The organism is Lactococcus sp. dk101 (assembly GCF_009601055.1).
Taxonomy (GTDB): domain Bacteria; phylum Bacillota; class Bacilli; order Lactobacillales; family Streptococcaceae; genus Lactococcus.
The window spans coordinates 196,080-253,750 of record NZ_WITI01000001.1; the positions used below are offsets into that span (position 1 = coordinate 196,080).

A 57,671-nucleotide genomic window follows, 5' to 3' on the forward strand; every position below is an offset into this window, starting at 1 on the left:
GGGAAAAATATTCTTGTGCCAGGTGGACAAGAATTAAGAGGCCAAAAAGTAAGTGTACCGGGCGATATTTCTTCCGCAGCCTTTTGGTTGGTGGCAGGACTCATTGTCCCAAACAGTGAAATCGAATTGCGAAATGTTGGCATCAATGAGACGAGAACAGGCATTCTTGATGTGATCGAAATGATGCAAGGTCAGGTTGTCGTTTTATCTGAGGACAAAGTTAATAAATCAGCAAGTCTGGTCGTTCGGACAAGTCAGCTGGTTGGCTGTGAGATTTCAGGGCAAATGATCCCACGTTTGATTGATGAATTGCCTATTATTGCCCTTTTGGCGACCCAAGCAGCCGGCGAAACCATTATTAAAGACGCAGAAGAATTGCGCTTGAAAGAAACGGATCGGATTGCGGTCGTAACCGATATTTTGCAAGCAATGGGTGCCGAAATCACGCCAACTTCTGACGGCATGATTATCCGAGGAAAAACGCCACTCCATGCCACAAAAGTCAATACTCAAGGAGATCATCGCATCGGCATGATGGCTGCGATTGCGGCCCTTTTGGTCAACGATGACGAGATGATTTTGGAACGCAGTGAGGCCATCAAAACAAGCTATCCTGAATTCTTTACTGACATGGAAAGATTGCTGAAATGACGCTTGTACTGATTGGGTTTATGGGGGCTGGAAAGTCCACTGTAGCGCGTCTATTGACCGCTGATTATCAAGATTTAGATAGGGTCATTACGGACAAGATTGGCATGCCGATTGCCACATATTTTGAGCAATTTGGAGAGCGAAAATTCCGCCAAATTGAACAAGAAAGTTTGCTTGACTGTTTAGAGAATACGAATACCGCGGTCATTGCAACAGGTGGTGGCATTGTTGAGTCTGCCGAAAATCTAAAAATTTTAGCAAATGAAAATGAAGTGGTTTATTTGAAAGCTGATTTCGAATGTCTTTTTGAACGTATCAGGTCAGATAAACTTAACGTTCGTCCGTTAGCTCAACAAGGTCAGCAGTTGCTTTTAGAACGTTATGAAAGTCGAAAAAACAAATATGAAGCAGTCGCCGATTTGATATTGGATGTGAGACAGGATACTCCAGAAGAGCTTGCAAGAAAAATTAAGGATTGGCAAGGACCTAAGAAAAAGCTTAGAGAAAGGTAAGGAAAAGATGGAAATCGCATATTTAGGACCCAAAGGTTCTTTTTCACACCAAGCTGCTCAACTCGCCTTTCCAAATGAACATTTGCAGGCGGTCGCGTCAATTCCTGAATTGATTGAGCAGTATGAAAATGGAAAATTTGACCATGCATTAGTGCCGATTGAAAACAGTATCGAAGGCCCAGTCAATGTGGCCATTGATAAAATTTATCATCAAAGTACTGCGCAAGTGGTTGCCGAAATTGTCTTGCCAATCGTTCAAAATTTGTTAGTTGCTGATTTAGCGGTGGAACCAGAACAGATTTTTTCACACCCGCAAGCCTTGGCACAAGCACGTGAATATTTAACCGCACATTATCCGAACGCCCAAATTCAAGCAGTTGCCTCAACAGCTTTGGCAGCGGAAATGGTACAGCAAAATCCTGATAAGGCGTATGGAGCGGTTGCCAATTTGAAGGCAGCAGAATTTTATGACTTGTCAGTGCTGGCAGAAAATATTCAAGACAGGGATGAAAATAATACGCGTTTCTGGTGTTTAGGAAAACAAGAACCAACGATCTTATTAGCTAAAAAGGCGGATAAAGTCAGTCTGGCATTGACTTTACCTGAAAATCTGCCAGGAGCATTGCACAAAGCAATTTCAACATTTGCCTGGCGGGGCATTGACATGACAAAAATCGAATCTCGTCCTTTAAAAACACGCTTGGGTCAATATTTTTTCATCATTGACCTTGTCAGCGATGACAAGATTAGATTTGCATGTGAAGAAATGAGAAGTTTAGGCATTACGGTTAGAATGTTAGGAAAATATAAGATTTACGAAGGAAAAAAATGAAAATATATTTTGTCCGTCATGGAAAGACGGAGTGGAATTTAGAAAGAAAACTTCAAGGACAGACTGGCGATTCACCACTTTTAGAAGAATCTTTTGAGTCAATCGCACGCGTTCGTGCTTATTTGGAAACGCTCAAACTGAATCAAGTGATTGCAAGTCCTGCCAAACGTGCTGTTTTGACTGCACAGTTGCTGACAGATTTACCTGTCAGTACGGACGAGCGCCTTGCAGAGTGGAATTTCGGTCAGTTGGAAGGTCAGTTGATTAAGGATGCGATTGAGCAATATCCTGAAGAAATGCACACCTCACGGTATGATTTAGCGCATTTTGATGGCTCCGCCTTTGGTGCCGAATCAGTTGAGTCAGTGCTGACAAGGTTTGACGCACTTGGACAAAGCTTGATTGCGAGTGGCGTTGAGGAAGTTTTACTGGTTGGGCATGGTGCGAGCGGAACTGCAGGTATTAGACATTTAGCAGGCTATCCCGTCTCAGAATTACGTTCAGAAGGCGGCTTAACCAATAATTCGTTGACAATTTTAGAATCTGTCGGCGAGCATTTTGAAATGAAAGTTTGGAACAAAACAATAGAATGAATGACAAAATCTTTTTTACTGGCGAAATCGCAGCGATTTTTTTCAGCAACTCAAGTAATTTTTACAAAGTTTTACTCCTTGAAATTGATGACACAAATGCTGACTATGAAGACAGTGAAATTGTTGTCACAGGGACCATTGGTGAGCTTGTCGAAGGCGACCATTATACCTTTTATGGAAGCTTGACCACGCACCCAAAATACGGCGAACAGTTAGCAGTAACGACTTATGAAAAGGCCGTTCCGACCAGTTCTGCGGGATTGATTAAATATTTTTCAAGTGATAAATTTCCAGGAATTGGGAAAAAAACCGCTGAAAAAATTGTGGAACGTTTCCCAAAAGACACGGTCGATTCGCTTTTGGATGACCCGCAAGCTATCTCAGATTTACTGACTCCAGCCAAACGCAATTCATTTATTAAAATTTTGCGAGAAAATCATGGCATGGAAAAAGTACTGACACAACTTGCTACTTATGGCTTGACAAGCAAACAAACCTTCCAGATTTATGAGAAATACAAGGATGAAACCTTGGCTAAACTGAAAGAAAATCCTTATCTTTTGGTTGAAGATGTCAAAGGCGTCGGTTTTAAAACAGCAGATAATATTGCCAAAAACTTGGGTATTGAGGCGGACAGCCCCGAGCGCTTTAAGGCCGCGCTGATGCACCTTTTGAGCAGTCAGCCACTTGAAACAGGCGATACATATATGGAAGCCAAAGCCTTGCTCGAATTGGCGGTTGACCTGCTAGAAACGTCCAGAAATGTGGAAATTTCTCCTGTCGAAGTGGCAAATGAAATTAACAGCCTCATTGAAGAAGGCAAAATTCAGCAAGAAGGAACCAAGCTCTTTGAAAACAGCTTGTTTTTTGCCGAGGAAGGCATTAAAAAAAGTCTAAACAGTTTGATTGAGCGACATGGTCAAGACTTCAAAGAGGAAAAATTGCTGTCAGAGCTGACAAAAGTCGAAGAAGATTTGGACATGACTTATGATGACCTTCAAAAACAGGCCATTATTGGAGCAATGAAGCACCAATTCTTTGTTTTGACTGGCGGTCCTGGAACGGGGAAAACAACGATTATCAATGGGTTCATTGAGCTTTATGCGAGAGTTTACAAGGTGGATTTGGACGTTCATCACTACAATGACGATTTGTTTCCGATTTTGCTGGCGGCGCCTACGGGACGTGCCAGCCGCCGAATGAACGAGCTGACAGGACTTCCTGCAGCCACGCTTCATCGGCATTTGGGTTTGGGACAAGACGAAAACATGGCAGACGAATTCTCAAATGATTTGTCGGGTTCTTTATTGATTGTCGATGAGTTTTCGATGGTGGATACTTGGCTTGCCAACAAGTTATTTCAAGCCATTCCTGCCTCAATGAAAGTCCTTCTAGTTGGCGATAGCGACCAACTTCCGTCCGTTGGTCCAGGGCAAGTTTTTGCTGATTTACTCAAAATTCCACAAATTCCGTCTGTTAGGCTCAATAAAATATTCCGACAAGATGAAAATTCGACCATCACGTCATTGGCTCACAGTATCAAAGACGGTCATCTGCCCGCTGATTTTACGGCAAGAAAGCCCGACCGCTCTTATTTTGAAAGTCGTTCGCAAGATGTTCCTTATCTGATTTCACAAATTGCAGAGGCTTGGAAGAAAAAGGGCAACAATCCCTTTGAACTCCAAATCCTAGCGCCCATGTACAAAGGGCAAGCGGGGATCAATACGCTCAATCTGCTTTTACAAAATCTCTTTAATCCGCTCGAGGATCGATTAGAATTCAAATTCAATGACATTCAATTTCGTGAGGGAGATAAGGTTTTACATTTGGTCAATGACGCCTCTGCCAATGTCTTTAACGGTGATCTGGGACTTGTCAGTGAACTGATTGTTGCCAAACATAGCGACAGCAAGCAAGATGAAATCGTCATGGATTTTGACGGTCAAGAGGTCTCTTATCCACGTGCCGAATGGTACAAGATTACACTGGCTTATGCCATGTCCATTCATAAATCACAAGGGACAGAATTTTCAACGGTAATTGTTCCTATGGTCTCTTCATATTCACGGATGTTAGAGCGTAACCTGCTTTATACTGCCATTACACGTGCCAAACAAAGCCTTATTTTAATCGGCGAACAAAGGGCATTTGAGCAAGCCGTTGCGAAAGAAGGTTCCAATCGTAAGACTTATTTGATTGAACGTTTTTCAAATCAAACCGCTGAAATTGCAGAACCTGTAAAAATTGAAGCAGAAGAAAAGTCAAAAGAAGCAATAAACAATCAGACCAACAAAGCAGCTAAAATTGAAAATGAACCTGAGGAAATCTTGCTTTTTGAGCAAGAAGAAGAAAAATTCAGACCGAGTGAATTGACAGAAGCTATTATCAATTCAGGTCAATTTGACCCTCTCATTGGACTGACTGAAGCTGATTTTATGATTTTTAAACAGTAAGAAGAAAACAAAAAAACGAGCCATGGCTCGTTTTTATATTCCTGTCAGTACTGACAAACGTGAAAAAAGACAATAAAAAAGCTTGTCACTACGTTTTCCAATCATTTCCATCGAAAAATCAATGAGAACAAGTGGCAGAGCTGACAAGACGATTTATTATCCTAATTTAGCAGCAAGACGTGATTTGTCACGTGAAGCTTTGTTAGCATGGATAAGGCCTTTTGTAGCAGCTTTATCGATTGCAGATGAAGCGGCTTTGAAAGTATCTTCAGTTGGAGCTGCTTCAAATTTTTTGATTGCTGTACGCATAGCAGATTTTTGTTCTGAGTTACGTACGTTAGCAGCAGTGTTCAATTCAGCACGTTTAATTGCAGATTTGATATTAGCCATTTTGTCCTCCCAGTTTTTTTAATACTTATCAATTATACAGAAAAAAACTGCTTTTGTAAACTATTGACCATTCCAATTTTAATTTTCTCTCTAGAAATGAGAAAAAATGAATTTTTAAACCATTTAATATGGCGGATTATTTTCAATAATGTTATAATAATAATAAGGTTTTCATTTTAATAAATTGGGAAATAATGTCAAAATCATTTGACATCTCAATTCTTATTTAATATAAAATTATAATGGTAAAATGAATCTATATTTATTATTGGCATAAGTGGCTTATTTTTTCTTTAATTATTACGGAATTATTAAAGAAAAATGAGAAAACGCTTATGATAGGAGGTTAACATGTTAACAATTGAAAATTTAGCTCGTTTTCAGTTTGGGATGACCACTGTTTTCCACTTTTTCTTCGTTCCCTTCTCAGTAGGGATGCTTTTCATGACGTTCTTGATGGAATGTTTTTATGTTAAAACCAACGATGAAAAATGGAAGCAAAGAACAAAATTCTTTGGCTCAATCATGCTTTTGAGTTTCGCGGTCGGTGTTGTTACAGGGATTATTCAAGAGTTCCAATTTGGAATGAACTGGTCTGATTATTCTCGTTTTGTTGGGGATATCTTTGGTGCACCGCTTGCCGTTGAAGCCTTGCTTGCATTCTTCATGGAATCTACTTTCCTTGGAATTTGGATGTTTGGCTGGGATCGTTTGAACAAAAAAGTTCACTTACTTACCATATTCCTTGTCTTTATTGGTTCTTTGCTGAGTAGTTTGTGGATTCTTGCTGCTAACAGCTTCATGCAAAAACCAGTGGGTTACGAAGTGATTGATGGTCGTGCAACTTTGACGAGTTTTAGTGCTTTGTTGACAAACAATCAAACCGTACTTGAGTTTACTCACGTCGGCTTTGGATTCTTCTTGATGGGTGGTTTTGCAGCCGCTGGGATTTCAGCATTCCAAATCTTGAAAAAACGTGGAGATGTTGAGTTTTGGAAACCGGTTCTTCGTTTGGGACTTCTCATTGCCTTGCTTGGTTCAATCGGTAACTTTATTGCCGGTGACCAACAAATGATTGAAGTTAAAGAATCACAACCTATGAAATTTGCCGCAACTGAAGGGGTTTATACCACAACTGGTGACCCTGCAGAATGGGACATGATTGCCTTCTTTGATGAAGCACAACACAAAGAAATTTTCGGAATTAAAATTCCTTATATGCTTTCGATTTTGACTTATCACAAACCATCTGGTTCTGTTGAAGGGATGAATGAAATCAACAAACAGTTGCAAGAAAAATATGGCTACGATAAGGACTATTACCCACCTACAACGGTGCTCTTCTATACTTTCCGTATCATGGCAGCCTTGAGTATGTACTTTATCCTGATGTCAGCTTTGGGACTCTTCCTCACACGTAAGAAGAAGACTTGGATGTATGAGAATAACATCATGATGCGCATTTATGGGTGGTCAATGTTCTTACCATTTGCCGCCATTACGAGTGGATGGTTAGTTACCGAACTCGGACGTTATCCATGGACAGTTTATGGCTTGTTTACGATTAAAGAGTCTGTGTCACCAAGTGTTTCTGTTGGTTCGCTCTTGTTCTCAAATATCGTTTACTTCTTGCTCTTTACAATGTTGGGTGCATTCATGATTATGTACACGCGTCGCATTATGATTCACAACGATATCGAAAATGCAACAACATCTTATGTCGAACTTGATCCATTTAGTAAAGAAGCCTTTGAAGCAGAAGACGAAACAGATGCTTCAAAAGATAAGGAGGTAACACAATGACAGGTATGCAGATTTTTTGGTTTATCCTTGTAGGTGTCCTCTTTGGTGGTTTCTTCTTCCTTGAAGGCTTCGACTTCGGTGTCGGAATGAGCGCAGTAACGCTTGCCAAAGATAAACGTGAAGTTGATCAAACAATCGGAACCATTGGCCCAGTTTGGGACATGAACGAAGTTTGGTTATTGACAGCAGGTGGAGCAATGTTCGCCTCTTTCCCATATTGGTATGCTTCACTTTTCTCAGGATTTTATAACATTCTCTTCTTGATTTTGGTTGGTTTGATTTTACGTGGGGTAACATTTGAGTTCCGCCACCATGCCATTACCGAAAAAGCAAAAGATGCTTGGCTCAAGGTTCTTGGGATTGCAAGTTTCGCCATTCCATTCTTGTTTGGACTTTTGTTCACAGGAATGATTCAAGCTGTTCCAATGGATGACAAAGGAAATGTCTATGCGACATTTACCACGTACATCAATCCACTTTCAGTTGTGGGTGGTGTAGCCGTTGTATTGCTTTGCTACTTACACGGCTTGAATTATATTGCCGTTAAGACAGATGGCGATTTGCGTGAACGTGCCAACAAATGGGCAAATAAACTTTACTACGTTTTATACGCTGGCGAAGTTGTCTTTGCAATCTTGGTTATCATCTATACTGACTTCATGGAAAAACATCCAGTTGGTACACTCTTGACACTTGGCTTGATCGTGGTTCTCACTGTGATTGCTCACATTGCTGTTATGAAGAAAAAAGAAATGACTGCCTTTTTGGCTTCAGGTTTGACTTTTCTCTCTTTAGTGGCTTTCATCTTCCAAGGAATGTTCCCACGTGTGATGATTGCAACAGATCCAGCAAATTCAGTCTTGATTAAACATGCATCATCTACACCTTATACTTTAAATGTCATGAAATGGGTAGTGATTTGCCTCTTACCTTTCGTTCTTGCATATATGGCTTGGACTTACTGGGTATTCCGCAAACGACTCAAAAAATAAGTCCCTATCAAGAGCAGTGGTGTGAAGTGAATAACTTTATACCGCTGTTTTTATTGATAGGGAGAAAAAATGAAAAGGAAGAAAAATGATTGATAAAGCTCTTTTCAAACTGCCTGGTTTAAGGAAGCGAATGCCATTTATTGCAATCCTAGCAATATTACAGTCCTTAGTGATTATCGGACAGGCCTTTTTTATGGCAACTGCAATTACGAGTTTATGGCATGGCAAAGGCGTTAAAACAGCTATTCCAGCCATTGTTGGTTTTGCTATCTGTTTCTTTTGTCGCGAATTGGTCAACTTTTTTAGACAACGTTTCTTAGATAAGTTTGCCTACCAGACCTCGATTGAGATGAGAACAGAACTCCTCGACAAAGTCTTTAAACTTGGCCCTAATTTCTCAACAGGAATGGGTTCAGGCTCTTTGACCACAACTGCAATTTCAGGAATTGAAGATGTTGAAACTTACATCAAATTAGTGCTTTCCAAAGTTTTGAATATGGTTATTGTGCCTATGATTATTCTCTTGGCGGTAATTATTTTGGACTGGAAAAGTTCGATTGTTTTGATTTTGACATTTCCTATCTCCATTCTCTTCATGATTATTTTGGGGTATGCAGCTGAGGGGCGTGCAAGTAAACAGTATGACTCTTACCAAATTTTGTCCAATCACTTTTTGGACTCTTTGCGTGGGATTGCGACTTTGAAATATTTTGGTCGTTCAAAAGACTATGCCAATTCGATTTATCATACGTCAGAACGTTTCCGTACAGCAACCATGAAAACGTTGAGCATTGCGATTTTGTCAACCTTTGCCTTAGACTTTTTCTCAACTTTGTCTGTTGCAACCATGGCACTGTTTTTGGGACTGCGATTGATGGATGGTATTGTGACACTCTTTCCTGCCTTGATGGCTTTGATTTTGGCACCTGAGTATTTCTTGCCATTACGTGAATTTGCCAGTGATTATCATGCCACTTTGAATGGTAAAAACTCATTTCAAGCGGTTCAAAAAGTTTTGGACACTGATGAAGGATTGTCAGAACAAATTAAAGCACCAATTTTATGGACTGACCAATCAAGTATGCGTTTGTCAGGACTGACAAAAAAATATGAAACCAATCGTGGTGTTTCTGATGTCAATGTCAGCATTTCTGGCTTTACAAAAGTGGCGATTGTTGGAGCTTCTGGTTCAGGAAAATCAACCTTGTTGAATTTACTGTCAGGTTTCTCAAACCCAACGTCTGGTACTTATCACATCAATGAAATGGATGAAATTCCTTCATTGAATGACTTGAATTGGCGGAAATCAGTTTCATTTATTCCTCAAAATACCTATATTTTTGCGGGAACTTTGCGAATGAACCTTTCATTCTATGAACCTGAAGCAACCGATGAAGCTATTATTTGGGCAGCAAAACAAGCCGGACTCGAAAAATTGGTTGACTCACTTGGTCTTGATTGTTTGATTGGGGCGGGTGGTCGAACACTTTCGGGTGGTCAAATGCAACGTGTTGCTTTAGCTCGTGCTTTCCTCTCAAAAGATCGAAACATTATCTTGTTAGATGAGCCAACAGCGCATTTGGATATTGAGACTGAACTTGAGATTAAAGAAAGTATTCTTCCTTTGTTTGATGACAAGTTAGTTTTCTTGGCAACGCACCGTTTGCACTGGTTGCCACAGATGGATTTGGTTGTTGTCCTTAGTGACGGAAATGTTGAAGGCGTTGGTAGCCACCAAGAATTGCTTGCAAGCAATGCTTACTACCAAAAATTGATTGCGGAAATGAGAGGTTAAAATAGATAATATGAAACTGAAAGAAATTTTATTTAGTAATAACTGGATTACGCCATATCTGAAGAGATATAAGTCTGGCCTTGTCTTAGCCGTCTTTTTGGGAACATTGACCATGTTGTTTGCAGGATTATTGATGTTTTCAAGTGGTTACGTCATTTCCAAATCAGCGAGCAAACCTGAAAACATTCTGATGATTTATGTACCTGTCTTGATGGTGCGTGTTTTCGGGATTGGACGTCCTGTTTTGCGTTATGTCGAACGTTTGACATCACACAACTGGATTTTAAAAATCACAAGTGAACTTCGTAAAAAACTTTATTTACGTCTTGAAAAAAGCTCCGTAACCATCGCCAACAAATTGAAAATTGGTGATTTGCTAGGAATTCTGAATGAAGACCTTGCCAATCTGCAAGATTTGTACTTGCGGACAATTTTCCCAGTTTTAATTGCTGGAACACTTAGCTTATCGCTTTTAATTGCCTCTGCAGTTGTGTCTTTGAGTCTGGCACTTGGCATTGCAATTTTCTTTGGTATCGCACTTGTTGCCATTCCTTTGTTCTCATACAAATGGACGGTTGAGCCAGATACTAAGCTGAAAAAATATCGTAATGATTTGTTCTCAGATTTGACAGATGATATTTTGGGCTTGCAAGACTGGACTTTGTCTGGTCGTAAAGATGATTTCCTTAAAAATTATCGCCAAGCTGAAGAAAATACGCGTTCTGTACAAAAGGGGATGTTTAGTTTTACACGTAAACGTGGCTTAGTCTTGCAATTTGTTTATGCAGTGCTGGTTGTCTTTCTCTTGATTTGGTCAGGTTTGCACTTGACTAGCGGTGAGTCGCTCAATTATATTGCAGCTATTTCTTTGATGGCCTTTCCATTGTTTGATGCTTATGGACCTTTATCAGAAGCCATCGTTGAAACGCAGCGTTATGGAGACTCCGTACAACGATTGAATGACCTTCCTGATAGCAATGAAGCCGTGAGAACAGAACAAATCACAGATGATAACTTGACAATTTCACATCTTGATTTCTCTTTTGATGAAGGACAAACCATCTTTAAAGATTTGAATTTGGAAATCAAAAAAGGAGAACATGTCGTTATTTTAGGGCGATCTGGTGTTGGTAAATCAACACTTGCAAGTCTTGTTCGTGGAGATTTGGCACCTGTTTCTGGTAGCATTAGATTTGGTGCTGTGGAGCCATCAAAAGCGAATAATGTGGAACATAAAATCGGCGTTATCAATCAAAATCCTTATTTGTTTAATGCAACAGTCAGAAGTAATTTGACGCTTGCCAATTTGGATGCGACAGATGAACAAATTTGGGACACACTTGAATTGGTTGGACTAAAGAAGATGATTGAAAATCTTCCGAAAAAATTGGATCAATGGATCAATGAAGCGGGTTCTCAATTTTCTGGTGGTGAACGACAACGTTTGGCGCTTGCCCGCATTTTGCTTTCAAATGCAGAAGTGATTATTCTTGATGAGCCAACCGTTTCGCTCGATCCAATCACAGAAAATCAACTTTTAAAACTTTTCTTTGAACGTTTGAAAGGAAAAACCATTCTCTTTATTACGCACCATTTGCTTGGTATTCAACAGATGGATCGGGTTATTTTCTTAGAGGATGGAAAAATCAAAATCGATGGAAGCCCAGAAGCTTTGATTTCAGAAAACGAGGATTTCAGACGCCTTTATCAACTGGATCAAGGATTATAAAAGAATCAGTCTTAGGACTGATTTTTTTAATTTATTTAGTTTTCTATTGACAAAACTAAATAAATGGCATATAATAATTTCATTAGATTAAATACAATCTAACTAACTAAATTAAAAAAACACGAATAGAGGAAACAAAATGTCAGAAAAAACAAATGAACTCCTACATCTTTTTTCACAATTATTGCATAGTCCACGCTTTATGATGGCCATGCATATGGAGATGATGTACACAAAATTGCAAAGCCGTGGAAATCGAAACGGTGCCTCAGGACTCATGGTGGAACTTTGGAAACAAGATGGGCTGACCAATGCAGAGATTGCGGAACTGCTTGATATTAAGCCTTCAAGCGTCACAGCGCAAGTTAAAAACCTAGAAGAAGAAGGCTATGTTGAACGCCGTCAAGATGAGAAAGACAAACGTGTCAATCGCGTTTATTTGACGGAAAGTGGACGGAAAGTCTATGAAAAGAGAGCTGATTTTAAAGAAAGTATTGGTATTGAAGTTTTTGATGGGCTGAGTCAAACAGAAAAAGAAACATTGGCCGACTTACTTTCCAAATTGAACGCACTCAATGCAGACTCTGAGTTGGAAGATATGATGGCATTCGGCCCTGGTGGCTTTCCATTTCCACCACATGAATTTCACCCAGACCACCGCGACATTCATCGGATGAGAAACGAAATCCGTCAACAAATGAGAGGTCAAGATTGGAACAGAATGAGAAAACATCGTTTCTTCAGTGAAGGAAAAGACGGAGAATTCAATCCATTTGATTGTTCTCCATTTGGCCCAATGCCTGCAAATCGCAATGCTGACAAGGACAAAAAGAAAGCAGAAGCTGACGAATGGAATGATTTCTAAACTGTCAGTACTGACAAAAATAAAAAAGGAGCATTGCTCCTTTTTTTATTTATTTTTTAGGCTTGTCAAGCACACGTTTTTTGATGAAATAGAAGACCGCAGCAATGAAAACTACAACCAGAACCATAACAGTAATGTTAGAATAATTGTCTAAAATTTGAGCGATACTTTCCCAGTTGTCGCCTAAAGCACGTCCGAGAAAGACTAACACAACATTCCAGATTAAAGTTCCAAGCGTAGTCAAAAGCAGGAAATTTGGGAATTTCATTTTGGCTGACCCTGCAGGAATTGAAATTAAACTTCTAATCAATGGAATAAAACGGCAGAAGAAGATGGTAGCGTAGCCACGTTTCATGAACCAGCTTTCCGCTTTTCGAATATCGCCTTTTTTAAGTCTGAGAATTTTCCCAAGTTTTCCAGAAATCATTGTCTCCAGACGATCAACGCTGAGGACATAACCGATATAATAAAGAATGGCGGCACCAAGAACGGAACCAATTGTTGCAGCAATCACGACGCCCCAAACGCCAAGCTCAGTGTAAGTCGTCATGAAGCCACCAAAAGTTAAAATCACTTCTGATGGGATGGGCGGGAAAATATTTTCAATCATGATTAAAAAGGCAACGCCAAAATAGCCAAATTGGTTCATGATTTCAATAATCATTTCTTGCATTGAGATACTCCTTTTGAGATTGAGGTCAAAAAATAGGCTTTGTCTAAGGCAAGGTCTATTTTTTTCCTTCATTTAGTAGATTAACTAGTATAAAAAGCAGGTCTTATTCTGCAGCAAGTGCTTCGATCGTGTTCAATTTTGCAGCGCGTCCACTTGGGGCAAGACTTGCAAATAAAGCAATCAAGACCGCAACAATCACAGCAAAGATGATATGTCCAACCGAGATTTGTACAATGCTGGCACCGTCCAAGAATTTACTCAAGGCAGAATTGATTGCCATTTCACCCAGCAAGGCTGCAACAATCGCAATCACTGCTGACGAAACGCCTAAGATTAAACTTTCAAAAGTGAACAAGCGAGAAATATCTTTTCTGCGTCCACCCAAAGCACGAATAACCCCGATTTCTTTTGTACGTTCGGCAACAGACATATAGGTTGTTACCACAATCATAAAGATTGAAACAATCAAGGAAATTCCGGCGATGGCAGCCAAAACATAGCTGACAATGTTGGTAATGTTGGTCAAAGTATCAAGAATTGTTCCCAGATTAAAGGTTGCAAATGCTTTTGTTCCGTTGACCTTGATGTCTTGAATGTCAGAAGCGACAGATTTGACATGATCGACTTTGTCAGCACTGACAACGGCATAAGCAGCGTCTGTTGCAGCTCCAGCCGTTGACAAGGCAGATTTCAGACTGTCATAAGTCACGATAACAGATGAAGCACTACTTGCACCTGCACCCATGCTATCAGGATTTTTCAAAATCCCTGACACTTTGAAGTCTTTAGAAACTTGGACGGTTTTACCATCAGTTGTTTTGGCAGCGAAGTTAAGTTGGATGCTTTGTCCAACAAGTGCTTTATAATCACTCTTTAGCGCTTTTGCATCTTTTTCATAAAGGGCAATTTCACCAGTACTTGGTTTTTTACCTGTGACATAACTGTCATTGACATTGGATGAATTCCATGTGCTGATTGAAAACAGTCCTGCTTTTGATTGGCTGTCATATTTGAGCGTTGTCAGTCCGCTGAAAGAATAAGCAGCTTCAACTTTGGCGACATTTTTAGTACTGTCAAGTTTATCCAAGAGACTTTGTGAGAGTAGATTTGCAGGCGCGCCAAGATTTTGTTGAGCTTGACGCATGGCTTCTGTGTTGTCCATCGAATTGTCAGTGGTCGTCCGTTTAAAGACCGTGACAATATTTGGATTGACATTTGATGTAATCATGTCATTCATGTAGTGGGTGGCACCATTCCCAAGTCCGAGGAAGAAGATAACTGAAAAGAGGCCAATCGCTGTACCAATCGCAATCAAAAGGTTAATCTTCCATGCGTTTGTAAAATGTTGGAAAGCCGTTTTAAATGTATCAATTCGAGATAAAGCCTTCGATTTGACCCGCTCATGTTCAATGACTGGATAAGCTGGCTTAATGCGTTCATCACCAGTAATCCGTCCATCTGCCAAATGAATAATCCGTGTCCCGTAATCCGCAACTTCTTGTGAGTGCGTAACCACGATAACCGTTTTTCCAGATTGAGCAATATCACGTAAAAGTGCTAAAACTTCTTTGGTATTTTGACTGTCAAGGGCACCCGTTGGTTCGTCAGCGAGGATGATTTCTGGATCACTAGCCAAAGCACGCGCAATGGCAACCCTTTGTTTCTGCCCACCAGATAATTGGCTAGGCTTTTTCTTCCGATGGTCGTAAAGTCCTACCTGCTTGGTCAATTCAATGGCCCGATTTTGACGTTCTTTTTCAGACAAATCCGTCATTTTCAAGCTAATCATGATATTATCCACAACGGATAAATATGAAACCAAGTTGAAAGATTGGAAGATAAAGCCAATCGTATCACGACGGTAGGCGTCCATGGCTTTTTCTTTTTTCGTACGTTGGACAAGACCGTCAACGATGACATCGCCTTCGTATTCACGATCAAGCCCACCGATAATGTTCATCAAAGTTGATTTACCACCACCAGACTCACCGAGTAAGCTGACAAAATCGCCGCGTTCGAATTCCAAGTCAATTCCATTTAAGACAGGAAATTCTTCTTTGCCAAGAAAATAAGATTTCTTGATATTTTTCAATTCTAATACAGACATAAAAATTCCTTCCATACTGCACAAACTAAAAACGGTTCGCTTTTAGTCAAGCTACTCTCGCAGCTTTCCTTGTTCGCTAGTCGCGCCAAGGGCAGTCAACTACAGATTAGCAACTAAAATCAGAAAGATTTTAAAGCCAATCGTGTATCAATGAGTAGTGGGTTTGTTAAACTTTGCACATATCCTTAATTCTAACATAAAAGCCTTAAGTTTTACTAAGACTTAAGGCTGAATTTGGTCTTATCCGTTTAGCAAGAAGTCAAGGACGTTCATGCCTGTGCTTGTTTTTGACCTGTAAAGTTCAGTAAAACCACATTGAGAACAAGAGATGGTGATAAATTTCTTATTTTGAACATTAAAAAGTTTCGAAAATTCGCCACCTGTGGATTGGAACTGATCCTCCTCGTAGGTATGGTTGCCACATTTTTGACACGTATATTGACGTTCATAACCGTTCATCGTAATCCCTCCTTTTCACTATTATAAAATCATTATACACTAATTTTTCAAAAAAATAGAGTGGTATCCTAAAGAATTGTTTCATTTTGCTTGGGATTTGGTATAATAAATAAAAAAGAAAAGGAACAAACAAATGGAATATCAAGTTGACTTTAAAAATGTCGAAACGATTGGCTTAGAAAGTTCTCCTGTGGCCGAACAGTTGGCAGGCTTGCGGGCAAATGAAGCCCGTTATTTCTGGAATAAATACAAGTTTAACTACGTGGTTTATTCGGCAGATGAAAAGACAAAAGAAATTGAATGGCTCAATAAAATTCTTCAAGATGAGCGTGATTTGGCATTTTCAGCTCCGATTTTAGAAGTGGCTATTTATGAGGATGACATGCTTTATTGGCCAGAGTTCTATTTTGAAGATGGCATGGTACTCAATGTGCTTTATGAAAAAGTTCCAGCAGCAGAAGGGAAAAAGCCCAAACGTGCTGTCGGCATTAAGTTATCTGTTGGCATGGAAGTACCTAAAGAACTGGAAGGCAAGTTCAAATTTGCCCGTCAAAAATCAAAATTAGCAGGCGAAGTGAGAGGAAGTTTCTTCACACTGAAAAAAGAATGGTTGTAAAATAATAAAAATGCCTTGAGGCATTTTTATTTTTTATCGGCGAACTTACGTGCGAAAAAAGGCGAGATTTGCTATAATGAAGGTTGATTGTGAAAGGGGAGCAGAGTTTTGCATACTGAAGTTCGTGAGAAATTACGCGTTGCTCTATTGATGGCCTTATCGGCTGGTTTTATTGACGGATTTACATTTTTTCATTATGATGGCCGCTTTGCCGGCGCACAAACGGGAAATGTTATTCAAGCTGGGATTTATTTGGCACAGGGAGACTGGGTTAAATTTTGGGACTTTGCAATTCCGATTTTCTTCTTTATTGCAGGGGTCATGTTCAAGGTCTTTTATTCGACCTATTTGGCTAAACGACGCAAATTTGATGCCTTGTACATGCTGAGCATTCAGCTTGTTGGTATGACTGTTTTTTCTGTCATGTATGCAGCTTTCTTAAAGCTACCCAATTCAATTTTCGTTGGGATTATTTCCTTTTTCATGGCTATCCAGTTTGATACCTTCAATCGGGCACATGGAATGGGCTATACTTCCGTTTTCACAACTGGGAACATCAAGATTTTCTCTGTAAATCTTGCCAAATGGATTATGACGCGCGAAAAACAGCATCTCCATGCGGTACGCATTCTCGGTGCGATTATTCCGACCTTCTTTGTTGGGGCTTATCTAGCAACTGTTCTCGGAAATTTCTTTGGCGCCTGGACACTTTTGGGTGCTTGCTTCATGTATTTCCTCGTTTTCTTGATTTACCGCACCGAAGCCGTTTAAAAATATGAATAACCAAGTCTGTCAGTACTGACAGACTTTTTTAAATCCTGTCGTCATAATCAAAAGGTGAAAAAAGCAGCCAAACTGCTTTTTTGATATAATATAGAAAAAGCATTCAATAAAATAGGAGGGCAAAATATGAAATTAACAGCACTTGGTGTTTGGGGAGGTTACCCAACGCGTGATGCAGGGACTACCAGCTATCTTTTGCAAAGTGAGTCAGGCTTCAATCTCTTGCTAGACTGTGGCTCACGCGCTGTAACAGAGCTAGAACATGAGCTGCAGCCGACACAACTGGATGCGGTCATTTTATCTCACTATCACGAGGACCATATCGCTGATTTGGGGGCACTTCGTCAGTACAGACAGCTTTTTCCTTTGGGACAAGAGGGCTGGGACGGCATGATTTTGAAGATTTACGGGCATACGGAAAACCAGTACGAGTTTGACAAGTTAACGTTGGCAGGTGTCTCAGAAGGGCATGCTTATCAGCCAGATGAAACTTTGAAAATCGGCCCTTTTGACATTAGCTTCATGAAAACAGTTCATCCTGTAGTCAATTATGCCATGCGCATCGTGGAACGCAAAACAGGGCAAGTCTTGGTTTATACGGGAGATACCGGTTATTTTGACGGTTTGGCAGATTTTTCAAAACAAGCAGATGTCTTACTTGCTGACGTTTATTTCTTTAAAGATAAGGCAAAAATGCCCAATCATTTGTCATCAGTTGAAGCGGGGCAGATTGCCAAAAGTGCAGCGGTCAAAAAGTTGATTTTGACTCACTTGCCTCAATTTGGCGACCTGAAGCTCCTCCAAAATGAAGCCCAAGAAGCAGCTGGAACCATCGCTGTGGACTTGGCTCAACCTCATCAGAAATGGCAACTTTAATGCAAGAATTGATTGAATTTACAGAAGAAGAAAAGGTAACTTTCATGCAAGAAGCACTGAAAGAAGCCCAAAAAGCAGCGGATAACGAAGAAGTTCCTATCGGTTGTGTGCTTGTCAGTGCTGACAAAACAATCCTTGCGCGTGCATTTAATCGGCGTGAACTTGACGGGCAAGCCACCCACCATGCCGAGATTTGTGCGATTGAGCAAGCAAATCAAGTCATCGGCAACTGGCGTCTGACAGACTGCGCCTTGTTTGTCAGCATTGAACCATGCGTCATGTGTGCAGGTGCGATTGGATTGGCACGTATCCCTCAAGTTTATTTTGGTGCCACCAATCCAAAATTTGGAGGAACCGTCAGCCTTTACCAAATCCTCGAAGATGAACGCCTCAACCACCGCGTGCACGTCGAATCAGGCATTTGTCAAGAAGCATCAGCTGAAATCATGCAAACTTTTTTCAGAAATCGCCGCAAAAAGTTGAAAAACAAAAAAAATATGATATAATTAATTACGGAGCAATAAGTCCCTTATGAAGCGTGTCAGGACCTGACGGTAGCAGCACTAAGTAGGAGGCTTATGTGCTCTTTTTTTGTTTTGAATATTTAGGTTAAAAAAAGCACGTAATGTGCTTTTTTATTATTCAGCAAGAAATACACTATCTATCCCTCCACTAGAAGTTACTATTCCATCAGTAAGAGCTAAAGTGGGTGTGCCACCTGTAAAACTTGTGTCTGTATAACCATAATAAGTATTAGTTGTACCATCAGACCAAACAATAGAAAGTTTTACGTTAGTTTCGACCTTTTTTATATTCAAAATATTATTTGATAGAAAATAAGTGGATTCTAAATTATTTTCTTTAGAAACTGTATAGGTTCCAGCTTCGCCACTTTTAGTTTTTGCTGTCCCATCATCGTTTAAATATAAAATATCATGATTATCATTTTGAGCATTATAAGTTCCTGCCCAACTATTCATGAGGTTATTGGAGCTTGATAAACTAGAGGGAGAAACTATCTCCATAGCTATTTTATTAGTAAGGGATTTAGAAGAGTCATCAGAATAAAAACTAGAAATTACTTTTTCCAAGGTATCTGTTATAGTTCCTTCATAATTTCCGAGTGCTATGGTTAGATTATTCCCGACGATGGAAACTTGACCCATTGATACATTAAATGCAGAAAGAAGCGTTCCATTTTGTAAAGTACCAGTCATCGCAAATTTATCGTTTGGCCCTATAAGAGAATCTGGCCCATGAGTAGTGTTTGCATCTACTTCTTGAATCAAAATTGCAATCTGTTGATTAAGTGAAAGATCCGTCCATTGAGTTGGTGTTCCGTTGGTCGAAGTGCTAGAACTTGATGAGCTGCTCGAACTTTGAGAAGATGTGCTTTGGGTGCTGGAGATTGGTTTGCTACTCTTTTTCGTTGATGATGAGGCAAAGCCTGCCGACGTCGATGGTTTAGGATTGGGATAAAAAAAGACGATGAGAGAAACAGCAATCGCAAGCACCGCAATCACACCTACAATGATGACGGGAAAACTGATTTTGCTTGGCTTTTTTTGATGTTTCATCTCACGGTTCAAATGTTCTTCTTCATTTTCAACAATGATAGGATTTTCGTTATTCATCTTAATTATTCCAATCTATAAAATAAATTTTTCAAAATAATTATAGCATAAAAACGTAAGTTATGGAATACAATATACCTTCAGTTTAAAAATATTTTTTATAAAATCATTTTTTTAGCCCTCGTCTCTTTAAATAGAATCTTTACAAAAGTTACGTTTTGGCTACGCAGGTCATGAAGGTTTGAAAAATCAGCAAAATTAGGGTAAAATAGAAGTATCTAATTGGAATTAAAGAAAGGCCCTTCATGTCGTATTCAAATTTGAAGTTGTTTGCGCTCTCTTCTAATCAAGAATTAGCACAAAAAGTTGCTAAGGAAATTGGAATTGAGCTTGGGAAAGCGACCATCAGAACATTTTCTGATGGCGAAACGGAGATACATATTGACGAAAGTGTTCGTGGTGAACATGTTTATGTCCTCCAATCAACAAGTGCACCTGTTAATGAAAACTTGATGGAATTGTTGATTATGATGGATACCTTGCGTCGTGCAAGTGCAGCATCTATTAACATTGTCATGCCTTACTATGGTTATGCACGTCAAGACCGTAAAGCGAGAGCTCGCGAACCTATCACATCAAAACTTGTTGCAAATATGCTTCAAATCGCTGGTGCCGATCGTTTGATTACTTTTGACTTGCATGCGCCTCAAATTCAAGGTTTCTTCAACATTCCTGTTGATCACTTGATGGGCTCACCATTGATTGCTGAATACTTCAAACGTAATTTCGTTGCTACAGGTGATGATGTCGTTGTCGTATCTCCTGACCATGGTGGTGTAGGACGTGCTCGTAAATTGGCATCTTTCCTTAAAACACCACTCGCAATCATTGACAAACGCCGTCCTCGTGCGAATGTTGCCGAAATCATGAACATTATCGGTGATGTCAAAGGTAAAAAATGTATTTTGATTGATGATATGATTGATACCGCTGGTACGATTACATTGGCTGCCAATGCCCTTAAAGAATTGGGTGCAACAGAAGTTTATGCTTCATGTACGCACGCGGTCTTGTCAGGCCCAGCCATTGACCGTATCGAAAAATCAGCGATTACAAAATTAGTTGTTTTGGACACGATTCAAATTCCAGAAGAACGTAAGAGTGAAAAAGTTGTTCAACTTTCGATTGCAAACTTGCTTGCGGATGCGATTATTCGTATTCACGAAAAACGTCCATTGTCACCTCTTTACGAACTTCGTCGTCCCTCTGAAAATATCTAATCATTCAAGCGGCCGCGGGTCGCTTTTTTGAAATAAACACTTCTTGCTCAAGAGAAGTGAGTAAAAATGAGCAGTTGTTTCTCCTTTCTTCGTGCAATGAACTAAAAGCAATCCTTTAGAGATAAAAGACGATAAGGAGCAGACCTTGCTAGGTTGAAAAATGGAAAAAGAAAACATTCAAAAAATTCGCAGTCTTTATCAAGATGTCGATATTTCAAGCCTTTCGTCACGTGAAAAAGCACTTTTACTTCTCTTAAATGAGGAGGAAAATGAAAAGCTTGATTTTTCCAGTTTATCAAACGGAAAATATCGAATTTTGCAGTTTAAAACACCAAATTTTGATGATTTGGCATCCACTTTGAAACTTTTACTTCCCGATATTGCCCTTGTCATCACTGACAAAAAGTTGGTCGTCGAGAAGTTTTCAGCTGACAATCTGACAAAATCAGAACTTTTTGATGTGCTTCAAACCCTTTCGCAAGATACGGGAGAGCAAATTTCAGCATTTATTGGGCTTTTTACAGAGCTTTCAGAGCTGAATGCCTGCTTTGAGGAAGAAAGATTGGCTTTTTCACAAGATAAGACCTTCAGCGAGATGATTTTTTCACATCTTCTTAAAACAGAGAAAAGTCTGGCATTGACCAGAATAAGAGAAGAGCTGCTTGTCAGCCCTGACGACCAAAAATTGGTTCGCAGTCTCTATCAAACTGCTGGAAATCAAGCAAAAGCCGCGAAGATTTTATTTGTTCATCGCAACACACTACTCAATAAAATAAAAAAATATGAACAAAAATACGGTTTACAACTCGTGGGCAGTGATTTAGTTCTTGCTTATCATTTGATATAAATCAACAAAATTTTACACTAAGCCGCATATTTTTTGTTATAATACTAATATTCAGAATCATTTAAAAATGGAGAACTTATGGAATATAACCATCAAGAAATTGAAGCCAAATGGCAAAAATACTGGGCGGACAACCAAACTTTCCGTACTGGTACTGACAAAAACAAACCTAAATTTTATGCTTTAGACATGTTTCCTTATCCTTCAGGAGCTGGCTTACACGTCGGTCACCCAGAAGGTTATACAGCAACAGATATTCTGAGCCGTTACAAACGTGCGACAGGACACAATGTCCTTCATCCAATGGGGTGGGACGCTTTTGGCTTGCCTGCTGAAAACTATGCCATGTCCACAGGACATGACCCTGCCGAATTCACTGCAGAAAACATTGCCAATTTTAAACGTCAAATCAACAGCCTTGGTTTTTCTTATGACTGGGATCGTGAAGTAAACACAACAGACCCTTCATTTTACAAATGGACGCAATGGATTTTCACTAAATTGTACGAAAAAGGCTTAGCTTATGAAGCCTTTGTCCCAGTCAACTGGGTTGAAGAACTCGGAACAGCGATTGCCAATGAAGAAGTACTGGCTGACGGAACTTCTGAACGTGGAGGATATCCTGTTGTCAGAAAACCAATGCGCCAATGGATTTTGAAAATCACAGCTTACGCTGACCGTTTGCTTGACGACTTGGATGACTTGGATTGGCCAGAATCAATCAAAGAAATGCAACGTAACTGGATTGGTAAATCAACTGGGGCTGACGTAACGTTTAAAGTGGCAGATTCAGACCAAGAATTTACTGTGTTCACGACGCGTCCAGATACACTTTTTGGTGCAACATATGCAGTTTTGGCACCTGAACATGATTTGGTTGAAGCAATCACAACAGCAGAACAAGCACAAGCCGTTGCCGAATACAAACGCCAAGCCAGCCTTAAATCTGATTTGGCACGTACTGACCTTGCAAAAGAAAAGACAGGGGTCTGGACAGGTTCTTATGCCATCAACCCTGTAAATGGTAAACAAATCCCAATTTGGATTGCGGACTATGTTCTTGCAAGCTATGGACATGGTGCCATCATGGCTGTACCTGCGCACGATGAACGTGACTGGGAATTCGCCAAGGTCTTTGGACTTGAAATTATTCCAGTTTTGGAAGGTGGAAATGTTCAAGTAGCGGCCTATACTGAGGACGGACTTCATATTAACTCTGAGTTCCTTGATGGACTTGATAAAGCAGAAGCGATTGCTAAAATTGTCGAATGGCTTGAAGCAAAAGAAGTCGGAACTAAGAAAATTACCTATCGTTTACGTGACTGGCTCTTTTCTCGCCAACGTTATTGGGGGGAACCAATTCCAATCATTCATTGGGAAGATGGCACATCAACGGCCGTTCCTGAAAAAGATTTGCCACTTGTTTTGCCTGTCACTTCTGACATCAAACCTTCTGGTACAGGAGAATCACCACTTGCAAACTTGACAGATTGGCTTGAAGTTACACGCGAAGATGGTGTCAAAGGACGTCGTGAAACCAATACCATGCCTCAATGGGCTGGCTCATCTTGGTATTACTTACGTTATATCGATCCACACAATGACGAAGCATTGGCAGATCCAGAACTTTTGAAACAATGGTTGCCAGCGGATATTTATGTTGGTGGTGCGGAACACGCGGTTCTTCACTTGCTTTATGCGCGCTTCTGGCACAAATTCTTGTATGATTTAGGCGTTATTCCTACTAAAGAACCATTCCAAAAATTATTCAATCAAGGCATGATTTTGGGAACGTCATATCGTGATCACCGTGGTGCACTTGTTGCAACTGATAAAGTCGAAAAACGTGACGGTTCATTCTTTAATATTGAAACAGGTGAAGAATTAGAACAAGCACCTGCTAAAATGTCTAAATCACTTAAAAATGTTGTCAACCCTGACGACGTGGTCGCACGTTACGGTGCAGATACTTTGCGTATTTACGAAATGTTCATGGGCCCACTTGATGCAAGTATTGCTTGGTCAGAAGAAGGACTTGAAGGCGCACGTAAATTCCTCGATCGTGTCGTACGTTTGATTGACAATGATAAAGTAGTTGCCGAAAATGACGGAAGTCTTGATAAAGTTTATAACGAAACGGTTAAAAATGTAACGGAACGTTTAGACCATATGCTCTTTAACACAGCGATTTCTCAATTGATGATTTTTGTCAACAGTGCCAATAAAGCAGAAAAGCTTCCTCTTGAATACGCTAAAGGTTTTGTTCAACTCTTGGCACCATTCGCACCACATATCGCTGAAGAATTGTGGGTGAAACTGGGTAATGAAGCAGGAATTTCATATGTCGCATGGCCAACCGCTGACGAATCAAAATTAGTTGAAGATGAAGTCGAAGTTGTTGTTCAAATCAACGGAAAATTGAAAGCAAAAATTAAAATCCCTAAAGATTTATCACGCGAAGCACTTGCCCAAGCAGGCCAAGAAGCTGTCGCTGCACAGTTGACAGGCAACATTGTAAAAGTGATTGCAGTCCCAAATAAACTGGTTAATATTGTAATGAAATAAGAAAAAAGTTTCTGTCAGCACTGACAGGAACTTTTTTGGTACAATAACAGTGAGGAAATTAAAATGAATTTTATTCCAGAAAAGGTAAGAACGTTAAACGAGCTTGAGGCGTCCGTATTCAACTATATTTTAGCCAATATGGAAGCGGCACAAGCGATGACGGTGCGCGAATGTGCAGAAAAAGTTCATGTCTCTACGGCAACGGTCATGAGAATGGCCAATAAATTGGGCTTTCATGGCTGGGCTGATTTACGTTTTTATTTAAAAAACAGCAAAGAAGTGCTTGAAGTCCCTGTCAATTATTATGAAAATTTAGTTCAATTGGATTTGTTTTTGAGAAGCATTAGTGAAAAAACGTATGCTAAACTGATGGATGATGCTGTTGAACTCATTCGTCAGGCGCGTTATGTCGTTTTTATTGGTCTTGGGACTTCGGGAGCATTGGCTCAATATGGCGCCCGTTATTTTTCCAATATCGGCCTTGAGAGTTATGCCATTTCTGACCCTTATCAAGCAGTTAAAGGTCAAGGAGCGGCAGATGTTTTGACTATTGTTTTGTCTGCTTCTGGTGAGACGGACAAGATGATTGACATTATGCTCAAGCTGAGAAAAGAAGCAGACTCAAAGCTGATTTCGATTACCAACACTGAAAATACAACCGTTTCTAAGTTGTCAAATATCAATTTGACTTATAATTTTCAAACAGAATTTTCAGAATACGACCCGCTTGAAAACTTGACGAGTCAACTTCCAGTCCTTGCTTTAATTGAAATTTTGGCACACCAAGCGACTGAGAAATAAGGCAGATAAAGACAGAAAATTGGAATCGCTAGAGATTGCACGTTTTTCGTCTGCTTTAAAAATGATTTAAAAAACTTGATTTACCTATGACACATCAAACGAGTATCGGCTTTTATGCTTGATACGTGGAGAAAAAATGGAAAACAAGACGCTGAGGAGGAAAGAGAAACAAGGAGACCGCATAAAAGCTCCCCTTGTTGCACTTTTTGGCTTTCTATCCTTTGTAAGTATGTTTTTGTACAGTGAAAATTCACCTTTTTATGCGACAAATCCTTGGTCTGGCCCCAATTATTTTATGACGGTTGGCAAAGGGATTGTGCATGGATTGGTGCCATACAAGGACCTTTTTGAACAAAAGGGTCCCGTTTTGTATTTTCTTCATGCTTTGGCTTATCTTGTGACGGGAAACAATTTTTATGGCGTTTATCTGCTTGAAAGTCTGTCATTACTGACAAGTCTTTGTCTTTTTTACAAGATTGCACGTTATTTCTTAACGGAACGGTTTGCTTTCTTTGCCAGCTTATTTTTACCAGCGCTTATCTTGGGCGCAAGCTCTTTGTGTGCCAATACGGCTTGGTTTGTCACAGGAGATTCGGCAGAAGAGTTTGCTTTTCCAGCAATTTTGTATTTGATTTACGTCGTCATTCGAAAGACCAAAGAAAATCGCTTTCGATTTTCGACTCTTGATTTGTTTACTTTTGGTTTGATTACAGGGCTCTTGTTTTGGACAAAATACACCATGATTGGCGCTTATGTGGGTTTTTATGTCTATTGGGCCGCTCGTCTCCTGCTCAAGAAAGACCTGCGTCACTTTGTTCGCGGGCTTGTAGTGATCGCGCTTGGCTTTTTTGTCGCCACGCTTCCTATTTTGCTTTATTTTTTGTTAAATAATGGTCTAAATGCTCTTTTTAATGTTTATTTTTGGGTTAATTTGACAACTTATGGTAGTTCGAAAACTTTCTTGGGACATCTTCATCAGATTGCTCAGCAACTGCTCAATGGCTTCCGTGCTTATCCTTTCCTTTTTCTGTTAGCTGCTGCTGAAGTTTATTATATTGTGAAAAATTTGAGGCGGAAAAGCAATCAGGTTCAGATTGGGCTGATTGCGACTGCATTTGCTTTTGCGACTATTTTTGCTTTAGCTGACGGGCAACCTTGGATTTACTATTTCTTGATTTTGGTTCCCTTTTTCAGTTTGGGTTGGATTGCTAGTTTTGAGTGGCTTGAGCCATTTTTTAAGGGCAAAAACAAGCTCAGTATGATGACGGCTTTGGCTTCAATTTTTCTGGCAATCTTGTTTCCTTTTTTAGTCAACAATAATCTGTTGGACTCGAAACTTTTTGTGCAAACCAATAAAACGCCTCAACTTACTTTTGCCAAGCTGATTGATCGTGTGCCACACGCGACGCTGTTGAGTTATGGTGTTCAAGATGTTGGCTTCTATATGGCAGCAGATGTATTGCCGACAAGCCCTTATTTTGCTCAAAATAACATTGCTTACAAAAATTATCCCGCTTTAAATGATGGACAATCGGCTGTCATTTCTGACAAGAAGGTTGATTTTGTTGTGACAGATGCCAAAGCACTCGTCAAATCAAATCAACTCATCAATCCCAAATCAAGAGTCCCAGAATATCTGGCGCTTAATTATCAACTGGTCGCCAGTCAGACAGATTCGCGTAACCAAGAGACATATTTTTTATACGAAAATAAGAAATTAACGGAAAAATAAAGCAACAGCATGTCAAAATGTAACCAAACATGTAACCTGTTACAAAACTAATGAAACCCCTTGCAAAAAATTGCGAGGGGTATTATGATAGTCTTGTAAGTCATTATTACGACATATTCAATCAACAGCTAAGTGCAGTTGTTAAAAAAAATTGTTTGGAGGATTTATTTATGAATGAGTTCATAAATGACAAAGTGTTGCCGCCGATTATGAAGTTCGTTAATACGCGTGCGGTCAATGCCTTAAAAAATGGGATGCTTTATGCCATGCCATTCATCATTGTCGGATCAATTTTCTTGATTCTTGCCAATTTGCCAATTCCGTCAGTTGCGACTTGGTTAACCAATAACGGTTGGGCTGCGATTTTTAGTCAAGCCTATGCCATGTCCTTTGGTATTCTTGCCATATGGGCAGCTGTAGGGATTGGTTATATTTATGTCAAAGATGCGGGTTATGGCGATGTTGCCTTGCAAGCTGGTTTGACATCATTGTCTGCCTTCTTCATCGTTCAATCTTTGTCTATCGCAAATCCAATTACAGCAGCTTTGGCTACTGGAAATGAAGCATCAGGTATTGGTACATTGACAGGAACTCAAGCGACAGCCGCTTTTGAAAAATTGCCGGATGCCATGCAAGTCTTCTTGAATAATCCTGTAACAGGTGTTATCAATTTATCTTGGCAGGGCGGACAAGGAATGATTGCTGCCATTGTAATTGGGATTTTATCTGGCTGGGCATACACAGCCATGATGAATGCAGGTTGGAAAATTAAACTTCCTGAACAAGTGCCAGCAAATGTAGCCAATCAGTTTACAGCTATGATTCCAACAGGTGTTATTATCATTGTGGCAACAGTTGTCTATGCCATGTTTAAAAATATCGGAAACACGGACCTTGTAACCTTTATTTATCACTGGCTCAGTGTTCCGCTTCAAAGTCTTGGTGACTCATTTGGTGGAATTATCGTCATTGCCCTCTTGGTTCCATTCTTCTGGTTCTTTGGTGTCCATGGTGGAATCATCATGGGAGCAATCGCTTCAGCATTCTTAATCCCCAATACAGCAGCCAATGCAGCCCTCTACCAATCACATAAATTGTCTTTGGCAAATGGTGCTCACATTGTAACCAACGAGTTTTACAATAACTTTATTAACTTGTCTGGTTCTGGGATTACCTTTGGTTTGATTATCTTTACTTTGTTCTTTGCAAAATCTCAACAAATGAAATCAATCGGTAAAGTTGAAATGGTGCCAGGACTGTTTAATATCAATGAACCTTTCCTTTTCGGATTGCCAATGGTGATGAACCCAGTTCTTGCCATTCCATTCTTCTTGACTCCAGTTATTGTTTCTGCAACTGTTTATGGTGCGATTTACTTCGGAATTGTCCCACCAATGAACGGGGTTGCAGCACCTTGGACTACACCTCCAATTATTTCAGGTTTCTTAATAGGTGGTTGGCAATATGCAGTGCTTCAAATCGTTGCCCTTTTGGAATCTATCTTGCTCTACCTGCCTTTCGCCCGTAAGTACGATAAGATGTTATTGGCTCAAGAAGCTGAAGAAGAAAACAATTAAATTGAAAGGCCTGTCAGAGCTGACAGACCTTTTCGTGATAAGAATAAGTGAATAAAATAGACGTGCCTAACGCAAAATAATTTTATTAGTTAGTGAAGAATAGAAAATGAGGAAATCAAGTGACTAAAGAAATGCCAAAAAAATTTTTCTGGGGAAATTCAAGCTCATCAATGCAAACTGAAGGCGGTTGGAACGAAGGCGGAAAAGGTTTATCCGTTTATGATGTACGGCCTGCAACTGAAAATACAATGGATTGGCACGTTGCCATTGACAACTTCCATAATTATGAACAAGATTTGGATTTGATGAAAGCAATGAACATGAACATGTATCGTTTTCAAATTTCTTGGAGTCGGGTTTGTCCTGATGGAGATGGGGAATTCAATGAAGAAGGCATTGCTTTTTATAGCCGCTTGATTGATGATTTAATCGCCCGCGGCATTGAACCAATGATTTGTCTTTATCATTTTGATATGCCGCTTCATCTGGCAGAAAAATACAATGGTTTCATGTCTCGCCATGTGAAAGATGCCTTTGTGCGTTATGGTAAGGCCATGGTAGATCGCTTTTCTGACCGTGTCAAATATTGGATTGTTTTCAATGAACATAACCTGTATTTCACTGATGAAAGTTTCCATATTTCAGGCTATGAAAAGGGAAATCAAAGCCTGTCTGACCTGTACACCATTTTCCATCATACCATGTTGGCGCACTGTGAAATCTCGGATTATTTGCATGAAACATCAGATGCTAAAATTGGTGGTATGGTTGCCTACACAGAGATTTATCCTGCAACAAGTTCGCCGCTAGACAATTTAGCGGTCAGAAAACAAGAAGAGTTTTTGTATCAAAACCTTTGTGATGTTTATACTTATGGAAAATATTCGAATGAAGTGTTAACATTCGTTAAAAATCAAGGCATTGACATGGACTTTGTCAGCACTGACAGCGACATTTTAGCTAAAGGGAAAGCAGATTTCATTTCCTTCTCCTATTATCGTTCGGCTTTACTTGACAGTAGCAAAATCAAAGCAGGAGAAGCACCAAATCGTTATTTGAATGACGGCATGGTGATTGATAAAAACCTGCCTGCAAGTGAATGGGATTGGACGATTGATAGCACAGGCTTCAGAAATATCATGACGCGACTGTACAATCAGTACGGTTTACCGATTTTCCCTATTGAAAATGGAATCGGAATTCGTGAACAATGGGACGGAGTGCATGAAATCGAAGATGATTTACGTATTTCTTATCATAGAGACCATATTCAAGCCATGAAAGACGCCATGTTCATTGACGGTGTCGATGTGATTGGTTATTTGGGCTGGGGCTTGATTGATATTCCAAGCTCGCACGCAGATATGGAAAAACGGTATGGTGCCGTCTATGTCAATCGTGGCAATCACGACTTACGCGATATGAAACGGGTTCCGAAAAAATCATTCCATTGGTTCAAACGTGTCCTAGCAACAAATGGAAATGAACTGGATTAAACACAAAACAATAAGAAAGCGGATTGACAAGAGTCAATTCGTTTTTATACTAGTTGATTTTTAAACGTACTGAAAGTACGTTTATTAGATCAACTGCAAATATACTGCCTTGCGCTGGCCTTTTGCTCTTGTTGCTTTAGCAACTAAGCAAATGGACAAATCTTTTATGCGCAAGAAGTGGTTTGCGTGAAACGCAAACTTTAACTTTCAGTATAACTGAAAGTTAAACAGTATTAGGTTGAAAAAAAGCAGGCAATATAGTAAAATGGATTTCCAAAAATGAAGCAGCTTCGTTTCATTTGCGGGTATCATTCTGCTTTTTGGAGGTTATTTTATGGGGCGGGAAACACGTCAACAAATCATCAACGCCTATTTTAGACTAGCACTGAAATCACCAGAACAATCGGAGTTTAGTTTGACCGAGATTGCAAAAGAAGCTCAAATCAGCCGACAGGCCATTTATCAAAAACACTATCGAAATGTTCAAGAAATTAAAGAAGACTTGTCAAGTCAGCTCCTCAGGCACATGGAAAAAGTGTTTGGCGAGCAAAAACATCAAGCCCATCATAAGTTTCTTGAGAATTTTGCAGAACACGTGTTGCCTTTGCTTTATCAATATCGGCAAGATTTGAGAGCTTTTTACACAACGAGTTTGTCGGCGCATTGGCAAATCAAATCAGAGTCCTTTTTTCAAAAATGGCTCCGTCCCTATTTAAAAAATAAATATAAAAATAAACGGCTCAATATCAACAAAATGGCATTCGCGATGTCAAAAATGCTATCCGCTCTCATTGCGACATGGCTTACAGAAGACTTTCCATTGCCAGCTTCTTGTTTTAAACAGACCTTTTTGAACCTGCTCACGAATTTTTCAGAAACAGCAGTAAAAGAAAGCTTTTTCAGACATCCTAAAATTGCTTGACTATTCACAATTTAATTCTGTCAGTCCTGACAGAATTTTTGTTACAATAAAAAGAGAGATTTGGAGGAAAAAATGTCTTTTTTTATTACCAATGATGCCGTTGAAATCCATTATCATACTTATGGAAATCCAGAAAATCAAGCCATTATTTTAGTCAATGGGTACTCTACTAGCGAAGTAACCTGGTGTTGTCAAGTTGATGCATTTGCAGCAGCGGGCTTTTTTGTCGTTACTTATGATCACCGCTCGCATGGACTTTCTCAAAAAGTGAATTACGGTTTGAAATTAGCGCGGTTAGCAACGGACTTGAATCAACTGATCAAGCACTTGGAGGTTGAAAAGCCTATTTTACTGGGACATTCGATGGGTGCCGCTACCATCATGGCTTATGAAGAATTGTTCACAGACAAAGACTTAAGACTGGTCATCACAGAGGATCAGGGGCCAACTTTCATGCGTCATGATGATTGGTTGGACGGCAAAACTGGCCGTTCTTTATCAGACTTAGGCCAATTTGTCATTGATTTTCCACGCACCAAATTAACCCGCAAGAAATTAACAGATGACATCAAACGTCAACTAGGCAAGAAAATGTATCCTTTTGACTTTAAAGCATATAGAAGCCTTTTACTAAATGTTATCGAGCAGGACTGGCGTGCTACATTGACTCAAGAAACAAAGCCACATCTCTTTTTTGCTGGCGAATTATCACCTGTTTTTCCACACGAATATGCACCAGCAGCCCTAAAATTGCAAAACAATCCGCATTCAAAAGCCGTTTTGTTTGAAGGCTGTGGACACATTTTACACTTGGAAGACGCGGACAAGTTCAATCAAACCGTCCTTGCATTCATTGCTGAAAATAAATAAAAAAAGTTGTCAGTACTGACAACTTTTTATTTTATTGTAACTTGGATTTGTTCATTTCTAAAGTCAACAATTTCGATATTTGGTGCAATCAATTCACCAGCGCCCATGATTTCGATTAAGGGGCCATTTTTCCGAATTTGCATCTGAGGGTCAAGGTACATGGTGCCCCATTTTTTATAGTAAATCAGCCCGCAATTTGAAGGAATCGACCCGTCAAAAACGTCAGGAAGCTGGTTTTGCTTAATCAATACCAGACGGTAACGTGTAATGCCACAACAGTCCTGTCCAACAAGTTCACGACTCAAGGTGTGGTCAAAATCAAGGACTAAATCAGCTGGAATTGTTTTTGTCAGCTCTGACAAGCGTTGGCTGACGGTTTCATCAAATGTAATTTTCATTTTTCACCCCTTTCTTTGGGACAATTTTATCAAAAGAGAAGTTAATTTACCAATAAATGAAAACTTATATAATTAGAAAACTTTAATTTGTATTTCATTTTAAACTCATAAAAAGAATTGATAAAATAGAATTAACAGAAAGGAGGTGCTCAAATGAGAAGTAAACACATTGAAAGCCAAGAAATCGAGCATCCACACATTTCAGAAGTCAGCTCCCATAGCCCTAACATCGAAAGCGCCATCCTCAAATTAGTGATTGACTCTTATCTTCACGGCGCACAAACTTGCCAGCTACACGACGGAAAGATTTTGGGAGTCAGCATTCATCAGGGAGAAAGTGACAGCATTCACTTGTTTGTCGATGACCGACACAAGATGACGATTGAGGTCAGAAATGGCGTCAGTAGAGTGTCACTTTTGAAACAAGAAACGCAAGAAGACATTGACTACCTGCTTCCTTTTAGTAAATGTTTGGGTTTGCCCAATCAGGTTCTTCTCAATTCGTTGAAATGAAAACTAAGTGAAAAATGAGTGAAATATTCACAAACTTATAAAGCTCTTATTTTTAACTTAGAATTGCTTTTTATATCGGAAAAAGAAGTAGAAGAAAGTAAAGGATAGACTTGTTTGACATTGGGAAATCAAACAGGTTTATTTTTTTGTGAAAAGATTAAAAAAATTTTCACGTACTGTTTTGTTCGCAAAAACTTTACAAAATGCGTAAAAAGGACTATAATAAAGGTTGAATTATTATTATTTATAACTTATTAGGAGAAATATCTCGATGTCTAAGAAGAAAATCGTAGTACTTGGAGCAGGTTTCGCTGGAATTTCAGCCACTCGTAAACTGTCAAAAGCACTTAAAGATGAAGCTCAAATCACATTGATTGACCGTCACAGCTACCAAACAAGTATGACTCAACTTCATGAAGTTGCAGCAGGTCGTGTTCCATTTACAAATGCACAATATGACTTACAAAAATTGCTTGGAAGACGCAAAAACGTTAGCCTTATTACTGATTCAGTAGTAAAACTCGATAAAGAAGGCAAAAAAGTCATCACTGAAAATGGTGTTTATGACTATGACTACGTTATCGTTGCTATCGGTGGCGAACCAAACGACTTTGGTGTACCAGGTGTTAAAGAATTTGGTTTCACACTTTGGTCAATGGACGATGCTTTGAGAATCAAACGTCAATTGGAACGTATGGTTCAATTAGCTTCAGTTGAAAGAGACCTTGAAAAACGTAAAGCAATGTTGACATTCAATATTGCTGGTTCTGGTTTTACCGGAATTGAAATGGTCGGTGAATTGGTTGATTGGCGTAAAAAAGTTGCGCGTGATTGGAAGATTGACGAAAGTGAAATCACACTCAACGTTGTTGAAATGATGCCAACAATCTTGAACACATTGGATCGTAAACAAGCAGATAAAGCACATGCTTATCTTGAAAAGAAAAATGTTAACATCCTTACAAATCATGGGATTACAGGCGCAGCAGAAGATCACATCGTGGTTTCAGTTGGTGCCCGTGGTGAAGAACACGTTGAAAAACAAATTCCTTCATACACTTTGATTTGGACAACAGGGGTTCAAGGAAATACTGAAGCTCAAGCTTCTGAATTGACTGAAACTGAACGTGGCCACCGTTTGCTTGCCAATGACTACATGGAAGCTAAAGGCTTCGAAGGTCAAGGCATCTATGTTGCTGGTGACGTTTCTGGTGTTATGGACGAAAAATCAGGTCGTCCACAACCACAAATCGTTGAAGCAGCTGAACAAACTGGTAAAACTGCAGCTGGAAACATCATTGCCGAAATCAAAGGTGGAGAAAAAGCTAAATTCGTTGGTAAATACCAAGGAACAATGGTTTCAGTTGGTTCACAATGGGGCGTTGCCATGATTGGTAAAGTCCGTTTGACTGGCTTCTGGGCAATGTTGATGAAAAACTTCATCTACATTCTTTACACATTGCAAGTTAACTCAGCTTACTATTGCTTCACTTATCTTAAAAACGAAATCTTCCACACTGAAGATGAACGTAACCTTTTCCGTGGTCATTCATCACGTCGTGGAAACGTGCTTTGGCTCTTCCCACTTCGTATCTTCTTTGGACTTGCTTGGTTGCTTGATGTGCTTCCAAAACTCTTTGGTAATGCATCACAATCTTGGATGGGCTCTACCCTTAAAATTTCAACATTCTTGAAATCTAATGGTGGATGGCTCCAAACACCAGCTGAACGTGCAGCAACTCATGCAGCAGACGCAGCAGCAGGTGCAAGTACAGCTGTTTCAACAACAACATCTGATGTTACTGTTCAACAAGCCCTTGCAACACTTGCAAAACACGGTGTTACAATCACAGATATTAACCCTGCTAAAGGAATTACATATGAATATGGTACAGTTCCAGCAGCGATTACAAATGGTGTACCACACTGGATGCAATCAATGATGAAAGTCTTCATGCCTAATACAGATGCTGGTTACAATACAGCATTGGTAATGCAAAAAGTGATGACATTTGTCGAATTGGGACTTGCACTTTGCTTGATCTTCGGTGCCTTCACATTCATCGCTTCTGCAGGAACTGCAGTCTTGACTGTTATGTTTGCCACAACAGGAATGTTGACTTGGGTATCACTTTGGTACATCCCAGTTGCAATTGCCTTGATGGCTGGATCTGGTCGCGCACTTGGTCTTGACAAATGGCTTCAACCATGGCTCCAAAAGGTGCTTGGTAAAGCTTGGTATGGAAAATCAAAATCAGTTTACACTGGTCACTAATATGAAATAAGAAAACTCACGGTGTGAGTTTTTTCTTTTTCAATTTTTTAGAAGTCTCAGACGAATTGTGATATAATTACTTGTGAAAAAAAGAACTTATTGAAAATAAAGTGGGAAAAAATGGATAATCTAAGATATAAAAGTGTTTTTGATATTATTGGGCCAGTTATGGTGGGGCCATCGAGTTCACACACTGCTGGTGCAGCAAGAATTGGAAAAATTGTACGTTCTATTTTTGGAGAGTTACCAGATCAACTCGAAATTCATTTGTATGAATCATTTGCCAAAACTTACAGAGGACATGGGACTGATGTTGCTTTAGTAGCAGGTGTTCTCGGTATGGAGACTGATGATGAAAATTTACCAGATGCGCCACGAATTGCCTATGAAAAAGGGATGGAAGTGAGTTATGTTCCTCATCCTGAAGAACGTGCTGATCATCCCAATACTGCTCGCTTGATTTGTCGTAAAGGAAACCGCGAAATGACGGTGACTGGAATATCAATCGGAGGAGACATGATACAAGTCACCGAACTCAACGGTTTTGACATTTCGATTTCGGCGGGGATGCCGACATTTGTTATCATTCATGAGGACGTCCCAGGCATGATTGCTAAGGTCTCTCGCGTTTTATCTGACCATAACATCAATATTGCTCAAATGAATGTAACACGTGAAGCCAAAGGCGAGAAGGCCATTATGATACTTGAGGTCGATACGCCAAATGTTGATGACGCATTTGATGAAGTAAAAGCAATTCCTCACCTTCATGCGGTCAATTTCTTTAATTAAATCCAGCAGAAAAGAGAAATAAAAGTGGAAGTAAAAAAGTTTACAAATGTTGAGAGCTTGATTGAAGAAGCTAAAAAATACGACTCTGTTGCTGAAATGATGATTGCTATTGAAATCGAACAAACGGGGCGTGAACGTGCACAAATTATTGAGATGATGGAGCATAATTTGGCAACCATGCTGGCCTCTGTAGAGAAGGGACTTCTGGGCGAAAAATCGCGTACTGGATTGACGGGGGGAGATGCAAAATTGATGGACGCCTACATCAAATCAGGAAAAGCCTTATCAGGAGATGTCATTTTGGGTGCTGCTCGTGACGCGGTCGCTGTCAACGAAGTAAATGCACAGATGGGCTTGATTTGTGCGACACCTACCGCTGGTTCAGCGGGATGTTTACCTGGTGTTTTGACCGCTGCTACTCAAAAATTGGGATTGAGCCATCAACAGCAAGTAGATTTTCTATTTGTGGGTGGAGCTTTTGGGCTGGCCATTGCCAATAATGCAACGATTTCTGGGGCAGAGGGAGGCTGTCAAGCTGAGGTTGGTTCAGCTGCTGCCATGGCCTCAGCGGCTTTAGTTATGGCTGCTGGAGGCAGTACAGCACAAGCAGGATATGCCATTGCCTTAACCCTTCAAAATATGTTAGGGCTTATATGTGACCCTTTGGCAGGCTTGGTTGAAATTCCATGTGTGCATCGCAATGCAATGGGAGCATCGCAAGCGATGATTTCAGCTGATATGGCATTGGCTGGTGTAGCGCCTAAAATTCCAGTAGATGAAGTCATTTCCTGCATGTACAATGTAGGGCGAACATTACCTGCTGCCTTTCGTGAGACGGCAGACGGTGGATTAGCGCAGACAGCGACTGGCCGTAAAATCATGGCTGATGTCTTTGGATAATAAAAGCTGATGTTAAATCAGTTTTTATTTCTTTTAGTTTACATTTTCTGATTATTTACATTTCAATGTCAGAAAATATTACACAAAACAGTACAATTTGTTTTCTTTAGTGTTAAAATAGCTAACATGACTAAGGAGGACTTATGAATACAGGATCAATCGCTTTTATTCTTATCTGTGCGGCGCTCGTTTTATTGATGACGCCAGCACTTGCTTTTTTTTACGGAGGGTTAGAACGCCGAAAAAATGTCTTAAATACAATGATGATGTCGCTCATTCCAATGGCTTTAGCGTCATTGTTATGGATTATGTTTGGCTTTAGCCTTTCATTTTCAGGAAGTGGAGATTGGATTGGGAATTTCAACCATTTCTTCATGAATGGGGTGGACATGGGTAAAAATATACTTTTCCCAGCCAATCAAATCCCTGACGGACTATTTAGTGCATTTCAAATGATGTTTTCAATCATTACCGTTGCTTTGATTACGGGATCAGTTGCGGGGAGAATGAGATTTACGCCTCTCGTGATTTTTATGGTCTGTTGGCTAATTTTAGTTTATTATCCCTTAGCACACATGGTTTGGGGAGGTGGCTTCCTTGCCAAAATGCATGCCATAGATTTTGCAGGTGGAGATGTTGTCCATATTTCAAGCGGAGTAACCGGTTTGGTTTTAGCACTTGTGGTTGGGAAACGAAGTGGGTATCAACGTTTGGAGTACCGCCCACATAATATTCCATTTGTGGTTTTAGGAACAGGTTTGTTGTGGTTCGGCTGGTTTGGTTTCAATGCAGGCTCAGCACTTGCTGCGAATGGTGTTGCCATCAATGCCTTCTTGACAACCAACACCGCAGCAGCAGCGGCCATGTTATCATGGGTCTTGATTGAAAAGATTTTGATTGGCAAGCCTTCAATCGTTGGTGCATGTTCGGGGGCGGTCGTTGGTTTGGTTGCAATTACTCCAGGAGCTGGCTTTGTTTCCTTGTGGAGTGCCATGCTGATTGGCTTTTTGGTGAGTCCAGTCAGCTACTTCATGATGTCTGTTGTTAAAAAGAAATTTGGTTATGACGATGCTTTAGATGCGTTTGGCTGTCACGGGATTGGCGGGATTTTTGGTGGAATTATGACAGGAATTTTCACAACGCCAGCTCTTGCACTTGAAAAAGGTTACTCAGGTCTGATTTATGGCTCAAGTAAATTATTCTTTGCCAATCTGTTTGCCATTGTCTTTACTTTAGTTTTCACGGTGGTCTTGAGTTTTATCATCATCAAAGTGATTGCTTTATTCATGCCTTTACGTGTGAGCAAACGCGAAGAAGCGATTGGACTTGATGATAGTGAACATGAAGAAACAGCATATCCTACTTTCTTAGGTTTGGATGCTTGATGAGGATTAAAAATGAAAAAAATTGAAGCAATTATCAGAACTGACAAACTAGAAGATTTGAAGGAAGCACTGACAAAACATGACTTTACAAATGGCATGACGGTCTCGCAAGTCTTAGGATACGGCAAACAAAAAGGATTTACAGAATACGTGCGCGGACAAAAAGTTGAAATTGCCCTGCTTGCAAAAATTAAAATCGAAATTGTTTGTTTAGATTGGGATGTTGATGCCTTGATTGAGATTATCATTGGGGCGGTCAGAACAGGAGAAATCGGGGACGGTAAAATCTTTGTCTCTCCTGTCGAGCGGGTCGTCAGAATACGAACTGCAGAAGAAGATAGTAATGCTATTTAGATTGCATAAATGTCTAATAAGACTTAGAAACTCAGTTAAAATGGCTGAGTTTTTTCTTTTCTAATGCTTTTACTTGACATTTTTAGTTTACAAATGTAAACTATAATTAGATGTAAATTTTTCATTTGAAGGAGGTGAGGTCATGGAAGAAGAATGTAATATCTCCAACGCTGAGATGATCGTAATGCGAGTCATTTGGTCGCTTGGCGAAGCGCGCGTTGATGAGATTAGCTGCCAAATTCCTGAGGATTTGGACTGGTCTCTTGCAACGGTTAAAACCTTATTGGGACGTTTGGTTAAAAAGGGAATGTTATCCACAGAAAAAGAAGGGCGAAAATTTATTTATCGTCCAGTCATGCAAGAATGCACTGCAGTTGGATTATTAGGTAAATCATTACTTTCAAAAGTGTGTGCCACTAAGCAGAGTCAATTGATTGCCGGAATGATTGATTTGTCAGAGCTGACAAACCAAGATGCCACACAGTTGATTGATTTGTTGCAATCAAAAATTAAGACAGGTAAGGTCGCTTGCACTTGCTTACAAGATGCGGAATCTTGCACGTGTGTGCATGAAACGGAAGTTGAAGAAGTTTCTGTTTAAAGACTGTTTTTGATCTAAACCAATAAGTATAAAAGAAATCAATCAGGCATTGATTTCTTTTTACTTGCTTATGTTGACATTAAAAATTTAAAAAAAGCATGCTGTCAGCGCTGACAGCATGCTTTTTTATTTTATCACTCTTTTTTACGTCTTAAATAGTCATAAGTCACAAACAAGAGACAGCCAAGAACAAAAGCTACGAGGCCAGTTTTAAAGCCTTGAGGGACAAAAGTCATTTTGATGGTGTGTTTTCCTTTAGGAACAGCAACTTTCATAAAGCCGTCTTGCGCCCGTTCAATTGTGACTGCTTTTCCATCAACTGTGGCAGACCAGCCCTTGTCGTAAGGAAGGGTCATAAATAAATCACCAGAAGTTTTAGCGTTCACTTCAAAGGAGGCTCCATTTTTGAGTTCCGTTGCATCAACGTGATTACTTTTAAGTTGGTCAATGGTCTTTTGATATGTGGACGTATTGAGTGCCCAAAATGAAGTTGTATCAAAAGAAACTTGGGAATTTCCAGGAAAACTTACAGTGACTTTGATTTGTGTTTCTTTGTCATAATCGCCAAGATTGAAAAGATAGCCCGTATCATTTGTTCCAACGGTGTAGCCAGCACCAGGTTGGAGATGGCCTTCCGCTGTAATTTGGCTGACGGTAATAACGGTTGTATTTGCGCTGGTATCAAGGTAAGTCAGATTTGGAATGGACAGATAAAGCTGCGTATGAGCAGGAACAGTTAAGCCGTAAGTGACAGACAAATCCTCTTTAGCTTGGACAGGCTTTTTCGTCAAAGTAATGCTATCACCTGTTCCTGTGATTTTGTTATCTGTTTTTTCACTTGTCGTGTAAATCTGGTTGAAATATTTTTGGTTGCTCTTGGTCAAGGCATTGACGAAGGCCGTTTGATTTTTGATAGCACTGGTCTGGTCATCAATCAAGGTCGCATCTTGATAGCCACCTGGAACGAAAATACCGGTTGATAGAGCATTGGCGTTTTCTGTCAATGCAGACAAGTTTCCGTTAGCACTGACAGGATTGAAGTCGTACTTACTAGGTTGACTTTGACTGATATTAAAGCGAACGGCAAAGATAGAGTCCATTAAAATAGTATTTAAAGGATAACGCAGGTTCAGGTAAGTGTCGTCGGTATGGAAACCTAGTTCTCTCATCACACTGCTTGAATTACTGTTTCTGACAGATGAAAATTGAGAAATACTATTGTAGCCAAACTTCATGCCGTCATTTGCCGTGTCGGGTGTCGTGTTGTCCATACGAGAAAGTTGGGTGCCGCGGATTTGGTTGGCTTTTTCGACAAGGGGATCAATCGTATCGGTTTGTTGATTGTAATAAGTTCGACTGGCAAAATTCCATTCTTTTTGCAAGCCCTCAATTTGGAAATAACCATTGATACCGGCTTCAGCCACCATGAACAGCGCCAAGATTGGAAGGAAAAGTTTGATAGAAATCCATTTTTTAGTCCGACTAATCAGCAAAATTAAGTATGCCAACAAGAATAAAGCGGTCAATAGGAGGTTTTCGAGTGCTAAATAAGCATAAGTCTGATAGAAATAGGCAGCCGCAAAACCTAAAACTAAGAAGCCTACAGCAATTAAAATCGAGCGGATTTTGATTTCCTTTAATCGAACAAAGGTTTCGCAAGCTAAAATCAAAATGAAGAGGCTAAACAAGAAGGCATAACGGTGTAAAAACATATTTGGTGAGTGCATGCCTTGCCAAAACAAGTCCAAAATCTGAAAATAAAAGGATGCGATTAGGACAGCTAAGACACCGAAATACGCCATTTTTGTTTTCCAAGAGATGGATTTTAAAAAGAAAAACAAGACTGCAAGAAGGAACGGAAACAGACCAACGTAAATCATAGGGACGGCATTATATTGGGTCGTGTCATAGGCACCTACGAAATTTTTAGCAAATAAATCAAAGGGCTTTGAATTTTCTGTAAAAAGCTGTGTAATTTCTGAAAAGGCCCCCGTGTTGTTGGCTTTCAAATCCAAATACATGGGGAGCAACATGATTAAACTGGCAATTCCTGCACATCCTGAGCTGACAAGGAAATCAAGTACTGTTTTGAAAGACCATTTATTTCTTGTCGCACGAGCCAAGAAATAAAGGACAAGAAACAGGGCTACCATGAATCCAAAATAGTAATTTTGAATAAATAAAATGGTCAAGCTGACAAAATATAGCATGCGTTTTCCATCATCTTGCAAGCGATGAAGCCCCCAAATAATCAATGGAAGCAAGATGAAAATGTCTAGCCACATGACAATTTCGACTTGACTGGTGATAAATGACATCAGTGAATAAGCGCATGCGAAAGCCAATAGAATGAGATTGGGCAATTTTTTATACATGTTTTTAAAACTGATAAAAAATGACAAGCCCATAAAGCCAGCTTTTAATAAAGTCAAAAGGTAAAGCGCATCTGGCATATTGTGAACATTGAAGAAGAAAGTAATCGGCATGAAAAAGCTGCCCATATAGTAGGCCGCAAAAGCATATAAATTCATGCCTAGTCCACTCGTGAACGTATAAAAGAAGCCTTGTTTCCCAGCCGAATGTAAAATATTGTCATAGAGGGCATGAAGCGCAACGTATTGATGATAAGAATCTCCTGCCAAAATGGAGCGTGTGCTGCCCCAGTAGATTTGATTTGCTGCAAGAATAATGCCCATCAATAGCAATGGCACTACAAAACTCAACAGTAAAAACCATTTGTTTTTCTTGATAAAATTTGTCATGCTTTCATTATACTAAAATTCTGACGGGAATAAAAAAAGAATCAAAAAATATAACTCTTTTTATGATTGCTAATGAAATATTTATTTATTTTTTTAAGTTAATCTTGTTTTAAGAGTCTCAGCAATTTCGGTGAGTTTTTCATCTTGATTGACCTGAGAAAGTTTATATCCAATAAAATAAGGAGAAGTGATAAAACGTGGCACGATTTTGCAAATGTAGCGACCAGCAAAATGATGGAAGAAAAGATTGTAAGAATCACATCTGCCCTCAAGATAGTCATTGAGCAAATATTGGGTGATCAGTTGAACATCATCAGCCAAGGCTTCTACATTTTTTAAATCAGAAATAGCCACATTGAACTCGACAAAACCCATGATTGGGCGTGTCGAAATGGAAACAGAAGTACTGCCTTCCTTGACTTTTACACCTTCGAAATTTTCAGGCGAGATGTTTTGGTAGCCGTCCACATTCTTGAGGCCAACAATTTGCATGTGAGGATGACGAAGGGTACCGCCTGAGCGTGGACCGAAATTTTTGAACATTAAAACAGAAGCATAATCAGCAGAAGCAATCAGTTGATCCCAACATTCAAAGGCAAATTTGAACACCTGCCGATTTTCGGCTTGTGAATAAATAGAAACATCGCCAAGATGCTGGTCAGACTCGATAATAACAGTCATCAAGCTTTCTTCGATGGTCGAATATTTATTTTTGAGCCAAATCTTGTGATCGTCCGTCCGTATGATATTGGTTAAGCTTTCTGTTTCGCAAAAAGGACAATGCGCGTGATTTTCAGTGGCTTTTGCATATTTTGTATTATTTATCTTGGCATTGAAAACCAAAGGATTTGCTGTATGTTCAATCATGTTGTCATTATACCATGTTTTCAGTTTAGGAGCTTTAATATTTGTTGAATTTTTGCTATAATTGTTCAGTTACCTATTATACAGGTGAATGGATTTTTAGCTATTATATCTTTAATCCTTTGCCTGAATAACCAACAAAAGTCAGCCTTCAAACTGATATTTTGTAATAATCAAAATAGAAAGAGATGGTAAAAAATGGTAGATAACTCTAAAACACGTGTCGTCGTTGGAATGTCCGGTGGTGTCGATAGCTCAGTTACAGCACTTTTGCTGAAAGAACAAGGCTATGATGTCATTGGTGTCTTTATGAAAAACTGGGACGATACAGACGAATTTGGTGTCTGTACAGCAACAGAAGACTATAAAGACGTAGCAGCAGTCGCTGACCAAATTGGAATTCCTTATTACTCAGTTAATTTTGAGAAAGAATATTGGGATCAGGTCTTTGAATATTTCTTAGCGGAATACCGTGCAGGCCGCACGCCAAATCCAGATGTCATGTGTAATAAGGAAATTAAATTTAAAGCCTTTCTTGATTATGCAATGGAACTTGGTGCAGATTATGTTGCAACAGGACATTATGCAAAAATCCGTCGTGATGAAGATGGAACAGTTCACATGCTTCGTGGTGATGACTCTAACAAAGATCAGACTTATTTCTTAAGCCAACTGTCACAAAAACAACTTCAAAAAGTCATGTTCCCGATTGGCAATATTGAAAAACCAGAGGTTCGACAAATTGCTGAACGTGCTGGTCTTGCAACCGCTAAAAAGAAAGATTCGACAGGAATTTGTTTTATTGGAGAAAAGAATTTTAAAGAATTCTTGACCAATTATTTGCCTGCTAAAGCTGGAAGAATGATGACGCTGGATGGCGTGGACATGGGCCCACACGCTGGTTTGATGTATTATACAATCGGTCAACGTGGTGGTCTCGGCATTGGCGGTCAGCACGGACAGAATGACTCACAGCCTTGGTTCGTTGTCGGAAAAGATTTAGAAACAAACACCCTCTACGTAGGACAAGGTTTCCATCATGAACACCTTTATTCGACAAGTCTGACGGCTTCTCAAGTTTCATTTACTCGTGAAATGCCAGAAAGTTTCAGCATGAAATGTACGGCGAAATTCCGCTATCGTCAAGCTGACACAGGTGTAACCATTCATGTCAACGCTGACAAGGTGACAGTTGAATTTGATGAACCTGTACGTGCCATTACACCTGGACAAGCTGTCGTTTTCTACGATGGAGATGAGTGTCTTGGAGGCGCAATGATTGATTTTGCCTATAAAGATGGCAAAGTCATGCAATATCAATAAGAAAATGTAAAATAAGCTTCGGCTTATTTTTTTGCGTTTCTTTTCTTATTTAATTCTCATTTTGATATAATTTATTTATCATAAAACAAGGTAAAATAAGATGTGAACAAACAATCCTAAACGCTTATTTATAGCGTTCGTTGGCCTATTATTGACACTTTTATTGCTTCTGATTATAAGAGGACAGTGGACAAAACGAAACAGTATTCCAGTTGTGCTTGTCCCCCAACAAGTTACTTTTTACACGACAGAACAAATCAGCCAGCTCACGCGCAAGCAAATTCAAAATGGTGATTTTTCTGCATTGGCGGGCAGATGGAGAAGCAAAGACGGAACGGAAGATGGTCTTCAATTTGTCATCGCTGACAACTGTTTGCTGATTGCTGACAAACGTTATTATTTACGATTTTCTGGCAAAAATGCTGATGACGCCATTTATTTGGAGCAATATGAAAATAAAAATGCGTCGCCGATTATCTATTATCCCAGTGGGGCTAAAATTCCGATTATGCTGCCTGACGGTCAAGTAGATACAAGTGGTCTATATGACCCGTCAGACCAGACACAGCCTCGCATTTTGCTTGGTCAGACCACATTATCGGCTGAATTGGTAGAAAAATTAACAACATATTTATCAGATTAAAATTATTAAATTTGTGATAAAAAAGTGCGAAAAATTAAGCAAATTATAATCTTTCTAAAAATAATTATAAAAAAAATGAAAAAAGACTTTTACTTTCTAATAAAATATGTTATAATTACCTACATGGCTGTGTGCCAGCCAAATTGTTGGAGGAATTTTTTTTACAAATGAACGAATTTGAAACATTATTAAACAGCGTTGAAGACGTTAAAGTACGCGACGTCGTTAAAGGTGAAATCCTTTCTATTGAAAACGGTCAAGCACAAGTTGCTATCGTTGGTACTGGTGTAGAGGGTGTTCTTACACTTCGTGAAATCACAAGCGACCGCGACGCTGATATCAATACATTTGTTAAACCAGGTGATGTCCTTGACTTGCTTGTTATTAAGCAAATCGTAGGTAAAGAAGCAGAAGGTGCTAACGTATATCTTCTCTCATTGAAACGTCTTGAAGCTCGTAAAGCTTGGACTGCACTTGAAGGCAAAGAAGGCGAAATCGTAACTGTTAAAGTTACTAAAGACGTTAAAGGTGGACTTTCAGTTGACTTCAACGGAGTACGTGGATTTATCCCAGCGTCAATGATCGACACTTACTTCGTTAAAGACACTAAGAAATTTGTCGGCGAAGAAATCGAAGCTAAAATCATCGAAGTTAACGCTCAAGAAAACCGCTTCATCCTTAGCCGTCGTGCTGTAGTAGAAGCTGACGCTCTTGAAGCTAAGAAAGAAGCATTTGCTCAACTTCAAGAAGGCGACATCGTTGAAGGTACAGTATCACGCGTTACTAACTTTGGTGCATTCGTTGACCTTGGTGGTATCGATGGACTTGTTCACGTTTCTGAATTGAGCCACGGTCGTGTTAAACGTCCTTCAGACGTTGTTAAACCTGGTGACGAAATCCAAGTTAAGATCTTGAAACTTGACGAAGAAGCTGGACGTCTCTCACTTTCTCTTAAAGCGACTCAAAAAGGTCCTTGGGAAGAAGTTGAAGAAAAAGCTCCTGCTGGATCAACTGTTGAAGGAACTGTTAAACGTTTGACTGACTTCGGTGCATTCGTTGAACTTTACCCAGGCGTTGAAGGACTTGTACACGTTTCACAAATTTCTTGGGAACGCGTTGAAAATCCAAAAGATGTCCTTAAAGTAGGTCAAGTTGTTAACGTTAAAGTTCTTGATGTTAAACCTGAAGAACAACGTATCAGCCTTTCTATCAAAGCGCTTGAAGAAGCTCCAGAACGTTCAGCTCGTCGTAACAACGAAGATGGAGAAAAACGTGACCGCAAACCACGCGCTCCACGTAAAGCAGCTAAACCTTCATACGAATTGCCAGAAACTCAAGAAGGATTCTCACTTGCAGACTTCCTTGGTGACGATTTCGACATCAACGACTTATAAATTGAATGAACAAACAAAAGACATTTCGATGTCTTTTTTTGTCTTCTTTTTTCTCAGTAATTGGAGTAAGCAACTGCTCATTCCTCTTATTTTTTGCTATAATAGGCATAGAGGAGACGCAAAATGCTCTGGTGTTTTGTGAAACTGGAAAAATAGAGAAAAATAAAAATGAATTCAATTATAAAAGCAAAGCTAGAATTGTTGCCAGAAAGTCCAGGCTGTTATTTACATAAGGACAAGCAGGGAACGGTAATCTATGTTGGTAAGGCCAAAAATCTGAAAAATCGTGTCCGTTCTTATTTTCATGGTTCTCACAATACCAAAACTGAACTTTTGGTCAGTGAAATTGAGGACTTGGAGTGGATTGTCGTGGGCTCAAATATTGAGTCCTTGGTGCTCGAAATCAATCTGATTCAGCGCTACAAACCCAAATATAATATCATGTTAAAGGATGACAAATATTATCCTTTCATTAAAATTACGAATGAAAAATATCCACGTTTACTGGTCGTTCGACAGGTTAAAAAAGACGGTGCGTCTTACTTTGGCCCTTATCCAGACGTAAAAGCTGCCAATGAAGTCAAGCGGTTGATGGATCGCATTTTCCCATTTAGAAAATGTGGGTTAAATGAGAAAAAAGTGTGCTTTTATTATCATATCCACCAGTGTTTATGTCCTGTTGTTAACCATGTTGATCCACAAGTCTATAAGGACATGACAGAAGAAGTCCGTCAATTTTTAACTGGAAATGATCAAAAAGTGATTAAATCATTGCAAGAAAAAATGATGGCAGCTTCAGATAAAATGCAATTTGAACAGGCAGCTGAATATCGTGATACCATCAATGCGATAGGGACTCTGAGAACCAAACAACATGTCATGAATCAAGATTTGAAAGATCGTGATGTCTTTGGTTACTATACGACAAATGGCTGGATGTGCGTGCAGGTCTTTTTCGTTCGACAAGGTAAAGTCATTCAACGCGATGTCAATATGTTTCCGATATATGACGATCCTGAAGAAGATTTCTTGACTTATTTGGGACAATTTTACCAAAACCACAATCATCTTTTACCGCAGGAAATCCTTATTCCGCAAGGCATTGACATCGAATTGGCGCAAGCTGTTGTTGAAATGGTAGCAGAGCCGCCTCTGTCAGCGCTGACAGAACACTCACTTGCGGCTGATCGTGGGACTGGCAAGGGCAAAATGGCATGGCGTCAACAGATTTTTAGTCCAAAAATGGTTAAATTTCCCGATCAGGATATTGAACAGTCCATTGTCAAATTGGACAAAGAATTGACCGCTGAAAAAATAAATAAGACAGCCCATAAGACGAAAATCATTCAACCTAGCCGTGGAGAAAAAAAGCAACTAATCAACATGGCTATGAAAAATGCGCAAGAACAACTGATTTTGAAATTCCGTGTTGCTGAACGTGATATTGAACGAAGTTCTGGTGCTGTTGAAAATTTAGGTCGGATTTTGGGCATTCCAAAACCGGTACGGATTGAGAGTTTCGATAACTCAAACATTATGGGAACTTCTCCGGTTTCAGCAATGGTGGTCTTTATTGACGGTAAGCCAAGTAAAAAAGACTATCGAAAATACAAGATTAAAACAGTTGTGGGTGCTGACGATTATGCTTCCATGCGAGAAGTGATGACGCGGCGTTACAGTCGTGCTATTCATGAAAATGGACCTCTGCCCGATTTGATTGCGATGGATGGTGGAGCAGGTCAGGTCAATATTGCCAAGCAAGTCTTGCATGAATTGGGCTTGACTATTCCCGTTGCAGGCATGCAAAAAAATGACAAGCACCAAACCAGCGAACTTTTGTTTGGTGACCCTTTGGCTGTGGTTGATCTCCCACGACAGTCACAAGAATTTTTCTTGTTAACACGTATCCAAGACGAAGTGCACCGTTTTGCCATTACCTTTCATCGTCAGGTTCGAGGGAAAAATACATTTTCTTCTAAGCTCGACGGAATTGAAGGCTTGGGGCCAAAAAGGAAGCAAAGGCTTTTGAGTTCCTTTAAAAATTTGAAAGCAATGGAAGAGGCAAGCATTGAACGAGTCGCAGAAGTGGGTGTTCCGTACGATGTTGCCAAGCGTGTCAAAGAAAAATTATCAAAACCAAAAGAAACAGATGAAGCATGGGAGTCATTGAAAGACCAGACGCCAATGCAAGACGAAAAAACAGTTTAGAGGCTGTTTTTTCTTTGCCAACAAAAATAAAAGACCTAAAAATGAGGATATGCTATAATAAGGCTAATGAAAACTGAAGAAATAAAGAGTGAAATATTCCAAGAAAAGTTACTCGAATGGTACGATAAAAATAAAAAACCACTGCCTTGGCGACAAACAACAAATCCTTACCAGATTTGGATTTCAGAAATTATGGCGCAACAAACGCAGGTAGAAACCGTCATTCCCTACTATGAGCGGTTTATGAAAAAATTTCCAACCATTGAAAGTTTGGCCACTGCAGATGATGCAGAACTTTTGAAAATGTGGGAAGGACTTGGCTATTATTCACGGGCAAGAAATTTAAAAATTGCTGCAAATCAGATGATGACCGATTTTGCAGGAGAATTTCCATCAGATTTGAGCCAAATTTTGTCCTTAAAAGGTATCGGCCCATATACAGCAGCAGCCATTGGCTCGATTTCATTTGGCTTGAAAGAACCAGCCATTGACGGAAATCTGATGCGCGTGGGAAGCCGTCTCTTTAAACTTGAGACAGATATATCAAAGTCCAATGCAAGAAAGGATTTTGACCGTGTTCTAAGTCCGCTTGTCAGTACTGACAGACCGGGGGATTTCAACCAAGCATTGATGGATATTGGTTCAACCATTTGCACACCAAAAATGGCTTATTGTCAGCAATGTCCGCTCCACTCTTTTTGCCTTTCTTCTCAAGACGGAAGTTGGCTCAATTATCCAGTCAAGACTAAAAAAATCAAACAAAAAGAACTATATTTTGCAGCATTTGCCATGCAAAACACCTTGGGCGAATGGTATCTGGAAAAACGGCCTGCAACTGGTTTGTTAGCCAACATGTGGCTTTTTCCTATGTCAGAGCTGACCAAGTCGGAGTTTGAAAATGCTGCAAGCAATGGCTTAAGCAAACGCCCAAAAATGCCAGAAACAATCTCGAAAATAAATTTTGTCAGCAATTACAGACATCTTTTTTCTCACCAAAAATGGAACATTGCACTATTTACATGTCAAACAGTGGACAAATTTGAGATTTCAGAAGCTTCGCCAGATGAAAATAAGCAATGGTTGAAAGACTTTACGACGCATCCATTGGCAGGACCGCAGGTAAAAATGTTTGAAATCTTGGAAAAATAGTTGACAATGAGGTGGAGGATTTCCTGAGCGTGTGTTATAATGAGTGTTAAAATTCAAAATAAGTAGGAATTCTATGAATAAAGAATTAACATTTCGGCAAGGTTTACGGGAGACTTTGCCGACTATTTTTGGTTATCTCGGCATCGGAATTGCTTTTGGCATGATTGGACGCGCAAGCGGTCTAAATTTGTGGCTTATTTTTCTCTTGTCTTGTCTGGTTTACGCAGGTTCAGCGCAATTCATTATGGTAGGGCTAATGGCTGTGCAAAGTCCGATTTTGTCGATTATTCTTGCAGTCTTTTTGGTCAATTCACGAATGATTTTGATGAGCATGACAACAGCGCGCTATTTTAAAAATGAAAAAATGTGGAAGAACATTTGGTTGGGAACGCTTTTGACCGATGAAAGTTTCGCATTAGGCATGAATAAGCAAAATTATACCGACGGAATTTTGAGTTTTCCTTGGTTTAATGCTGTAAATCTTTTTTCTTATGCGAGTTGGGTTTTTGCGACTCTGATTGGTGCTATTTTAGGAAGTTTTATTCCTAATCCCAGTCAATTTGGCTTAGAATTTGCGGTGATTGCCATGTTTATTGGCCTTTTATACTTGCAAGTCATCAATGACCGCACTAAGAAATTAAGTCTACAACTGATAGTGATTGGCTTAGTTTGCCTTCTATTTTATGTGGGCCTTATTTTTATTCCAGCCAATCTCTTAATTCTTTTGGTGACTTTGGTCTGTTGCGGCTTAGGAATGGTGGTAAAACATGTCTTCTTTTAGTTTTGTTTTTCTGACGGTGGCTGGCTGTGCCTGCGTCACGTGGCTGTCAAGAGTTCTCCCATTTGTCTTGCTCAAACACTTTAACTTACCAAAGCCACTTTTAGAATACTTAGATTTTGTTCCCATTGTAATCATGTCAGCACTTTGGTTTTCCAACCTTTTTGTTCAAAATATAGGGCATTTACCTTCAGTAAATTGGCTCAATTTTTTTGCTTCAGTTCCAACACTTATCGTGAGTGTCTTGACGAAAAATCTCCTGCTGATTGTTTTGACTGGAATAATCTCGCTTGCCCTCCTACAGATGTTATTTTGATGATGTCAAAGTTTCATTTTTTTGATATAATGGAGAGTGAATAAACTTTCAAGGAGATAAAATGACTAAGATTGATTTTAATGCTGAAGTTGAAAAACGCAAAGACGCGTTGATGGAAGATTTGTTTACGCTTTTGCGCATCAATTCAGCTGAAGATAAAGCTCATGCTGATGCTGAAAATCCATTTGGCCCTGGCCCTCGCCAAGCGCTTGATGCCTTTCTTGCGATTGCAAAACGCGACGGTTACCAAACAAAAAATTACGATAACTATGCTGGACATTTCGTTTACGAAAATGGTGCTGCTGATGATGCAGAAACACTCGCAATTATTGGTCATTTAGATGTTGTACCTGCAGGTTCTGGTTGGGATTCAAATCCATTTGAACCAGAAATCCGCAACGGCAATCTTTATGCCAGAGGAGCTTCTGATGATAAAGGCCCAACAATGGCTTGTTACTATGGCCTCAAAATTTTGAAAGAGTTGGACGTAAAATTATCTAAGAAAATCCGTTTCATCGTTGGTACAAACGAAGAAACAGGTTGGGCTGATATGGACTACTATTTCGAACATTGTGAACTTCCAATGCCAGAATTTGGCTTTTCTCCAGACGCAGAATTCCCTATCATTAATGGTGAAAAAGGAAACATTACAGAATACCTTCATTTTGCGGGTAAAAACGAAGGCACTGTCGTTCTCCACAGCTTTAAAGCTGGTTTGGCTGAAAATATGGTTCCAGAATCTGCAACAGCAGTGATTTCAGGTGCGACTGGTTTAGCTGAAAAATTGGAAGCATTTGTTGCTCAATATGCAGACAAAAACTTACGTTTTGACCTTGCAGAAGAAGCAGGAAAAGCAACGATTACGCTTTACGGTAAGGCTGCACATGGTGCCATGCCAGAAATGGGAATTAACGGAGCAACTTACCTTGCCTTGTTCTTGAACCAATTTGATTTTGCTGCAGGTGCTCAGGCCTATATCAAAGTTGCTGCTGAACTTTTGCTTGAAGACCACGAAGGCAAAAAATTGGGAACTGATTATGTTGACGACTTGATGGGCAATACATCAATGAATGCAGGTGTTTGGTCATTTGACGAAGCGACTGAAGGTACAATCGCATTGAACTTCCGCTTCCCACAAGGCAACAGCCCAGAACGCATGCAAGAAATCTTGAAAGCCATTGACGGTGTAGATGATGTAACATTATCAGAACATCTTCATACGCCTCACTATGTGCCAATGGAAGATCCACTCGTTTCAACACTGATTGATGTCTATGAAAAACATACAGGACTTCGCGGATATGAAACAATTATTGGTGGTGGAACATTTGGCCGTCTCTTGAAACGCGGTGTTGCTTATGGTGCCATGTTTGAAGGAGAACCAGATTCAATGCACCAAGCCAATGAAATGAAACCTGTAGAAAATATCTTCAAAGCAGCTGTTATCTATGCAGAAGCCATTTATGAATTGACAAAATAAGAAAAGTGAAACTGCCCCGTGCAGTTTTTCTTTTTGTCTTTTTTGCAATGGCGCACGATTTTTACAAGCTTTAATTGAAACAAAAAAGTGAAGACAGGGGCGTCTGTTTTAAAGTTTTTTTCGAGCCAAAGTAGTATAATAGTAACCATGATCTATGGAAATGGTGTCGATAATGTCGAATTAGCAAGAATTCAAGAGGCAATGAAACGCTCCGAGCGTTTTTCTCAACAGGTTCTGACTGAAAATGAACTGATTAAATTTTCAAAATTTCAATCAGAAAAACGAAAAGTTGAATATCTGGCTGGTCGTTGGGCAGCTAAAGAAGCATTTGCAAAAGCTTACGGGACAGGTTTTGGCTCGCAACTTAAAATGCATGATTTAGAGGTTCAAAATGATGAATTAGGCAAGCCATTTTTCTCCATGCATCCCTTTGACAAAGGGCAAGCTCACTTGAGCATTTCGCACAGTAATTTAGAAGCTGTCGCCTTTGTCGTATTAGAAAATGATTAGAGAAATTAGAAGAAAGTAGGAAAATAATGAAATCTTCTCCCCACCGTCACACCCCAGCGATAATTGATTTAAAAGCAATTCAAAATAATATTAAAAAAATGCGTCAGCACATCGGCTCAAAGGCTGATTTGTTTGCTGTCGTCAAAGCTAATGCTTATGGTCATGGCGCAATTCCAGTTGCTCAGAGTGTTCATGATTTAGTTGACGGTTTTTGTGTCTCAAATCTTGATGAAGCGATTGAACTACGCAACCATTTGATTACAAAACCAATTTTAGTTTTGTCAGGCATAGTTCCAGATAATGCAGACATTGCAAGAAGTCTTAATATCACGCTTGCTGCGCCAAGTTTGGAATGGCTAGAACTGATTGTCAGCCAGAAAACAAATATTAAAGGACTGAAAATTCATCTTGCTGTGGATTCTGGAATGGGACGCATTGGTGTGCGTGATGCTGACGAAGCCAACGCCATGATTGAACTTGCTGATCAAAATGGCATCATCTTTGACGGTGTCTTTACGCATTTTGCCACTGCTGACGAAGCAGATCTTACAAAATATGAAGCACAAAAGGCTAAATTTGCAGCGCTTGTCAATCAACTTTCACGTCGCCCCAAATACGTGCATTCGACTAATTCGGCTGCTGGTTTGTGGCATGCGGATCAAGTTCAAGATATTGAACGTTTAGGCGTAGCCATGTATGGTCTCAATCCAAGCGGACGTGCCCTTGGTTTGCCTTTTGACTTAGAACCAGCTTTTGAGTTGAAGTCAGAGCTGACACACGTTAAAACCATTCATGCTGGTGATACTGTTGGCTATGGCGCAACCTTTACAGCGACAGAAGATACGATTGTTGGGACGGTTTCGATTGGCTATGCGGACGGTTGGACACGGGATATGCAAGGCTTCCACGTGCTTGTAGATGGTCAATTTTGTGAAATCATTGGTCGAGTTTCAATGGATCAAATGTGTATTAAATGTGAAAAACATTATAAAATTGGAACGCCAGTAACGCTCATTGGTAAAGATGGTGCCCATGAAATTACGGCACAAGAAATCGCAGAATGGCGACATACCATTAACTATGAAGTCCTCTGTTTGCTGTCTGATCGCATTTATCGAGTATATAAATAATTATTAAAAAGTCTGTATCATCAACAGACTTTTTTCTTTTGATTACAATTCCGTTAAAAAACGTGAATTCTATAAAATACTCATTTACTTATTTTCTAATCATGTTATAATATCATTATAAATAAATGAGAAAAGCATTAGAAAATTAAAAATAAGTGAGGACAACACCCCATGATTAAAATTTACACTGTAATGTCGTGCAGCTCGTGCAAAAAAGCAAAAGAATGGCTTGAAAGCCATCAACTCGAATTCGAAGAAATAAACTTGATTTCTGACAAAATTACTCGGGAGGACTTCTTGAAAATTTTATCGCTGACTGAAAATGGGACAGAAGAGATCATTTCCAAAAGAAGTAGAGCATACCAACGTTTAGACCTTGATTTTGACCGACTATCAATCAACGAATTGGTGCAAATTTTTGGCGATAATCGAACACTTTTACGTCGGCCATTGATTTTAGATGACCGTCGTCTGCAAGTGGGCTACAATGAAGATGACATCCGTAAGTTTTTACCCCGCCAAATTCGACAGGTGGAAATGAAGACAGCGACAGAAAATGTCAAAACATTTGATGAAGAACGCGCTGCAAATAGTTAATGAACAAGAGCGATAGGGAACTATCGTTTTTTTGTCTCAATATGAATGTTCGTTTTTCATTTATGATATACTAGGGGTATGGAAATTATGGATGGAAAAGCGCTCGCAGCCAAGATGCAAGCAAATTTAAAAATAAAAGTTGATGCTTTGAGAGCCAAGGGACTGACACCAGGACTCGTTGTTGTTTTAGTTGGTGAAGACCCAGCCAGTCAGGTATATGTTCGTAACAAAGAACGCCGTGCGACCGAATTGGGCTTGAATTCAAAAATTATTCGTCTGGCAGAAACAGTCTCAGAAGAAGAACTATTGCGCATTATTGAGCAATTAAATCAAGATGAACAATGGCATGGTATTCTTGTTCAACTGCCTTTGCCAAAGCATATTTCAGAAGAAAAAGTTCTCTTAGCCATTGACCCAGATAAAGATGTTGATGGTTTTCACCCGATGAATATGGGCCGTTTATGGTCAGGAAATCCAGTCATGGTTCCAAGCACGCCAGCAGGAATTATGGAAATGTTTAAGGATTATGGGGTTGATTTGGCAGGAAAACGTGCTGTCGTTATTGGACGGTCTAATATCGTTGGAAAACCAATGGCGCAGCTTTTGATGATGGCAAATGCCACCGTAACTATTGCGCATAGTCGGACTGAAAATCTGTCAGCTCTGACAAAAGAGGCAGATATTTTAGTTGTTGCTATTGGGCAGGCTAAATTTATCACGGCTGACATGGTCAAAAAAGGTGCTGTTGTCATTGATGTCGGAATGGACAGAGATGAAGAAACTGGGAAACTATGTGGCGATGTTGATTTTGCCAGTGTGAAGGATGTAGCGCGTCTGATTACACCTGTCCCTGGTGGTGTAGGCCCGATGACGATTACCATGCTGATGGAGCAGACCGTAAGGGCAGCAGAACGCTCAGCTCTCAAGAAAGATTAAGGAAGAAAAATGCCAGAAAAAAAAGTCGCTTTTCGTAAGCGTCCCTTGATGACAATTGGATTCGTGGGAATGACGGTCGTTTTACTGTGGAGCAGTTTTTCTTTGATTCAGGTAGGAAATTTCATGGGTTACTGGCTTTTATTGCTGGGCCTTGTGACTTTACTTGCTTCATATGGACTCGTCCTTCGTCTGTTTGTGCCCGCCATTCGTTATTCGAGTGAGGCCATTCGCTTTCAAAGAATTGCCTTGTTCAAGTCAAAAGCTACGAAACAAAAAGAACTTTTTAAACTGAAGGACATCAAATCTTTCAAGCACTCTGTTTCTTTGTATCGTGGAACAGAGCGCAATGCATTTGATTTTACGGTCAGCATTGCTGCTAAAGAGCAGATGGGTTATCTTTTGGGCGAAGCAGAAGAAAAATTCGGTCAAAGAAAAAATGCACCTGCTCATATTGAAATCAGCATGCCTGACCTTAATCACAGCGACCGTGCCGCATTCATTGATTTCTTGAATCAACAGGTAAAGAAACAGCGAAGATAATGGAAAGTAAGGCTTTGAAATCCAATTTTCTCTTACTTGGTCTCTTTTAGGAAAGATGTAATATGACAGAATATTTAACAGTAACCACATTAACAAAATATCTTTCAGCCAAATTTTCACGTGATCCTCATTTGGAGCGGGTTTATTTGACAGGAGAGATTTCCAATTTTAGACAAAGGCCCAATCATCAGTATTTCGCGATCAAAGACGAAGGTGCCGTTATTCAAGCGACCATGTGGGCAGGCCAGTTTAGAAAACTAGACTTCAAATTGGAAGACGGCATGAAAGTCCTTGTCGTTGGACGCGTTTCCCTGTATGCACCGTCGGGTTCGTATTCAATCAATATTGAAACCATTGTGCCAGACGGCATTGGGAGTTTAGCAGTCAAATTTGAACAGGTCAAGAAAAAATTGACCGCAGAAGGTTTATTTGAAGCCCGTTTTAAACAGGCGATTCCAGCATTTTCTAAGAAAATTGCTGTTGTCACTTCACCATCTGGTGCGGTCATTCGAGACATCATCACAACGGTTCAGCGGCGCTTTCCAATGTCTCAAATTGTCCTTTATCCTACAAAAGTGCAAGGAGAAGGATCGGCTGCTGAAATCGCAGGAAATATCAAATGTGCCAATGACCGTGGTGATTTTGATGTCATGATTATCGGGCGTGGCGGTGGTTCAATTGAAGACTTGTGGGGCTTCAATGAAGAAAGTGTTGTTCGGGCCATTTTTGAGTCACGAATTCCTGTGATTTCGTCCGTTGGACATGAAACAGATGTGACTCTGGCAGACTTTGTGGCAGATAAAAGGGCGGCAACCCCAACTGCTGCTGCTGAACTGGCGACACCAAATTCGAAAGTTGATTTGCTTTCTTGGACAAATGATCAAGAACAGCGCATGACCAATCGTTTGTCAGGCCTGATGAAAAATTATCGAGAAAAGGTTGAAAAAATATCAAATTCCGTTGTTTTTCGTCAGCCCGAACGCCTGTATGACGGGCATGTTCAAAAGCTCGATCACTTGGTAGAACGGCTGTCAGTACTGACAGAGCAGAAACTTGCCAGCAATCAGCACCGTTATGAGCTATCAGCGACCAGATTGATGCCAGCCTATCGTAAAATCATTGAACAAAAAAGAAATCGAATGGAACGTGCCAGCCAAAATCTCCTTTTATTAGATATTTCTAAGATTAAAGCAAGAGGATTTTCGGTTGTTACAAACCAAGACGGAAAAATCATTAAAAGTGTCAAAGAAGTGAAAAAGGGCGAAACGCTTGAACTTTCACTGGTTGACGGCAGCATAAAAACGGAGGTCAAATAAGATGCCAGCAAAAAAAGACGAAGCAAAATTTGAAGAAAATTTAGTAGAATTAGAAACCATTGTTAGAAAATTAGAGAGTGGCGACGTTGCGCTTGAAGATGCCATTGCCGAATTCCAAAAAGGCATGCTTCTTTCTGAAAAATTGAAAAAAACACTCAATGAAGCAGAAGAAACACTTGTAAAAATCGTTGGTAAAGACGGCTCAGAAAGTGAATTTTCACCCGAGCAAAAATCATATTGAGTTAAAAAAACTTGCAGAAATGTAGGTTTTTTTTGATGCAATGATAAGAAAGAATTACATTTGTACAAATAAATTTCTAAAAAATTGAAATATTGATGAGCTAGAAATTTTGATCTTTTGTTAACAACAATTTTTTTGACAGTTTAGTTAATTTTGATTACAATTAAATTACAACAACTAAAGATAGGTAATCATTAATGAAAAAGAGAACAACATTTCTTGCACTGGGGATTATTTTATCCAGTCAATTTATGCCGCTTATGGCTCATGCAGAAGGAATACAAGTTCCTACATCAGCAGAGAAGTTATCAGAAGCTTCTAGTCATGAAATAGAAGGTACTGATTCTAACTTTGAAGAGATTATCGCAACAGGAGAAGATACAACTTCTAACTCCGACGCACTTGAGACAATTTCTTCAGAATTAGAAGCTGATGAAAAAATAGAGGTAAACCAGTATGATAGTATAGAAGTC

At 39.7% G+C, this 57,671-nt stretch carries 54 protein-coding genes and 1 other RNA gene (2 of these 55 cut by a window edge); 47 read left to right on the forward strand and 8 right to left on the reverse strand.

Annotated features, from left to right (window positions below):
- The 5 genes in view from aroA to GHI45_RS01035 are tightly spaced (at most 7 nt apart) and all read left to right on the forward strand, a layout consistent with a single transcriptional unit that may run on beyond the window.
- On the forward strand, positions 1–651 hold the 3' portion of the coding sequence (aroA, locus tag GHI45_RS01015) for a 3-phosphoshikimate 1-carboxyvinyltransferase (RefSeq protein ID WP_147779295.1). The gene continues 636 nt to the left of window position 1, outside the view; the window shows 651 of its 1,287 coding nt (coding positions 637–1,287); the start codon falls outside the window, past its left edge; its stop codon occupies positions 649–651.
- Positions 648–1,163 carry a shikimate kinase gene (locus GHI45_RS01020; protein WP_147779296.1) on the forward strand — a complete coding sequence of 172 codons (516 nt, stop codon included), beginning with the start codon at positions 648–650 and terminating at the stop codon, positions 1,161–1,163. Before aroA ends, GHI45_RS01020 begins: the two co-directional genes overlap by 4 nt.
- A gap of 7 nt (positions 1,164–1,170) precedes the next feature.
- Positions 1,171–1,995, forward strand: a complete 825-nt coding sequence (gene pheA, locus GHI45_RS01025) for a prephenate dehydratase (RefSeq protein WP_147779297.1) — start codon at positions 1,171–1,173, stop codon at positions 1,993–1,995.
- Positions 1,992–2,588 (forward strand): histidine phosphatase family protein, encoded by a 597-nt coding sequence (locus GHI45_RS01030; RefSeq protein WP_147779298.1) that lies wholly within the window; start codon positions 1,992–1,994, stop codon positions 2,586–2,588. Before pheA ends, GHI45_RS01030 begins: the two co-directional genes overlap by 4 nt.
- Entirely contained in the window at positions 2,585–5,041 is a 2,457-nt protein-coding gene (locus tag GHI45_RS01035) for an ATP-dependent RecD-like DNA helicase (protein ID WP_147779299.1), read from the forward strand. Before GHI45_RS01030 ends, GHI45_RS01035 begins: the two co-directional genes overlap by 4 nt.
- Before the next feature lie 156 nt (positions 5,042–5,197).
- Here the strand turns inward: GHI45_RS01035 and rpsT are convergent, their stop codons facing one another.
- Entirely contained in the window at positions 5,198–5,431 is a 234-nt protein-coding gene (gene rpsT, locus GHI45_RS01040; RefSeq protein WP_147779300.1) for a 30S ribosomal protein S20, read from the reverse strand.
- 351 nt (positions 5,432–5,782) lie between these two features.
- Between rpsT and GHI45_RS01045 the strand changes: the two genes are divergently transcribed.
- From GHI45_RS01045 to GHI45_RS01065, 5 genes are all read left to right on the forward strand, one after another.
- Positions 5,783–7,234 carry a cytochrome ubiquinol oxidase subunit I gene (locus GHI45_RS01045; RefSeq protein ID WP_147779301.1) on the forward strand — a complete coding sequence of 484 codons (1,452 nt, stop codon included), beginning with the start codon at positions 5,783–5,785 and terminating at the stop codon, positions 7,232–7,234.
- The gene (gene cydB, locus GHI45_RS01050; RefSeq protein ID WP_147779302.1) at positions 7,231–8,226 is read left to right on the forward strand and encodes a cytochrome d ubiquinol oxidase subunit II; all 996 of its coding nucleotides are present in this window, start codon (positions 7,231–7,233) and stop codon (positions 8,224–8,226) included. Before GHI45_RS01045 ends, cydB begins: the two co-directional genes overlap by 4 nt.
- 85 nt (positions 8,227–8,311) lie before the next feature.
- Positions 8,312–10,021 carry a thiol reductant ABC exporter subunit CydD gene (gene cydD, locus GHI45_RS01055; protein WP_147779303.1) on the forward strand — a complete coding sequence of 570 codons (1,710 nt, stop codon included), beginning with the start codon at positions 8,312–8,314 and terminating at the stop codon, positions 10,019–10,021.
- A 10-nt stretch (positions 10,022–10,031) separates the two neighbouring features.
- On the forward strand, positions 10,032–11,750 hold the full coding sequence (cydC, locus tag GHI45_RS01060) for a thiol reductant ABC exporter subunit CydC (protein WP_147779304.1): 1,719 nt from the start codon (positions 10,032–10,034) through the stop codon (positions 11,748–11,750).
- Between the two features lie 139 nt (positions 11,751–11,889).
- Positions 11,890–12,615 carry a MarR family winged helix-turn-helix transcriptional regulator gene (locus tag GHI45_RS01065; RefSeq protein WP_147779305.1) on the forward strand — a complete coding sequence of 242 codons (726 nt, stop codon included), beginning with the start codon at positions 11,890–11,892 and terminating at the stop codon, positions 12,613–12,615.
- Positions 12,616–12,664: 49 nt separating this feature from the next.
- On the opposite strand, the gene GHI45_RS01070 is transcribed toward GHI45_RS01065, so the two are convergent.
- The 3 genes from GHI45_RS01070 to GHI45_RS01080 all read right to left on the reverse strand — a co-directional run bounded on the left by GHI45_RS01070 (position 12,665) and on the right by GHI45_RS01080 (position 15,854).
- Positions 12,665–13,288, reverse strand: coding sequence for a DedA family protein (locus tag GHI45_RS01070; RefSeq protein ID WP_147779306.1), 624 nt, complete (start codon positions 13,286–13,288; stop codon positions 12,665–12,667).
- A gap of 103 nt (positions 13,289–13,391) precedes the next feature.
- Positions 13,392–15,395, reverse strand: coding sequence for an ATP-binding cassette domain-containing protein (locus GHI45_RS01075; RefSeq protein ID WP_147779307.1), 2,004 nt, complete (start codon positions 15,393–15,395; stop codon positions 13,392–13,394).
- A gap of 240 nt (positions 15,396–15,635) precedes the next feature.
- A complete protein-coding gene (locus tag GHI45_RS01080) occupies positions 15,636–15,854 on the reverse strand; it encodes a zinc ribbon domain-containing protein (protein WP_147779308.1) in 219 nt (72 codons plus the stop codon).
- Positions 15,855–15,987: 133 nt separating this feature from the next.
- Here GHI45_RS01080 and GHI45_RS01085 point away from each other — a divergent pair, with 133 nt between their 5' ends.
- The 5 genes from GHI45_RS01085 (at position 15,988) to ffs (ending at position 18,732) form a co-directional block, all read left to right on the forward strand.
- Positions 15,988–16,470 (forward strand): phage tail protein, encoded by a 483-nt coding sequence (locus tag GHI45_RS01085; RefSeq protein WP_147779309.1) that lies wholly within the window; start codon positions 15,988–15,990, stop codon positions 16,468–16,470.
- Positions 16,471–16,578: 108 nt separating this feature from the next.
- On the forward strand, positions 16,579–17,241 hold the full coding sequence (locus GHI45_RS01090; RefSeq protein WP_147779310.1) for a YoaK family protein: 663 nt from the start codon (positions 16,579–16,581) through the stop codon (positions 17,239–17,241).
- 138 nt (positions 17,242–17,379) lie between these two features.
- Positions 17,380–18,129, forward strand: a complete 750-nt coding sequence (locus GHI45_RS01095; protein ID WP_147779311.1) for an MBL fold metallo-hydrolase — start codon at positions 17,380–17,382, stop codon at positions 18,127–18,129.
- 11 nt (positions 18,130–18,140) lie between these two features.
- On the forward strand, positions 18,141–18,635 hold the full coding sequence (locus tag GHI45_RS01100; RefSeq protein WP_147779459.1) for a nucleoside deaminase: 495 nt from the start codon (positions 18,141–18,143) through the stop codon (positions 18,633–18,635).
- Positions 18,634–18,732: signal recognition particle sRNA small type (ffs, locus tag GHI45_RS01105), an RNA gene on the forward strand. The genes GHI45_RS01100 and ffs overlap by 2 nt, the downstream gene beginning before the upstream one ends.
- A 35-nt stretch (positions 18,733–18,767) precedes the next feature.
- On the opposite strand, the gene GHI45_RS01110 is transcribed toward ffs, so the two are convergent.
- The gene (locus tag GHI45_RS01110; protein ID WP_147779312.1) at positions 18,768–19,763 is read right to left on the reverse strand and encodes a hypothetical protein; all 996 of its coding nucleotides are present in this window, start codon (positions 19,761–19,763) and stop codon (positions 18,768–18,770) included.
- Between the two features lie 245 nt (positions 19,764–20,008).
- Here GHI45_RS01110 and GHI45_RS01115 point away from each other — a divergent pair, with 245 nt between their 5' ends.
- From GHI45_RS01115 to GHI45_RS01155, 9 genes are all read left to right on the forward strand, one after another.
- The gene (locus tag GHI45_RS01115) at positions 20,009–20,983 is read left to right on the forward strand and encodes a ribose-phosphate diphosphokinase (RefSeq protein ID WP_147779313.1); all 975 of its coding nucleotides are present in this window, start codon (positions 20,009–20,011) and stop codon (positions 20,981–20,983) included.
- A 160-nt stretch (positions 20,984–21,143) separates the two neighbouring features.
- A complete protein-coding gene (locus GHI45_RS01120) occupies positions 21,144–21,830 on the forward strand; it encodes a helix-turn-helix domain-containing protein (RefSeq protein WP_147779314.1) in 687 nt (228 codons plus the stop codon).
- A gap of 78 nt (positions 21,831–21,908) precedes the next feature.
- The gene (gene leuS / locus GHI45_RS01125) at positions 21,909–24,395 is read left to right on the forward strand and encodes a leucine--tRNA ligase (protein WP_147779315.1); all 2,487 of its coding nucleotides are present in this window, start codon (positions 21,909–21,911) and stop codon (positions 24,393–24,395) included.
- A 63-nt stretch (positions 24,396–24,458) separates the two neighbouring features.
- Positions 24,459–25,196, forward strand: coding sequence for a MurR/RpiR family transcriptional regulator (locus GHI45_RS01130; RefSeq protein WP_147779316.1), 738 nt, complete (start codon positions 24,459–24,461; stop codon positions 25,194–25,196).
- Positions 25,197–25,332: 136 nt separating this feature from the next.
- Positions 25,333–26,928: a glycosyltransferase family 39 protein gene (locus GHI45_RS01135; protein ID WP_147779317.1), complete on the forward strand. Its 1,596-nt coding sequence runs from the start codon at positions 25,333–25,335 to the stop codon at positions 26,926–26,928.
- A 170-nt stretch (positions 26,929–27,098) separates the two neighbouring features.
- The gene (locus GHI45_RS01140; RefSeq protein ID WP_147779318.1) at positions 27,099–28,505 is read left to right on the forward strand and encodes a PTS sugar transporter subunit IIC; all 1,407 of its coding nucleotides are present in this window, start codon (positions 27,099–27,101) and stop codon (positions 28,503–28,505) included.
- A 131-nt stretch (positions 28,506–28,636) separates the two neighbouring features.
- Positions 28,637–30,001, forward strand: coding sequence for a glycoside hydrolase family 1 protein (locus tag GHI45_RS01145; RefSeq protein WP_147779460.1), 1,365 nt, complete (start codon positions 28,637–28,639; stop codon positions 29,999–30,001).
- 334 nt (positions 30,002–30,335) lie between these two features.
- Entirely contained in the window at positions 30,336–30,923 is a 588-nt protein-coding gene (locus GHI45_RS01150; protein WP_147779319.1) for a TetR/AcrR family transcriptional regulator, read from the forward strand.
- 72 nt (positions 30,924–30,995) lie between these two features.
- Entirely contained in the window at positions 30,996–31,793 is a 798-nt protein-coding gene (locus GHI45_RS01155) for an alpha/beta fold hydrolase (protein WP_147779320.1), read from the forward strand.
- Positions 31,794–31,819: 26 nt separating this feature from the next.
- Here GHI45_RS01155 and GHI45_RS01160 read toward each other — a convergent pair whose 3' ends face one another.
- Positions 31,820–32,191, reverse strand: coding sequence for an iron-sulfur cluster biosynthesis family protein (locus GHI45_RS01160; RefSeq protein WP_147779321.1), 372 nt, complete (start codon positions 32,189–32,191; stop codon positions 31,820–31,822).
- 153 nt (positions 32,192–32,344) lie between these two features.
- On the opposite strand from GHI45_RS01160, the gene GHI45_RS01165 reads away from it, so the two are divergent.
- From GHI45_RS01165 to GHI45_RS01195, 7 genes are all read left to right on the forward strand, one after another.
- Positions 32,345–32,704 carry a hypothetical protein gene (locus GHI45_RS01165; protein WP_147779322.1) on the forward strand — a complete coding sequence of 120 codons (360 nt, stop codon included), beginning with the start codon at positions 32,345–32,347 and terminating at the stop codon, positions 32,702–32,704.
- Positions 32,705–32,975: 271 nt separating this feature from the next.
- Positions 32,976–34,979 carry an NAD(P)/FAD-dependent oxidoreductase gene (locus GHI45_RS01170; RefSeq protein ID WP_147779323.1) on the forward strand — a complete coding sequence of 668 codons (2,004 nt, stop codon included), beginning with the start codon at positions 32,976–32,978 and terminating at the stop codon, positions 34,977–34,979.
- A 120-nt stretch (positions 34,980–35,099) separates the two neighbouring features.
- The gene (gene sdaAB / locus GHI45_RS01175) at positions 35,100–35,771 is read left to right on the forward strand and encodes an L-serine ammonia-lyase, iron-sulfur-dependent subunit beta (protein WP_147779324.1); all 672 of its coding nucleotides are present in this window, start codon (positions 35,100–35,102) and stop codon (positions 35,769–35,771) included.
- 24 nt (positions 35,772–35,795) lie between these two features.
- Positions 35,796–36,671: an L-serine ammonia-lyase, iron-sulfur-dependent, subunit alpha gene (gene sdaAA / locus GHI45_RS01180; protein WP_147779325.1), complete on the forward strand. Its 876-nt coding sequence runs from the start codon at positions 35,796–35,798 to the stop codon at positions 36,669–36,671.
- Between the two features lie 143 nt (positions 36,672–36,814).
- The gene (locus tag GHI45_RS01185) at positions 36,815–38,056 is read left to right on the forward strand and encodes an ammonium transporter (RefSeq protein ID WP_147779326.1); all 1,242 of its coding nucleotides are present in this window, start codon (positions 36,815–36,817) and stop codon (positions 38,054–38,056) included.
- 12 nt (positions 38,057–38,068) lie between these two features.
- Entirely contained in the window at positions 38,069–38,410 is a 342-nt protein-coding gene (locus GHI45_RS01190) for a P-II family nitrogen regulator (protein WP_147779327.1), read from the forward strand.
- A 142-nt stretch (positions 38,411–38,552) separates the two neighbouring features.
- A complete protein-coding gene (locus tag GHI45_RS01195) occupies positions 38,553–39,011 on the forward strand; it encodes a BlaI/MecI/CopY family transcriptional regulator (protein ID WP_147779328.1) in 459 nt (152 codons plus the stop codon).
- A 134-nt stretch (positions 39,012–39,145) separates the two neighbouring features.
- On the opposite strand, the gene GHI45_RS01200 is transcribed toward GHI45_RS01195, so the two are convergent.
- Positions 39,146–41,773: a YfhO family protein gene (locus GHI45_RS01200; protein ID WP_147779329.1), complete on the reverse strand. Its 2,628-nt coding sequence runs from the start codon at positions 41,771–41,773 to the stop codon at positions 39,146–39,148.
- Between the two features lie 93 nt (positions 41,774–41,866).
- Positions 41,867–42,640, reverse strand: a complete 774-nt coding sequence (locus GHI45_RS01205; protein WP_147779330.1) for a DUF4931 domain-containing protein — start codon at positions 42,638–42,640, stop codon at positions 41,867–41,869.
- Between the two features lie 195 nt (positions 42,641–42,835).
- Here GHI45_RS01205 and mnmA point away from each other — a divergent pair, with 195 nt between their 5' ends.
- From mnmA to GHI45_RS01285, 16 genes are all read left to right on the forward strand, one after another.
- Positions 42,836–43,960 (forward strand): tRNA 2-thiouridine(34) synthase MnmA, encoded by a 1,125-nt coding sequence (mnmA, locus tag GHI45_RS01210; RefSeq protein WP_147779331.1) that lies wholly within the window; start codon positions 42,836–42,838, stop codon positions 43,958–43,960.
- 214 nt (positions 43,961–44,174) lie between these two features.
- Positions 44,175–44,603, forward strand: a complete 429-nt coding sequence (locus GHI45_RS01215) for a hypothetical protein (RefSeq protein WP_147806223.1) — start codon at positions 44,175–44,177, stop codon at positions 44,601–44,603.
- A 167-nt stretch (positions 44,604–44,770) separates the two neighbouring features.
- Positions 44,771–45,997 (forward strand): 30S ribosomal protein S1, encoded by a 1,227-nt coding sequence (rpsA, locus tag GHI45_RS01220; RefSeq protein ID WP_147779333.1) that lies wholly within the window; start codon positions 44,771–44,773, stop codon positions 45,995–45,997.
- 168 nt (positions 45,998–46,165) lie between these two features.
- Entirely contained in the window at positions 46,166–48,205 is a 2,040-nt protein-coding gene (uvrC, locus tag GHI45_RS01225; RefSeq protein WP_147779334.1) for an excinuclease ABC subunit UvrC, read from the forward strand.
- A 66-nt stretch (positions 48,206–48,271) separates the two neighbouring features.
- Positions 48,272–49,354, forward strand: coding sequence for an A/G-specific adenine glycosylase (gene mutY, locus GHI45_RS01230; RefSeq protein WP_147779335.1), 1,083 nt, complete (start codon positions 48,272–48,274; stop codon positions 49,352–49,354).
- A 73-nt stretch (positions 49,355–49,427) separates the two neighbouring features.
- Positions 49,428–50,135, forward strand: a complete 708-nt coding sequence (locus tag GHI45_RS01235; RefSeq protein WP_147779336.1) for an AzlC family ABC transporter permease — start codon at positions 49,428–49,430, stop codon at positions 50,133–50,135.
- Complete coding sequence (locus GHI45_RS01240; RefSeq protein WP_147779337.1) at positions 50,122–50,448, forward strand: AzlD domain-containing protein; 327 nt, start codon at positions 50,122–50,124, stop codon at positions 50,446–50,448. The genes GHI45_RS01235 and GHI45_RS01240 overlap by 14 nt, the downstream gene beginning before the upstream one ends.
- A 61-nt stretch (positions 50,449–50,509) precedes the next feature.
- Positions 50,510–51,928 (forward strand): dipeptidase PepV, encoded by a 1,419-nt coding sequence (gene pepV / locus GHI45_RS01245; RefSeq protein WP_147779338.1) that lies wholly within the window; start codon positions 50,510–50,512, stop codon positions 51,926–51,928.
- Positions 51,929–52,075: 147 nt separating this feature from the next.
- Positions 52,076–52,438: a holo-ACP synthase gene (acpS, locus tag GHI45_RS01250; RefSeq protein ID WP_147779339.1), complete on the forward strand. Its 363-nt coding sequence runs from the start codon at positions 52,076–52,078 to the stop codon at positions 52,436–52,438.
- Positions 52,439–52,464: 26 nt separating this feature from the next.
- Positions 52,465–53,568 carry an alanine racemase gene (gene alr / locus GHI45_RS01255; RefSeq protein ID WP_147779340.1) on the forward strand — a complete coding sequence of 368 codons (1,104 nt, stop codon included), beginning with the start codon at positions 52,465–52,467 and terminating at the stop codon, positions 53,566–53,568.
- A gap of 171 nt (positions 53,569–53,739) precedes the next feature.
- A complete protein-coding gene (gene spx / locus GHI45_RS01260) occupies positions 53,740–54,165 on the forward strand; it encodes a transcriptional regulator Spx (RefSeq protein ID WP_147779341.1) in 426 nt (141 codons plus the stop codon).
- Between the two features lie 78 nt (positions 54,166–54,243).
- Positions 54,244–55,101, forward strand: coding sequence for a bifunctional methylenetetrahydrofolate dehydrogenase/methenyltetrahydrofolate cyclohydrolase (locus tag GHI45_RS01265; RefSeq protein ID WP_147779342.1), 858 nt, complete (start codon positions 54,244–54,246; stop codon positions 55,099–55,101).
- Positions 55,102–55,110: 9 nt separating this feature from the next.
- Positions 55,111–55,641, forward strand: a complete 531-nt coding sequence (locus tag GHI45_RS01270) for a hypothetical protein (RefSeq protein ID WP_147779343.1) — start codon at positions 55,111–55,113, stop codon at positions 55,639–55,641.
- Positions 55,642–55,703: 62 nt separating this feature from the next.
- Positions 55,704–56,957, forward strand: a complete 1,254-nt coding sequence (gene xseA, locus GHI45_RS01275; protein WP_147779344.1) for an exodeoxyribonuclease VII large subunit — start codon at positions 55,704–55,706, stop codon at positions 56,955–56,957.
- A gap of 1 nt (position 56,958) precedes the next feature.
- Positions 56,959–57,198 (forward strand): exodeoxyribonuclease VII small subunit, encoded by a 240-nt coding sequence (locus tag GHI45_RS01280; RefSeq protein ID WP_147779345.1) that lies wholly within the window; start codon positions 56,959–56,961, stop codon positions 57,196–57,198.
- A 197-nt stretch (positions 57,199–57,395) separates the two neighbouring features.
- Positions 57,396–57,671, forward strand: partial view of a MucBP domain-containing protein gene (locus GHI45_RS01285; RefSeq protein WP_147779346.1) — the 5' end (the start) only. It continues 1,767 nt past the right edge of the window; the window shows 276 of its 2,043 coding nt (coding positions 1–276); the start codon lies at positions 57,396–57,398; its stop codon lies beyond the right edge, outside the window.

Excerpts from the sequence above, each read along its gene's own strand:
- GHI45_RS01165 (WP_147779322.1), top strand. The coding sequence starts at position 32,345 with ATGAGAAGTAAACACATTGAAAGCCAAGAAATCGAGCATCCACACATT.
- GHI45_RS01110 (WP_147779312.1), bottom strand. The coding sequence starts at position 19,763 with ATGAATAACGAAAATCCTATCATTGTTGAAAATGAAGAAGAACATTTG.
- GHI45_RS01205 (WP_147779330.1), bottom strand. The coding sequence starts at position 42,640 with ATGATTGAACATACAGCAAATCCTTTGGTTTTCAATGCCAAGATAAAT.
- GHI45_RS01085 (WP_147779309.1), top strand. The coding sequence starts at position 15,988 with ATGGAATATCAAGTTGACTTTAAAAATGTCGAAACGATTGGCTTAGAA.
- GHI45_RS01140 (WP_147779318.1), top strand. The coding sequence starts at position 27,099 with ATGAATGAGTTCATAAATGACAAAGTGTTGCCGCCGATTATGAAGTTC.
- GHI45_RS01045 (WP_147779301.1), top strand. The coding sequence starts at position 5,783 with ATGTTAACAATTGAAAATTTAGCTCGTTTTCAGTTTGGGATGACCACT.
- GHI45_RS01190 (WP_147779327.1), top strand. The coding sequence starts at position 38,069 with ATGAAAAAAATTGAAGCAATTATCAGAACTGACAAACTAGAAGATTTG.
- GHI45_RS01280 (WP_147779345.1), top strand. The coding sequence starts at position 56,959 with ATGCCAGCAAAAAAAGACGAAGCAAAATTTGAAGAAAATTTAGTAGAA.
- GHI45_RS01020 (WP_147779296.1), top strand. The coding sequence starts at position 648 with ATGACGCTTGTACTGATTGGGTTTATGGGGGCTGGAAAGTCCACTGTA.
- GHI45_RS01155 (WP_147779320.1), top strand. The coding sequence starts at position 30,996 with ATGTCTTTTTTTATTACCAATGATGCCGTTGAAATCCATTATCATACT.
- acpS (WP_147779339.1), top strand. The coding sequence starts at position 52,076 with ATGATCTATGGAAATGGTGTCGATAATGTCGAATTAGCAAGAATTCAA.
- GHI45_RS01115 (WP_147779313.1), top strand. The coding sequence starts at position 20,009 with ATGTCGTATTCAAATTTGAAGTTGTTTGCGCTCTCTTCTAATCAAGAA.
- pepV (WP_147779338.1), top strand. The coding sequence starts at position 50,510 with ATGACTAAGATTGATTTTAATGCTGAAGTTGAAAAACGCAAAGACGCG.
- GHI45_RS01270 (WP_147779343.1), top strand. The coding sequence starts at position 55,111 with ATGCCAGAAAAAAAAGTCGCTTTTCGTAAGCGTCCCTTGATGACAATT.
- GHI45_RS01235 (WP_147779336.1), top strand. The coding sequence starts at position 49,428 with ATGAATAAAGAATTAACATTTCGGCAAGGTTTACGGGAGACTTTGCCG.
- GHI45_RS01265 (WP_147779342.1), top strand. The coding sequence starts at position 54,244 with ATGGAAATTATGGATGGAAAAGCGCTCGCAGCCAAGATGCAAGCAAAT.
- GHI45_RS01195 (WP_147779328.1), top strand. The coding sequence starts at position 38,553 with ATGGAAGAAGAATGTAATATCTCCAACGCTGAGATGATCGTAATGCGA.
- sdaAB (WP_147779324.1), top strand. The coding sequence starts at position 35,100 with ATGGATAATCTAAGATATAAAAGTGTTTTTGATATTATTGGGCCAGTT.
- rpsA (WP_147779333.1), top strand. The coding sequence starts at position 44,771 with ATGAACGAATTTGAAACATTATTAAACAGCGTTGAAGACGTTAAAGTA.
- GHI45_RS01135 (WP_147779317.1), top strand. The coding sequence starts at position 25,333 with ATGGAAAACAAGACGCTGAGGAGGAAAGAGAAACAAGGAGACCGCATA.
- leuS (WP_147779315.1), top strand. The coding sequence starts at position 21,909 with ATGGAATATAACCATCAAGAAATTGAAGCCAAATGGCAAAAATACTGG.
- pheA (WP_147779297.1), top strand. The coding sequence starts at position 1,171 with ATGGAAATCGCATATTTAGGACCCAAAGGTTCTTTTTCACACCAAGCT.
- GHI45_RS01075 (WP_147779307.1), bottom strand. The coding sequence starts at position 15,395 with ATGTCTGTATTAGAATTGAAAAATATCAAGAAATCTTATTTTCTTGGC.
- xseA (WP_147779344.1), top strand. The coding sequence starts at position 55,704 with ATGACAGAATATTTAACAGTAACCACATTAACAAAATATCTTTCAGCC.
- uvrC (WP_147779334.1), top strand. The coding sequence starts at position 46,166 with ATGAATTCAATTATAAAAGCAAAGCTAGAATTGTTGCCAGAAAGTCCA.
- GHI45_RS01160 (WP_147779321.1), bottom strand. The coding sequence starts at position 32,191 with ATGAAAATTACATTTGATGAAACCGTCAGCCAACGCTTGTCAGAGCTG.
- GHI45_RS01065 (WP_147779305.1), top strand. The coding sequence starts at position 11,890 with ATGTCAGAAAAAACAAATGAACTCCTACATCTTTTTTCACAATTATTG.
- GHI45_RS01200 (WP_147779329.1), bottom strand. The coding sequence starts at position 41,773 with ATGACAAATTTTATCAAGAAAAACAAATGGTTTTTACTGTTGAGTTTT.
- GHI45_RS01145 (WP_147779460.1), top strand. The coding sequence starts at position 28,637 with ATGCCAAAAAAATTTTTCTGGGGAAATTCAAGCTCATCAATGCAAACT.
- GHI45_RS01130 (WP_147779316.1), top strand. The coding sequence starts at position 24,459 with ATGAATTTTATTCCAGAAAAGGTAAGAACGTTAAACGAGCTTGAGGCG.
- GHI45_RS01095 (WP_147779311.1), top strand. The coding sequence starts at position 17,380 with ATGAAATTAACAGCACTTGGTGTTTGGGGAGGTTACCCAACGCGTGAT.
- GHI45_RS01035 (WP_147779299.1), top strand. The coding sequence starts at position 2,585 with ATGAATGACAAAATCTTTTTTACTGGCGAAATCGCAGCGATTTTTTTC.
- GHI45_RS01240 (WP_147779337.1), top strand. The coding sequence starts at position 50,122 with ATGTCTTCTTTTAGTTTTGTTTTTCTGACGGTGGCTGGCTGTGCCTGC.
- mnmA (WP_147779331.1), top strand. The coding sequence starts at position 42,836 with ATGGTAGATAACTCTAAAACACGTGTCGTCGTTGGAATGTCCGGTGGT.
- GHI45_RS01170 (WP_147779323.1), top strand. The coding sequence starts at position 32,976 with ATGTCTAAGAAGAAAATCGTAGTACTTGGAGCAGGTTTCGCTGGAATT.
- cydD (WP_147779303.1), top strand. The coding sequence starts at position 8,312 with ATGATTGATAAAGCTCTTTTCAAACTGCCTGGTTTAAGGAAGCGAATG.
- GHI45_RS01070 (WP_147779306.1), bottom strand. The coding sequence starts at position 13,288 with ATGCAAGAAATGATTATTGAAATCATGAACCAATTTGGCTATTTTGGC.
- cydB (WP_147779302.1), top strand. The coding sequence starts at position 7,231 with ATGACAGGTATGCAGATTTTTTGGTTTATCCTTGTAGGTGTCCTCTTT.
- GHI45_RS01185 (WP_147779326.1), top strand. The coding sequence starts at position 36,815 with ATGAATACAGGATCAATCGCTTTTATTCTTATCTGTGCGGCGCTCGTT.
- GHI45_RS01030 (WP_147779298.1), top strand. The coding sequence starts at position 1,992 with ATGAAAATATATTTTGTCCGTCATGGAAAGACGGAGTGGAATTTAGAA.
- alr (WP_147779340.1), top strand. The coding sequence starts at position 52,465 with ATGAAATCTTCTCCCCACCGTCACACCCCAGCGATAATTGATTTAAAA.
- spx (WP_147779341.1), top strand. The coding sequence starts at position 53,740 with ATGATTAAAATTTACACTGTAATGTCGTGCAGCTCGTGCAAAAAAGCA.
- GHI45_RS01080 (WP_147779308.1), bottom strand. The coding sequence starts at position 15,854 with ATGAACGGTTATGAACGTCAATATACGTGTCAAAAATGTGGCAACCAT.
- GHI45_RS01120 (WP_147779314.1), top strand. The coding sequence starts at position 21,144 with ATGGAAAAAGAAAACATTCAAAAAATTCGCAGTCTTTATCAAGATGTC.
- cydC (WP_147779304.1), top strand. The coding sequence starts at position 10,032 with ATGAAACTGAAAGAAATTTTATTTAGTAATAACTGGATTACGCCATAT.
- rpsT (WP_147779300.1), bottom strand. The coding sequence starts at position 5,431 with ATGGCTAATATCAAATCTGCAATTAAACGTGCTGAATTGAACACTGCT.
- GHI45_RS01150 (WP_147779319.1), top strand. The coding sequence starts at position 30,336 with ATGGGGCGGGAAACACGTCAACAAATCATCAACGCCTATTTTAGACTA.
- mutY (WP_147779335.1), top strand. The coding sequence starts at position 48,272 with ATGAAAACTGAAGAAATAAAGAGTGAAATATTCCAAGAAAAGTTACTC.